Origin of the sequence: Blautia sp. MSK18_10, from assembly GCF_020553185.1 — a bacterium.
GTDB classification, from domain to species: domain Bacteria; phylum Bacillota; class Clostridia; order Lachnospirales; family Lachnospiraceae; genus Blautia_A; species Blautia_A wexlerae.
The window spans coordinates 1-57,671 of record NZ_JAJCGT010000003.1; the positions used below are offsets into that span (position 1 = coordinate 1).

At 41.1% G+C, this 57,671-nt stretch carries 60 protein-coding genes and 2 pseudogenes (1 of these 62 running past the window's edge); 51 read left to right on the plus strand and 11 right to left on the minus strand.

Features of this window, described 5'->3' with window-relative positions; genetic code table 11:
• Positions 1-243: 243 nt before the first annotated feature.
• Both LI074_RS02135 and LI074_RS02140 read left to right on the plus strand, forming a co-directional pair.
• On the plus strand, positions 244-1,011 hold the full coding sequence (locus tag LI074_RS02135; protein ID WP_173697613.1) for an ABC transporter ATP-binding protein: 768 nt from the start codon (positions 244-246) through the stop codon (positions 1,009-1,011).
• Positions 1,004-3,025, plus strand: a complete 2,022-nt coding sequence (locus LI074_RS02140; protein ID WP_173697614.1) for an FtsX-like permease family protein — start codon at positions 1,004-1,006, stop codon at positions 3,023-3,025. The genes LI074_RS02135 and LI074_RS02140 overlap by 8 nt, the downstream gene beginning before the upstream one ends.
• A gap of 351 nt (positions 3,026-3,376) precedes the next feature.
• On the opposite strand, the gene LI074_RS02145 is transcribed toward LI074_RS02140, so the two are convergent.
• From LI074_RS02145 to LI074_RS02165, 5 genes are all read right to left on the minus strand, one after another.
• The gene (locus LI074_RS02145) at positions 3,377-4,195 is read right to left on the minus strand and encodes a DUF4097 family beta strand repeat-containing protein (protein ID WP_173697615.1); all 819 of its coding nucleotides are present in this window, start codon (positions 4,193-4,195) and stop codon (positions 3,377-3,379) included.
• Positions 4,192-4,806, minus strand: coding sequence for a DUF1700 domain-containing protein (locus tag LI074_RS02150; RefSeq protein WP_055052532.1), 615 nt, complete (start codon positions 4,804-4,806; stop codon positions 4,192-4,194). Before LI074_RS02150 ends, LI074_RS02145 begins: the two co-directional genes overlap by 4 nt.
• Positions 4,803-5,120 (minus strand): PadR family transcriptional regulator, encoded by a 318-nt coding sequence (locus tag LI074_RS02155; RefSeq protein ID WP_055153994.1) that lies wholly within the window; start codon positions 5,118-5,120, stop codon positions 4,803-4,805. Before LI074_RS02155 ends, LI074_RS02150 begins: the two co-directional genes overlap by 4 nt.
• A gap of 302 nt (positions 5,121-5,422) precedes the next feature.
• Positions 5,423-5,833 (minus strand): Ig-like domain-containing protein, encoded by a 411-nt coding sequence (locus tag LI074_RS02160; RefSeq protein ID WP_118569123.1) that lies wholly within the window; start codon positions 5,831-5,833, stop codon positions 5,423-5,425.
• Between the two features lies 1 nt (position 5,834).
• Positions 5,835-6,737, minus strand: coding sequence for a LysR family transcriptional regulator (locus tag LI074_RS02165; RefSeq protein WP_055153990.1), 903 nt, complete (start codon positions 6,735-6,737; stop codon positions 5,835-5,837).
• Between the two features lie 394 nt (positions 6,738-7,131).
• Here LI074_RS02165 and LI074_RS02170 point away from each other — a divergent pair, with 394 nt between their 5' ends.
• The 3 genes from LI074_RS02170 to ttdB all read left to right on the plus strand — a co-directional run bounded on the left by LI074_RS02170 (position 7,132) and on the right by ttdB (position 10,096).
• The gene (locus tag LI074_RS02170) at positions 7,132-8,397 is read left to right on the plus strand and encodes an SLC13 family permease (protein WP_118329999.1); all 1,266 of its coding nucleotides are present in this window, start codon (positions 7,132-7,134) and stop codon (positions 8,395-8,397) included.
• 145 nt (positions 8,398-8,542) lie between these two features.
• A complete protein-coding gene (gene ttdA, locus LI074_RS02175; protein WP_008707380.1) occupies positions 8,543-9,448 on the plus strand; it encodes a L(+)-tartrate dehydratase subunit alpha in 906 nt (301 codons plus the stop codon).
• Between the two features lie 15 nt (positions 9,449-9,463).
• The gene (gene ttdB, locus LI074_RS02180; protein ID WP_173697616.1) at positions 9,464-10,096 is read left to right on the plus strand and encodes a L(+)-tartrate dehydratase subunit beta; all 633 of its coding nucleotides are present in this window, start codon (positions 9,464-9,466) and stop codon (positions 10,094-10,096) included.
• Positions 10,097-10,415: 319 nt separating this feature from the next.
• Here the strand turns inward: ttdB and LI074_RS18090 are convergent.
• A pseudogene (locus LI074_RS18090) lies at positions 10,416-10,505 on the minus strand (DUF6783 domain-containing protein); the annotation flags it as partial.
• Between LI074_RS18090 and LI074_RS18095 the strand changes: the two are divergent.
• The 14 genes and pseudogenes from LI074_RS18095 to thiI form a co-directional block, all read left to right on the plus strand.
• Positions 10,476-10,544: pseudogene (locus LI074_RS18095) on the plus strand (hypothetical protein); the annotation flags it as partial. The pseudogenes LI074_RS18090 and LI074_RS18095 sit on opposite strands and share 30 nt — an antisense overlap.
• A gap of 179 nt (positions 10,545-10,723) precedes the next feature.
• Complete coding sequence (locus tag LI074_RS02185; protein WP_243280919.1) at positions 10,724-12,646, plus strand: transporter substrate-binding domain-containing protein; 1,923 nt, start codon at positions 10,724-10,726, stop codon at positions 12,644-12,646.
• A 13-nt stretch (positions 12,647-12,659) separates the two neighbouring features.
• Positions 12,660-13,013 (plus strand): sensor histidine kinase, encoded by a 354-nt coding sequence (locus tag LI074_RS02190; protein WP_243280918.1) that lies wholly within the window; start codon positions 12,660-12,662, stop codon positions 13,011-13,013.
• A 25-nt stretch (positions 13,014-13,038) separates the two neighbouring features.
• Entirely contained in the window at positions 13,039-13,308 is a 270-nt protein-coding gene (locus LI074_RS02195) for a response regulator (protein ID WP_265107631.1), read from the plus strand.
• A gap of 389 nt (positions 13,309-13,697) precedes the next feature.
• Positions 13,698-15,686: an excinuclease ABC subunit UvrB gene (uvrB, locus tag LI074_RS02200; protein ID WP_022379890.1), complete on the plus strand. Its 1,989-nt coding sequence runs from the start codon at positions 13,698-13,700 to the stop codon at positions 15,684-15,686.
• 591 nt (positions 15,687-16,277) lie between these two features.
• Positions 16,278-17,318, plus strand: coding sequence for a heat-inducible transcriptional repressor HrcA (gene hrcA / locus LI074_RS02205; RefSeq protein ID WP_008707388.1), 1,041 nt, complete (start codon positions 16,278-16,280; stop codon positions 17,316-17,318).
• A gap of 17 nt (positions 17,319-17,335) precedes the next feature.
• On the plus strand, positions 17,336-17,980 hold the full coding sequence (grpE, locus tag LI074_RS02210; RefSeq protein ID WP_173697617.1) for a nucleotide exchange factor GrpE: 645 nt from the start codon (positions 17,336-17,338) through the stop codon (positions 17,978-17,980).
• A gap of 60 nt (positions 17,981-18,040) precedes the next feature.
• A complete protein-coding gene (gene dnaK / locus LI074_RS02215) occupies positions 18,041-19,918 on the plus strand; it encodes a molecular chaperone DnaK (RefSeq protein WP_008707391.1) in 1,878 nt (625 codons plus the stop codon).
• 119 nt (positions 19,919-20,037) lie between these two features.
• A complete protein-coding gene (dnaJ, locus tag LI074_RS02220) occupies positions 20,038-21,225 on the plus strand; it encodes a molecular chaperone DnaJ (protein ID WP_022381214.1) in 1,188 nt (395 codons plus the stop codon).
• Positions 21,226-21,356: 131 nt separating this feature from the next.
• On the plus strand, positions 21,357-22,070 hold the full coding sequence (locus LI074_RS02225) for a phosphatase PAP2 family protein (RefSeq protein ID WP_226839685.1): 714 nt from the start codon (positions 21,357-21,359) through the stop codon (positions 22,068-22,070).
• 117 nt (positions 22,071-22,187) lie between these two features.
• Positions 22,188-23,141 carry a 50S ribosomal protein L11 methyltransferase gene (prmA, locus tag LI074_RS02230; protein WP_008707396.1) on the plus strand — a complete coding sequence of 318 codons (954 nt, stop codon included), beginning with the start codon at positions 22,188-22,190 and terminating at the stop codon, positions 23,139-23,141.
• Positions 23,142-23,145: 4 nt separating this feature from the next.
• Positions 23,146-23,892 carry a 16S rRNA (uracil(1498)-N(3))-methyltransferase gene (locus LI074_RS02235; RefSeq protein ID WP_025579202.1) on the plus strand — a complete coding sequence of 249 codons (747 nt, stop codon included), beginning with the start codon at positions 23,146-23,148 and terminating at the stop codon, positions 23,890-23,892.
• 21 nt (positions 23,893-23,913) lie between these two features.
• A complete protein-coding gene (locus LI074_RS02240; protein ID WP_055052523.1) occupies positions 23,914-25,068 on the plus strand; it encodes a cysteine desulfurase family protein in 1,155 nt (384 codons plus the stop codon).
• 185 nt (positions 25,069-25,253) lie between these two features.
• Complete coding sequence (thiI, locus tag LI074_RS02245; protein WP_173697618.1) at positions 25,254-26,435, plus strand: tRNA uracil 4-sulfurtransferase ThiI; 1,182 nt, start codon at positions 25,254-25,256, stop codon at positions 26,433-26,435.
• Between the two features lie 115 nt (positions 26,436-26,550).
• On the opposite strand, the gene LI074_RS02250 is transcribed toward thiI, so the two are convergent.
• Positions 26,551-26,787, minus strand: a complete 237-nt coding sequence (locus LI074_RS02250; RefSeq protein WP_022381218.1) for an HPr family phosphocarrier protein — start codon at positions 26,785-26,787, stop codon at positions 26,551-26,553.
• 317 nt (positions 26,788-27,104) lie between these two features.
• On the opposite strand from LI074_RS02250, the gene mtaB reads away from it, so the two are divergent.
• The 9 genes from mtaB (at position 27,105) to LI074_RS02295 (ending at position 34,380) form a co-directional block, all read left to right on the plus strand.
• Positions 27,105-28,436 (plus strand): tRNA (N(6)-L-threonylcarbamoyladenosine(37)-C(2))-methylthiotransferase MtaB, encoded by a 1,332-nt coding sequence (gene mtaB / locus LI074_RS02255; protein WP_119245741.1) that lies wholly within the window; start codon positions 27,105-27,107, stop codon positions 28,434-28,436.
• Positions 28,437-28,791: 355 nt separating this feature from the next.
• On the plus strand, positions 28,792-29,064 hold the full coding sequence (locus tag LI074_RS02260; RefSeq protein WP_020994102.1) for an IreB family regulatory phosphoprotein: 273 nt from the start codon (positions 28,792-28,794) through the stop codon (positions 29,062-29,064).
• Between the two features lies 1 nt (position 29,065).
• Entirely contained in the window at positions 29,066-29,488 is a 423-nt protein-coding gene (ruvX, locus tag LI074_RS02265; protein WP_008707411.1) for a Holliday junction resolvase RuvX, read from the plus strand.
• Positions 29,489-29,500: 12 nt separating this feature from the next.
• Positions 29,501-29,758, plus strand: coding sequence for a DUF1292 domain-containing protein (locus LI074_RS02270; protein ID WP_008707416.1), 258 nt, complete (start codon positions 29,501-29,503; stop codon positions 29,756-29,758).
• A 163-nt stretch (positions 29,759-29,921) separates the two neighbouring features.
• Positions 29,922-31,670 carry a ribonuclease J gene (locus LI074_RS02275; RefSeq protein WP_008707417.1) on the plus strand — a complete coding sequence of 583 codons (1,749 nt, stop codon included), beginning with the start codon at positions 29,922-29,924 and terminating at the stop codon, positions 31,668-31,670.
• A gap of 1 nt (position 31,671) precedes the next feature.
• Positions 31,672-32,016 (plus strand): YlbF family regulator, encoded by a 345-nt coding sequence (locus LI074_RS02280; protein ID WP_173697619.1) that lies wholly within the window; start codon positions 31,672-31,674, stop codon positions 32,014-32,016.
• Between the two features lie 89 nt (positions 32,017-32,105).
• Entirely contained in the window at positions 32,106-32,510 is a 405-nt protein-coding gene (locus LI074_RS02285) for an endolytic transglycosylase MltG (RefSeq protein WP_008707419.1), read from the plus strand.
• The gene (locus LI074_RS02290) at positions 32,507-33,151 is read left to right on the plus strand and encodes an O-methyltransferase (RefSeq protein ID WP_008707426.1); all 645 of its coding nucleotides are present in this window, start codon (positions 32,507-32,509) and stop codon (positions 33,149-33,151) included. Before LI074_RS02285 ends, LI074_RS02290 begins: the two co-directional genes overlap by 4 nt.
• 5 nt (positions 33,152-33,156) lie before the next feature.
• Positions 33,157-34,380 carry a peptidase U32 family protein gene (locus LI074_RS02295; RefSeq protein ID WP_020994100.1) on the plus strand — a complete coding sequence of 408 codons (1,224 nt, stop codon included), beginning with the start codon at positions 33,157-33,159 and terminating at the stop codon, positions 34,378-34,380.
• Between the two features lie 38 nt (positions 34,381-34,418).
• Here the strand turns inward: LI074_RS02295 and sigK are convergent, their stop codons facing one another.
• Positions 34,419-35,048, minus strand: coding sequence for an RNA polymerase sporulation sigma factor SigK (gene sigK / locus LI074_RS02300; protein ID WP_022381225.1), 630 nt, complete (start codon positions 35,046-35,048; stop codon positions 34,419-34,421).
• 418 nt (positions 35,049-35,466) lie between these two features.
• Here sigK and LI074_RS02305 point away from each other — a divergent pair, with 418 nt between their 5' ends.
• From LI074_RS02305 to LI074_RS02340, 9 genes are all read left to right on the plus strand, one after another.
• Positions 35,467-36,447 (plus strand): tRNA dihydrouridine synthase, encoded by a 981-nt coding sequence (locus LI074_RS02305; protein ID WP_173697620.1) that lies wholly within the window; start codon positions 35,467-35,469, stop codon positions 36,445-36,447.
• Positions 36,448-36,548: 101 nt separating this feature from the next.
• Positions 36,549-37,649, plus strand: coding sequence for a YibE/F family protein (locus LI074_RS02310; protein ID WP_025579189.1), 1,101 nt, complete (start codon positions 36,549-36,551; stop codon positions 37,647-37,649).
• Positions 37,646-38,419, plus strand: a complete 774-nt coding sequence (locus tag LI074_RS02315; protein WP_022381228.1) for a YibE/F family protein — start codon at positions 37,646-37,648, stop codon at positions 38,417-38,419. Before LI074_RS02310 ends, LI074_RS02315 begins: the two co-directional genes overlap by 4 nt.
• Positions 38,391-38,711 (plus strand): HPr family phosphocarrier protein, encoded by a 321-nt coding sequence (locus LI074_RS02320; protein ID WP_173697621.1) that lies wholly within the window; start codon positions 38,391-38,393, stop codon positions 38,709-38,711. The genes LI074_RS02315 and LI074_RS02320 overlap by 29 nt, the downstream gene beginning before the upstream one ends.
• 38 nt (positions 38,712-38,749) lie before the next feature.
• Positions 38,750-39,106: a hypothetical protein gene (locus tag LI074_RS02325; protein WP_330597629.1), complete on the plus strand. Its 357-nt coding sequence runs from the start codon at positions 38,750-38,752 to the stop codon at positions 39,104-39,106.
• A complete protein-coding gene (locus tag LI074_RS17710; protein ID WP_334296856.1) occupies positions 39,087-39,287 on the plus strand; it encodes an NAD(P)-dependent oxidoreductase in 201 nt (66 codons plus the stop codon). The genes LI074_RS02325 and LI074_RS17710 overlap by 20 nt, the downstream gene beginning before the upstream one ends.
• 63 nt (positions 39,288-39,350) lie before the next feature.
• Entirely contained in the window at positions 39,351-39,884 is a 534-nt protein-coding gene (locus LI074_RS02330) for a flavodoxin family protein (protein WP_173697622.1), read from the plus strand.
• Between the two features lie 115 nt (positions 39,885-39,999).
• The gene (locus LI074_RS02335; protein WP_173697623.1) at positions 40,000-40,197 is read left to right on the plus strand and encodes a zinc ribbon domain-containing protein; all 198 of its coding nucleotides are present in this window, start codon (positions 40,000-40,002) and stop codon (positions 40,195-40,197) included.
• A 68-nt stretch (positions 40,198-40,265) separates the two neighbouring features.
• On the plus strand, positions 40,266-40,634 hold the full coding sequence (locus tag LI074_RS02340) for a hypothetical protein (protein ID WP_173697624.1): 369 nt from the start codon (positions 40,266-40,268) through the stop codon (positions 40,632-40,634).
• Between the two features lie 143 nt (positions 40,635-40,777).
• Here LI074_RS02340 and LI074_RS02345 read toward each other — a convergent pair whose 3' ends face one another.
• Entirely contained in the window at positions 40,778-41,299 is a 522-nt protein-coding gene (locus LI074_RS02345; protein WP_173697625.1) for a nitroreductase family protein, read from the minus strand.
• Between the two features lie 126 nt (positions 41,300-41,425).
• Here LI074_RS02345 and LI074_RS02350 point away from each other — a divergent pair, with 126 nt between their 5' ends.
• The 11 genes from LI074_RS02350 to asrC all read left to right on the plus strand — a co-directional run bounded on the left by LI074_RS02350 (position 41,426) and on the right by asrC (position 50,477).
• The gene (locus LI074_RS02350; protein WP_173697626.1) at positions 41,426-41,749 is read left to right on the plus strand and encodes a winged helix-turn-helix transcriptional regulator; all 324 of its coding nucleotides are present in this window, start codon (positions 41,426-41,428) and stop codon (positions 41,747-41,749) included.
• A 193-nt stretch (positions 41,750-41,942) separates the two neighbouring features.
• Positions 41,943-42,878 (plus strand): RhuM family protein, encoded by a 936-nt coding sequence (gene rhuM, locus LI074_RS02355; protein WP_173697627.1) that lies wholly within the window; start codon positions 41,943-41,945, stop codon positions 42,876-42,878.
• A gap of 233 nt (positions 42,879-43,111) precedes the next feature.
• A complete protein-coding gene (locus LI074_RS02360) occupies positions 43,112-43,546 on the plus strand; it encodes a hypothetical protein (RefSeq protein WP_173697628.1) in 435 nt (144 codons plus the stop codon).
• A gap of 174 nt (positions 43,547-43,720) precedes the next feature.
• Positions 43,721-43,942 (plus strand): hypothetical protein, encoded by a 222-nt coding sequence (locus tag LI074_RS02365; protein WP_173697629.1) that lies wholly within the window; start codon positions 43,721-43,723, stop codon positions 43,940-43,942.
• Positions 43,943-44,227: 285 nt separating this feature from the next.
• Positions 44,228-44,920: a CPBP family intramembrane glutamic endopeptidase gene (locus LI074_RS02370; protein WP_265107632.1), complete on the plus strand. Its 693-nt coding sequence runs from the start codon at positions 44,228-44,230 to the stop codon at positions 44,918-44,920.
• Positions 44,921-44,957: 37 nt separating this feature from the next.
• Entirely contained in the window at positions 44,958-46,319 is a 1,362-nt protein-coding gene (locus tag LI074_RS02375; protein WP_173697630.1) for an MATE family efflux transporter, read from the plus strand.
• A 110-nt stretch (positions 46,320-46,429) separates the two neighbouring features.
• Positions 46,430-46,627, plus strand: a complete 198-nt coding sequence (locus LI074_RS02380) for a zinc ribbon domain-containing protein (RefSeq protein WP_117677365.1) — start codon at positions 46,430-46,432, stop codon at positions 46,625-46,627.
• A 372-nt stretch (positions 46,628-46,999) separates the two neighbouring features.
• On the plus strand, positions 47,000-47,689 hold the full coding sequence (locus tag LI074_RS02385; RefSeq protein ID WP_055057411.1) for a Crp/Fnr family transcriptional regulator: 690 nt from the start codon (positions 47,000-47,002) through the stop codon (positions 47,687-47,689).
• A gap of 20 nt (positions 47,690-47,709) precedes the next feature.
• Complete coding sequence (gene asrA, locus LI074_RS02390; RefSeq protein WP_055057410.1) at positions 47,710-48,708, plus strand: anaerobic sulfite reductase subunit AsrA; 999 nt, start codon at positions 47,710-47,712, stop codon at positions 48,706-48,708.
• Between the two features lies 1 nt (position 48,709).
• A complete protein-coding gene (gene asrB / locus LI074_RS02395; protein ID WP_055057409.1) occupies positions 48,710-49,498 on the plus strand; it encodes an anaerobic sulfite reductase subunit AsrB in 789 nt (262 codons plus the stop codon).
• Between the two features lie 13 nt (positions 49,499-49,511).
• The gene (gene asrC, locus LI074_RS02400; protein ID WP_026649104.1) at positions 49,512-50,477 is read left to right on the plus strand and encodes a sulfite reductase subunit C; all 966 of its coding nucleotides are present in this window, start codon (positions 49,512-49,514) and stop codon (positions 50,475-50,477) included.
• 98 nt (positions 50,478-50,575) lie between these two features.
• Here asrC and hcp read toward each other — a convergent pair whose 3' ends face one another.
• The gene (gene hcp / locus LI074_RS02405; RefSeq protein WP_055057408.1) at positions 50,576-52,174 is read right to left on the minus strand and encodes a hydroxylamine reductase; all 1,599 of its coding nucleotides are present in this window, start codon (positions 52,172-52,174) and stop codon (positions 50,576-50,578) included.
• Positions 52,175-52,188: 14 nt separating this feature from the next.
• Positions 52,189-52,908, minus strand: a complete 720-nt coding sequence (locus LI074_RS02410) for a 4Fe-4S binding protein (protein WP_055052610.1) — start codon at positions 52,906-52,908, stop codon at positions 52,189-52,191.
• A gap of 96 nt (positions 52,909-53,004) precedes the next feature.
• On the opposite strand from LI074_RS02410, the gene LI074_RS02415 reads away from it, so the two are divergent.
• From LI074_RS02415 to LI074_RS02425, 3 genes are all read left to right on the plus strand, one after another.
• Positions 53,005-53,697 (plus strand): Crp/Fnr family transcriptional regulator, encoded by a 693-nt coding sequence (locus LI074_RS02415; protein WP_081026362.1) that lies wholly within the window; start codon positions 53,005-53,007, stop codon positions 53,695-53,697.
• Positions 53,698-54,090: 393 nt separating this feature from the next.
• Positions 54,091-56,754, plus strand: a complete 2,664-nt coding sequence (locus LI074_RS02420; RefSeq protein WP_055057406.1) for a GAF domain-containing hybrid sensor histidine kinase/response regulator — start codon at positions 54,091-54,093, stop codon at positions 56,752-56,754.
• A 36-nt stretch (positions 56,755-56,790) separates the two neighbouring features.
• Positions 56,791-57,671, plus strand: partial view of an ATP-binding protein gene (locus LI074_RS02425; protein WP_173697631.1) — the start only. The gene runs 1,180 nt beyond the window's last position; the window shows 881 of its 2,061 coding nt (coding positions 1-881); it begins with the start codon at positions 56,791-56,793; its stop codon lies off the right edge, out of view.

Here is a 57,671-nt window from a genome sequence, read left to right on the forward strand (position 1 = left end):
CTCTAAAGAGCAAACAGTAGTGGTGCCATGGATGCACCCTGAAAAAAGGCGGTATCCCGCCTTAATTCAGATGCTCTGGTAACTCAGTTACCGAGTAATTCACAGGAAACCTGCTAATATTTAAGTGACACGAAACCTTACAGAAATGTAAGGTTTTTTCATATAATGTAACCTGTTTCGATGGCAGAAGCCGTAAAAAATCCTTATACTTACGGTATCAATTAAAAGAAAGGAGCCCCATTTATGGCTTTGCTTGAAGTTACAAATATCAAAAAAATATACAGTACACGTTTCGGGGGAAACAAGGTACAGGCGCTTTCAAATGTTACATTTTCTGTAGAGGAAGGTGAGTTTGTCGCGATTATGGGGGAATCTGGTTCCGGTAAGACAACCTTGCTGAATATTCTTGCGTCTCTGGATCGTCCGACATCCGGAGAGGTTCTTCTGGAAGGAAAAAATATCGTATACCTTACAGAAAAAGAAATATCAGCATTCCGAAGGAAAAATCTTGGATTTGTTTTTCAGGATTTTAATCTGCTGGATACCTTCAGCCTGAGAGATAATATTTATCTTCCACTTGTTCTTACAGGAGAAGATTATCGTGAGATGGAACAGAAAATCCGCCCGATTGCGAAGGCTCTTAAGATCACAGAGCTTCTGGATAAATTTCCATATGAAGTTTCCGGTGGTCAGAAACAACGTGCTGCTGTTGCAAGGGCGTTGATCACGAATCCCAAACTGATTCTTGCGGATGAACCGACGGGCGCACTTGATTCAAAGGCGGCATCAGCACTTCTTTCCGTATTTGGTGAAATCAATGCAGAGGGACAGACAATCCTCATGGTCACACACAGTGCACAGGCAGCCAGCCATGCGTCCAGAGTTCTTTTCATCAAAGACGGAGAAGTTTTTCATCAGATATACAAAGGCAGTAAATCGCGTCAGGAAATGTATCAGATGATCGCGGATACGCTTACGATACTTACGACAGGTGGTGAGCAGCATGCATAAGGGAATTTTTTCCAGACTTGCAAAACAGAATATCCGAAACAACAAAAGCACATATATTCCATACATAATCACCTGTATTTTCTGTATTGCAATGATTTATATGATGGAATTTCTGCGTGACTGCCCGACACTGGATCAGGCAGTGCGTCAGGCGGATGAAGTGCGTATGATCGTGTTTACAGGAGAGATAGTCGTAGAGATTTTCTGTATTATTTTTCTGATCTACAGTAATAGTTTTCTGATGAAGAGAAGGCAGAAAGAGATAGGTCTTTATAATATTCTTGGACTGGAAAGAAATCACATTGGAATCGTAATGTTTCTTGAAACGATCATTACCTCAATAGGTTCACTTGCCGGCGGTATTGCAGCCGGAATTATTGGAAGTAAGCTGGCACTTCTTTTGCTGTTAAAGCTGCTTCATATCCCTTCAGTGCTTGGATTTTATATTTCAGTAAAGGGGATTTTTACCTGTCTGTTCATGTTTGGCATCGTATTTTTGATGATTTTGTTTCTGAACCTTGCGAAAATTCATTTAAGCCGTCCGGTAGAATTACTTCGCGGTAATAATACCGGAGAAAAAGAACCGGCAGCAAAATGGCTTATGGCATTGATTGGTTTTATTTGCCTTGGTGCAGGTTATTACCTTGCGGTTACGACTGAATCTCCAATCAAGGCAATTACGATATTTCTTCTTGCTGTTATTCTTGTTATGGCAGGCACTTATCTGCTTTTTACCGCAGGAAGTATTGTGATTCTGAAGTTTCTCCGACGCAGAAAGAGTTTTTATTACAGGACTGGAAATTTTATCAGCATATCGGGAATGCTTTATCGAATGAAGCAGAACGCAATCGGTCTGGCAAGTATCTGTATACTAAGTACAGGTGTTCTACTTATGATTTCCATGACAGTTTCCATTTATTTCGGAATGAATGATATTATGCTGAATCGCTATCCGTATGATGTTGATATGTCTGTTACCAGCATAAGCGAAGATGAATGTCAGACCGCAATAGAGGCTTTTGAAAAAGCTATTGCGGATAATAAAGTTCCGGTAGAAAAGTCTGTGGAGGAAATCTATCTGGATATCGTATGCAGCAAAAACGGTGATCAGATTCTGATAAAACCAGCAAATACTATTCGAAATTCTGATTCGGTACTGGTACTTTCTCTTTTGAATCAGGCAGAATATGAAAGACTTACAGGAATTTCTGCAAATCTTAGTGATGGTGAAATTTTTGCATGGTATCCTTCAGCTGTGCAGAAAGATTCAGTTACTGTTGATGAGACAGAATTTACAGTGAAAAAATGGCTGGATAAGAATCCCCTGACCTGTGGCGAAGATGCAGTCAGTGATAATGCAGTGCTGGTTGTTACAGATGAAGATTTTAAGAAATTTGATGAGATGCGTACAGAAATGTATAAAGGCGTTTCTTCTGCTCCTGCGGGAGAGGATCTGACACTTCATCTTGGTCTGGATATTACCGGTTCGGAGACAGATAAGATTGATTTTGGAACCCCGGTAATGGAGGTTGTTAAAGACTTGAAGAAAAATGGAGGCTTGTCAGAAAACTCATGGATAACTTCCGGAATCCGCCAGCAGGAATATGAGTCCTATTATGCGGATAATGGTTCTCTTTTGTTTATCGGAATCTTTCTCGGTTCTCTTTTCCTTATGGGAACAGCTATGATTATTTATTATAAACAGATTTCTGAAGGATATGAAGATCAGAAACGATTTGAGATTATGCAGAAGGTTGGATTAAGCCGCCGGGAGGTCAGAAGTTCTGTCCGCAGACAGATTCTGATGGTATTTTTTCTCCCGCTGTTAATGGCAATGCTTCATATTGCCATGGCATTTCCAATGATACGAAGAATGCTCCTGCTCTTTGGAATGACAAATACGAAGCTGTTTATTGGATGTACGGCGGGAACAGTATTGATCTTTGCTGTTGTGTATGGGTTGATTTATCTTATGACGGCGCGTTCTTACTATCATATTGTAGAACGCAAATAAAATAAATATCAGGGTCAGAAGATTCTTAGATTATTCGTGTTTATACGATGAGATTTTGGAAACTTCTGACCCTGATATGTTTATTTATATTTTATGATTAGATAGAATTTTTCAGTCAAAAAGAATGAGCGTATTAGAGCGTGTTTGAAAAATCATTCAGCATTCCTTTTTTTCTTAACCAGAGCATAAATCCAACACAGAGAATCAACTATAATATAGAGGACATCGGTGTTGCCAGCCCGATATGGAACAGAGAGATATTCGGCTGGATACTCATAATGTAAGATACCGGCACTCTGACGCAGAATGCACCAAGAATTCCCTGTATCATAACTGAAGTAAACAGTAACGTTATCTGCACTTCAGCCTTATACTTCCACTGTCAGTCTGGATCAACAGATTGCCACCCGTTCCTTTCTGTGTGTAAGAAATATCACAGTCATCCTGGTCTTCCACCATCTTACCGGTCAGCGCATCATCTACATTGATATCTCCCATATCAGTATTCACCTGTATGTTCCATGTGCGCATCACGTCTTCTTTACCAATAAAACAAAGATCACCCATATCCGTTTTCACTTTCAGATTATTGAAATCACAATTTTTAAAAAATACATCTCCTGAATCCGTCTGAACGGCTCCATTTTCGATTTCGCATCCGTTCAGCAATATATTGCTCATATCCGATTTAATATCTGCAAGCTTCCATTTCTGACCTTTCGGCACGTAAATTGTTACCACATTTTCATCTGTAGTAAGTGTTCCTTCACCCAAAAGACCCGACAAAAATCCGATATCAACATGATAATAAGTCTTCCCATCATTGTTATTTTCCTGAATCCTTAATTTACCATCCTTTACCTGATAACTGATCGGATCCTTTTTCTGATCGGATGCCCGATAAGAAATATAACAGTACTGATCATCTGAACTGACTACTTGCAAATTCATATCTGTCATGGAGATGTCTGCTGAGTCGAAATCATCAAGCTTTGTTTTCTCAAGAACCATCTCATTATCGCTTTTTTTTGCAGCTCCATCCATTTTGTTTAAATCTGCTGATTTCACATATTTACTTCCACCGCTCGCAACACCGATGCCCGTCAAAGCTGCACCACATACACAGCATCCGACTCCTGCTGCAAGCCATACCTTTGCCCATCTTTTCATCGTTCTAACCTCTCTCTCTTTCTGCCTGTGATCCGGCGTACCAGCTTCGCAATCAGCATGCTGCTCCATTTACATAGATATACGCACAACAGTACACCAAGGATGCCAGCGCCCACAGCCAACAGACCACTTCCTGTAAGCATTGCAAAACCGCTCATAGAAAACGGGACTGCCAGTATACCGCGGACAAGGATTTTCCCGCCAATAAGCATCAGACATAAAACTACACATAACAAAATTGCAAATACACACACAACTAATGCAAGAACGACTGCAGCAAATGCTGCCAGAAGCGGAGCTCCTACCGGTGCAGCAAATAATACCAATAGCGCTATCCATACCACATGTTTTCCGGAACCTTTCTGTTCTGCTCTGGTCTGTCCATCTGTTTCATAATTCTGATGATCTTCTATTTTCTTATTCAGAAGATTCGCCATCAGTTCTCTGGCAGCCTCCTTCGGCGTACCAAGTTCTTTCATCAGTTCTTCTGCTCCTTCCTCATCTGTCTCCTGAAAATACTCGGTAAAATATTCCATTGCATCTTCATAGTCCTGTCTCGGAAGCTTCCGCAGATATTTATGCAGCTGGTTTAAATATTCCTCTCTGCTCAACCTCTTATCCTCCCTTCAATAATTCCATCTACAGTGTCTTTGTAGATTTGCCATTCATTGCTCAGATATGCAATCTGTGCCTTGCCTTCTTCTGTAAGGGAATAGTATTTTCTCTTTCTTCCCTGATACTCCTGCGAATAGGTAGTCAGATATCCTGCAATTTGTAACTTCTTCAATATGGGATAGAGCGTAGATTCTTTAATGTCAGCAGCCTTCTTCACTGTCTGACTGATCTCATAACCATAAGAATCCCTGCTTTCTACCACTGACAGTATCATATATTCAATCAATAATGCTGATACCGGAAAATACATAGAATCACCTCCTGGTATATATGTAAAATATTTATATATATAAATTTTACATATACTATACTTCGATGCTACCACAATGTCAATACATATATAAAATTTTTATATATATTTTTCGGAGCTCAATCGTTATGGTATCTCTGGACAATCTGCAATGGATTTCTGATATCAAACTATTCATTTGACTATCTTTTGGAGTGTGTTTGAACATATCGGTATTTCGTGGAGTCTGACTCCAATATGCATGACCTCATGTGGTCATAAAAATATGCGCATCAGCCGTAAAACTGATGCGCACATAAAAATTATTTTACTGTAACTGTAATCACTTTATATATACCATTCTGTGCATATACCCATATCTTACAGTTTCCCTTTCTCATAGCTTTGATTACACCATCAGATGTCACAGTTACTACTTTTGTATTACTGCTTTCATAGCAGAGATTTCTGTGGTGTTTGATTTTTTTGTCTTTCTTTATTTCTATAGCTGTAATCTGAGCAGTTTTACCTTTCTTTAAGGTTACTTCTGTATCATTCTTCTTATTTCCAATCTTTATAATGGAAACAGCTTTGGCTACGCCGTATTTTCCATCCTTAGTTATTGAATGTACTGCTACGGAGGTACCTGTGATTACTTTCTTTCCATCCACCATCTTGTAAGCCTTTACAATGTACTTGTAGTAAGTTGCTTTTTTCAGCTTAGTGGCGTACAAATCAGAACTTCTGAATCAGCGGATGTTCCCGGTAGTACATCTTGGTGAAGTTCAGGAATTTCTGCATATTGTCACTGATATATTTCCCTTTTTTCCATATCATTCCGATCTTTATGCGGATGGGTGGACTGAGGGGAATTCCTTTTATGCCGGAAGAGGCAAATCTGTCGGTCATGCTGGAATAGAGAAAGCTGCCATATTTACAGGTCTTTACTAACTGCAAAATCGTATAAATCTGGCTGCTGCGCATGACGATGTCCGGAATGTAACCGTCCATTTCGAAGCGTGTTTTCAACAACTGGTTCTGTACGGAATCGGCATTGAAAAAGATCAAAGATTCTTTAGACATTTCTTTGGTGGTCACAACTTCTTTGTCTGCCAGTCGGTGGTCATCACTTACACAAAAAACAACCTGGTCGTTGGCCAGAAGAGCCTTGTTAAATTTATCAATATTATACTGTTCCATATTTACCAGAGCCAGATCCAGAGTGTCATCCTGTACCAGATTGCAGGCACGAACAGAGCCATATTCCTCCAGAACAACAGCGATTTCCGGATATTGGTCATGAAATGCGATGAGAAGCTCAGGGAAAAAGACAGTGCTCAGCATAGGCGGGATCCCAATACGAAGAGGGGGCTTTACCCTCGCCATACTGGAGTAATCTGCCTGAAGCTCGTTGCAGTATTGAAGAATGTAGGTGGCTTTATTATAAAGCTCCTCGCCTTCTTCAGTAAGAATCAGCCTGTTTCCCTTTCTATAGAAAAGGCTGATACCGAATTCAATTTCCAGGTCGCGGATAGCAACGGACACAGTGGGCTGAGTAACGTATAATTCCTCGGCTGCCTTTGTGATACTGTGGCAGCGGCTGGCTGTGCAAAAGTAACGGAGTTGGTTAAGTGTCATAAGTAATTTCCTCTAAGTTCGTTGTAGTGTGTCGAAATATGTCATTTCTATAGCAAGTATAGTATTTTCTGAAACTGCTTTAAGTTATCTTCAAATAAAAAATACCATATACCTATCATAATTTCCATATTTATTTCTAAAGTTTTTTTTAATATAGTAATATTGCATAAAAAAACCTGCTAAAATTGAGATTATAAAAATTTTTTATGGGGATATGCAACCCATTAATTTGTTTTTTTATACGTGCATGATTTATAATAAACTCATCAAAGGAAACGTGCACGGCCGGTACCTTTCAAGAGAGATTAATAAAAAAAAGACGGATAAGTAAGACAAAAGCGAAGAGCAAAATAAAAAATGAAATCACAGAAAAAAGTGAAAGGAGATCAATAAAATGTCTCAACAAACAATCACACTGTTATTTCTTGTGTTTACGATCATTAGTTTCATCCTCGAAAAGATACCACTTGGGCTTACAGCTTCGATCTGTGCAATCGGATTGACACTCACCGGAGTAGTGGATGTATCTACAACGTTTTCACAGTATGTAAACAGTAACGTAATCCTTTGTGTCGGCATGTTTGTAGTAGGTCAGGCACTATTTGAAACAGGAATGGCAAATAAAATCGGAGGTCTGGTCACCAGATTTGCCAGAACAGAAAGAACATTGATCATTGCGATCATGGTAATCGTAGGTGTGATGTCCGGATTCTTATCAAACACAGGTACAGCAGCAGTGCTGATCCCTGTAGTCTGTGGAATCGCTGATGAATCCGGCTATTCAAGAAGCCGCCTTTTGATGCCACTGGTATTTGCAGCAGCGCTTGGCGGGAATCTTTCCATCATCGGTGCACCCGGAAACCTGATGGGTGTAAACGCACTTCAGGAAATGGGGCTTTCCACAAGCTTTTTCATGTATGCACCGGTGGGAGTCCCGATGCTTCTGGTAGGAATTATCTACTTCGTTTTCATTGGATACAGATTTCTTCCGGATGGAAAAGGGGCTGTAGGGGCAACTGTTGAAAAACAGAAAGATTTCAGTGATGTACCGAAATGGAAACAGACTGTTTCACTGATAGTTCTGATACTTGTGATTCTTGCAATGATTTTTGAGAAACAGATCGGAGTCAGCATTGAGATTTCTGCATGCATCGGAGCAATCATTCTGGTGCTGGTTGGAGTTCTTTCAGAAAAAGAAGCACTGGCTTCCATTGATCTGAAAGTAGTATTCCTTTTTGGAGGATCTCTTACACTTGCCAAAGCCCTGGACACAACAGGTGCCGGTGAACTGATAGCAGATAAGATCGTAGGACTTCTGGGTGCAGACCCGAACCCGATTGTGCTTCTTCTGGTAATATTCATTGTAACCTGTGCACTGACAAACTTCATGTCAAACACAGCCACAACCGCACTGATGATCCCAATTGCAGTTTCTCTGGCAAACAACCTTGGTGCGGATCCGAGAGCTGTTGTTATCGCAACTGTTATCGCAGGCTCCTGTGCATATGCAACACCGATTGGAATGCCTGCAAACACTATGGTAGTAGGACTTGGAGGATATAAATTCAAGGATTACGTGAAATCAGGTTTACCGTTGATTCTGGTATCCTTCGTGATCTGTATGATCCTTTTGCCTGTTCTGTTCCCGTTCTATCCGTGAGAGGATAAACCATATGAGACGGAAGATTTTCCGCTTAATGTAAATGTATCAATAGAAATAAAGCAGAAAACATGCTGCTTTAGATAAATAACCCAAAATTAAAAGCCAAACAACCCTAAACCATTGAATGATCAGGAGGTAAATCATGACTAAGGAAAATGGAGTTAAAGTATTAACAGACATGGTAGCAGATTTTGTTGCCCATATTGGAAAAAAATTACCGGACGACGTAGTAACAAAACTGGAAGAGCTTGGTTCTCAGGAAAGCGCAGCACTTCCAAAAGTACTTTATGAGACAATGACTAAGAACCAGGGACTGGCTGTAGAACTGAACCGCCCAAGCTGCCAGGACACAGGAGTTCTTCAGTTCTGGCTGAAATGCGGAACTAATTTCCCGTACATCAACGAGCTGGAAGCCCTTTTGAAAGAAGCTGTTGTACAGGCTACTTTTGCAGCACCATTAAGACATAACTCTGTAGAAACTTTTGACGAGTACAACACCAAGAAAAACGTTGGAAAAGGAACTCCGACTGTATGGTGGGACATCGTTCCAAACAGTGATAAATGTGAGATTTACGCATACATGGCAGGAGGCGGATGTACTCTTCCGGGAAAAGCAATGGTACTTATGCCAGGTGCAGGATATGAAGGCGTTACCGATTTTGTTCTTGATCAGATGACAACTTACGGACTGAATGCTTGTCCTCCGCTTCTTGTGGGTGTAGGTGTAGGAACATCTGTAGAGACAGCAGCCCTCAACTCCAAGAAAGCACTTATGCGTCCGATCGGTTCTCACAATGACAATGCAAATGCAGCAAAAATGGAGAAGCTTCTGGAAGACGGAATCAATGCAATCGGCCTTGGACCGCAGGGAATGGGCGGAAAATATTCTGTAATGGGTGTTAATATCGAGAATACAGCCCGTCATCCGTCTACAATCGGTGTAGCAGTAAATGTAGGCTGCTGGTCACACCGCCGTGGTCACCTGACCGTAAATTCTGACCTTACAGTAACCTGTGATACACATTCCACATGGAAATTCAACGCATAATCGGAGGGAAAAAACATGATCAAAATCAGAGGAGATAAAAAAGTTCTTATTACACCAATCAGTGAAGAAGACCTGGCTGACATCAAAATCGGTGATATTGTATGGCTGGACGGAGAGCTGATGACCTGCCGTGATGTGGCACATCGCCGTCTGGTTGAGTATGGAAGAGAACTTCCATATGATATCAAGGACAAAGCAATTTTCCACGCTGGCCCAATCGTTCGTAAAATTGAGGGAACAGAAGATGACTATGAAATGGTTTCCGTTGGACCGACAACCTCCATGCGTATGGAGAAATTTGAGTATGAATTTACTAAGCTTACAGGTGTAAGAGTAATCGTTGGAAAAGGCGGAATGGGACCGAATACAGAGCGTGCATGCAAAGAATTTGGTGCGATCCACTGTGTATTCCCGGCTGGCTGTGCAGTAGTAGCTGCAACAGAGGTTGAGAAGATCGTAGAACATCACTGGGATGAGCTTGGAATGCCTGAGACCTTATGGTGCAACAAGGTAAAAGAATTTGGTCCACTGATCGTATCTATCGATGCACAGGGCCGCAACCTGTTTGAAGAAAACAAGGTTATCTTCAATGAGAGAAAAGAAGCTGCTAAGCAGGCTATTTATCCGGAAGTTAAGTTTATTAAATAATGCATTTCAGTTTTACAAAAGTAAAAACCGTACGATTTCTTCTTTATTGTTTCAAAGATAAAAAAAGATAAACATCATCTAAGATGAAAAGAAGAGGTGGCTCACAGATTTCCTTCATACATGGTCTGTGGGCTGCTTTTTTCTGTATACGAAATTTAAATAAATAGTAACTTTAACCGAATCAAGTAAGTCCCCTGCGGAGGTTGCGAAAAGCAATAAGCAGTGGGTGGGGACTCGCGTACAAATGATTATGCCACTGCTACATCTTTTTCCTCCGCCTTGAAATAAAAAAAATTATCCTGCAAGATTGTTTCAGGAATTAACATGTCGACACATTAGAGCGTGTCTGAAAAATCATTCCCGCAATCTGCACGCCCCACTTTGCGATATATTTTATCCGAATTCGGTTGTCGTAGCCCATGAATTTTGGCAAGTAAAGATTATCTGAAAACTGAAAAAATAGGTATAAAAAATAAATATAGGGCTGTTGCAATGACGGAAAATAAGGTATGATATCTGCAGAAGCATGATACATGTTTCCATAACCCGGGTGAAGTAAATGAAAAAGGCAATAATCTGTTGGGATATCTTCACCGGACAGTCACAAAATCATTTGGAGAAAGTTATATGAAAAAGTTTAAGTTAAATGTACAGAGACATATCTGCATTTTATTATGCCTTATTTTATATATTACTGTGCTTCCCATTCCTGTATCAGCACAGGAGGACAGATCTAAGGTTGTCAGGGTAGGCTGGTATGAGGGAACTTATAATACCACAGGAGCAGACGGTCAGAGGAGAGGCTACAGCTACGAATACCAGCAGGCAGTAGCTGCGCATACCGGATGGAAATATGAATATGTGGAGGGAAGCTGGGCAGAACTGATGAGTATGCTGAAAAATGGACAGATCGATCTGCTGGGAGGCATTTCCTATACAGAGGAACGTTCCACTTCCATGCTTTTTTCAGAATTGCCTATGGGAGAGGATAAATATTACCTGTATGTGGATACTTCTAATACAGATATCTCCACTTCAGATCTGACTACATTAAATGGAAAAAGAATCGGTATGCTGCCGAATGCACTTCCTGCCGAAATGTTCCATGAGTGGGAGAAAAGTCATGGAGTGAACACGCAGCAGGTTGATATTACCGGTGCAGATGATATTCGTCAGAAATTGAAAAATCATGAAATTGACGGATTTGTTTTAAATGAATCTCCACAGTGGGAAAGAGACGATATTTCACCAGCTATTCTGATTGGTGGCTCCTATAACTATTTTGCAGTCAGCAAAAAACGCCCGGATCTGAAAGAAGAGCTGGATCAGGTAATGCAGAAGATAGAGAGGGAGAATCCTTTTTATAAAGACGATCTTTATAAAAGGTATCTCTCCGCAAATTCCCTTGAAACTCTTACGGATGAGGAGCAGAACTGGCTGGAACAGCATGGGGCGGTCCGGATTGGATATCTGAAAAATGATGTGGGTATCAGCCTTGTGGATACGGAGTCAGAGAAACCGGTAGGAATTATTAACGATTATATTAGTCTGGCTTCTGGCTGTCTGGGAGAAAAAAACATAGAATTTCAGTTGACAGGCTTTGATTCTCAGGAGGAAGAACTGCAGGCATTAAAGGATAGCAGGATTGATATGATTTTTCATATGAATCAGAATCCATATGAAGCTGAGCAAAACGATGTTATATTGTCAAATACTGTTTTTGAAGTCAATGTTGCAGTACTCACCGGTGTTAAGAAGTTTGATGAAAATAAAGAGAATACAGTAGCAGTGAGCAGGAATAACCTGCTGGGGAAGTGGTATATTTCTTTTAACTATCCTTTCTGGAAAATAAAGGAATATGACTCATCTGCTGAGGCCGATAAAGCAGTTCAAAGTGGAGAGGCAGACTGCTTTGTTGCGAAGGCAGGACAGTCATTAAAGACACTGGAGGACAGCAAAATGCGCAGTATTTTTCTTACGAAATCCGGCGCTTCCTGCTTTGCGGTCACCAGGGAAAACACAACATTAATGAATATCCTGAACAAAACCATTCAGACTCTGCCTGATTCCAGACTTTCCAGTCAGTTTTGCGTATATGAAAACGCACCTGGCAAGGTTACTCTGGCAGAATACATAAAGGATAATCTGTGGGTAGTTTCCATTTGGTTTGTAAGTGTGGTCTTGATTATTGTGTGGATTATAGTTTATCTGCTGATACAAGCGAGAAAAGCCCAGATTCAGGCAGAAAAGGCCAATGCCGCCAAATCAGATTTCCTTTTCAATATGTCTCACGATATCCGGACACCCATGAATGCCCTGCTGGGATACAGTGAGCTGATGAAAAGGGAATTGACTGATCCCAAGCTTCTGGATTATCAGGAGAAGATGGAACAGTCCGGAAATCTGCTGCTGTCTATTATCAACAATGTGCTGGACATGGCCCGGATTGAAAGCGGTAAGGTGGAACTGGATGAAGATTATGTGAAGATCAGAGATATTTATCAGGGAATTTACAAAATTTTCCAGGCGGATACGGACTCAGGTAATTGATACAGGTATCGGAATGAGCGAAGAATTCCTTCCATCTCTCTTTGAGGCTTTTGCCAGGGAACGAAATACAACAGACGGAAAGATTGCGGGAACAGGTCTGGGAATGCCGATCATAAAGAAGTATATTGATATGATGTACGGAACTATTGAAGTAGAAAGTAAGCAGGGAGAAGGAAGTAAATTTACAGTTACCCTGGAATACAGGATTGCTGATAAGAGTTACTATGAACGGGCTACGGAAAAATTTTCAGATATGGATGAAACCAGGATCAGCGGAAAACATATTTTGCTTGCAGAGGATAATGATCTGAATGCGGAAATCGCAGAGTTTATCCTGGAGGATATGGGACTTATGACTTATAGTTGACCGTGTTGAGGATGGAGTTCAATGTGTGTCAAGGATAGAACAGAAACCGGCAGGCACCTATGACCTGATCCTTATGGATATCCAGATGCCGAACATGGATGGCTACAGGGCAACTGAGATGATCCGCGGACTGTCAGATAAAGACAAAGCCACTATTCCGATCATAGCCATGACAGCCAATGCCTTTGAGGAAGACAGAAAAAAGGCACTGGCAAAAGGAATGAACGGACATATTGCAAAACCTGTTGATGCAGAAAAAGTTGAGAAGACTATTTGTGGGGTTTTGAGCAGGTAGTGAAGCGGATGATCTTATCCGCTTGAATAAGTGGATTGTGAACTATCCATTTTATTCCAATATTCATAAAGAAGGGGTAGTTTTGTATGGAGCAGCTTGAAAAACAAAAGGAATATTGAATCCGTTCTCAGTAACGTAGCCGAAATTCATTCCAGATTGCCTGCGGCAATGGAATTTTGGCTTGTATGTCTCGGGATTTTGGCATATTCATGCCAAAACACCTCGCGGGATAGTGGTGTGTGAACAGTAACTAGAAAACATATAAAGTGCAGAACAGGTATTCGCTTGCTCTGTACTTTTTTTATATGGGATGATATACTGAAAATATAACCATATTAAACATATTTCAATTTTTGATAAGTGAAATTTGATTAAAACAGGAGAATATTATGGATCATTTTGAATTGCATTCCGAGTACAAGCCAACTGGCGATCAGCCTCAGGCAATTGAACGTCTGGTCAGAGGCTTTAAAGAAGGCAACCAGTTCGAAACTTTACTGGGTGTCACCGGTTCCGGCAAGACATTTACCATGGCGAACGTCATCGCCCAGCTAAACAAACCAACCCTCATCCTCGCCCACAACAAAACTCTCGCAGCGCAGCTTTACGGTGAGATGAAAGAATTCTTCCCTGAGAACGCAGTGGAATATTTTGTCTCCTATTATGACTACTATCAGCCGGAGGCTTATGTCCCATCCTCAGACACTTATATTGCTAAAGATTCCTCCATCAATGACGAGATTGACAAACTCCGTCTCTCAGCCACAGCCGCAATGTCAGAGCGGAAAGACGTAGTGGTCATTTCCTCCGTTTCCTGTATCTACGGACTGGGTTCCCCTCAGGAATTCTTTGACATGATGATCTCTCTGCGTCCGGGAATGACCAAAGACCGGGATGAGGTAATCCGGGAACTGATCGACATTCAGTACACCAGAAATGAGATGGACTTCCACCGAAGCACCTTCCGTGTCCGTGGAGATACTTTGGAAATTTTTCCTGCCAACAGCTCCGATACAGCCGTGAGAGTAGAATTTTTCGGAGATGAGATCGACCGTATTTCAGAAATTGATGTACTGACAGGAGAAATCAAATGCCAGCGTTCTCATATCAGCATCTTCCCTGCATCCCACTATGTAGTGCCAGCAGAACAGATCCAGAGAGCAGCTGTAGCAATAGAAGAAGAATTAAAAGAACGTGTAGAGTATTTCAAAAGCGAAGACAAGCTTCTGGAAGCCCAGCGAATCTCAGAACGCACCAATTTCGACATTGAAATGATGAAAGAAACCGGATTCTGTTCAGGAATCGAAAATTATTCCAGACATCTGTCAGGATTAAAGCCCGGACAGCCGCCATACACACTGCTGGACTATTTTGGAGATGACTTCTTACTTATTATAGATGAATCTCATATCACAGTACCTCAGGTAGGAGGAATGTACGCCGGTGACCAGAGCAGGAAGCAGACACTGGTAGACTACGGATTCCGGCTTCCTTCAGCCAAAGATAACCGCCCCTTAAGCTTCGAGGAATTCGAATCCAAACTGGATCAGGTCATGTTTGTATCTGCCACTCCGGGACAATATGAGTATGATCATGAACTTCTCCGTGCAGAACAGATCATCCGTCCAACCGGACTTCTGGATCCGAAAGTAGAAGTCCGCCCTATTGAAGGCCAGATCGATGATCTGATCGGAGAAGTAAACAAAGAAGTGTCAAAGAAACACAAAATCCTGATTACCACTCTCACCAAACGAATGGCAGAAGACCTGACAGAATATATGAAAGAAGTAGGAATCAGAGTCCGTTATCTCCATTCCGATATCGATACCTTAGAACGTGCCCGCATTATCCGTGATATGCGTCTGGATGTCTTTGATGTACTGGTAGGAATCAACCTCCTTCGAGAAGGCCTGGATATCCCGGAGATCACCCTGGTAGCAATCCTGGATGCAGACAAAGAAGGCTTCCTCCGTTCCGAAACCTCTCTCATCCAGACCATCGGACGAGCTGCCCGAAACAGTGAAGGCCATGTGATCATGTACGCAGACAACATGACCGATTCCATGCACAAAGCCATCACCGAAACCAACCGCCGCCGAACCATCCAGGAAGCCTACAACAAAGAACACGGAATCACTCCGACTACTATCAAAAAAGCAGTCCGCGACCTCATCGCCGTATCCAAAGCAGTAGCCGAAACCGAAGTCCGACTCCAGAAAGACCCAGAGTCCATGACCCGTAAAGAACTCACCAAACTCATTGCCCAGGTAGAAAAACAAATGCGCGCCGCAGCCGCAGATCTCAACTTCGAACAAGCTGCAGAACTCCGCGACAAAATGATCGACCTGAAAAAGAACCTTGACGCTCTTGATAAATAGAACAAATGACCTGAAACAAGAAAATAATAATTGCGGTCAAGCCTGTGAGAAGAAAAGAATGACCTAAAACAGTAAAATAATAATTGCGGTCAAGCCTGCGAGAAGAAAAGAATGACCTGAAACAGAAAAAGAACAATTACAGTCAAATCTGTGAGAGGAAAAGAATGACCTGAAACAAGAAAATGATAATTACGGTCAAGGCTGTAAGAAGAAAAGAATGACCTGAAACAAGAAAATAACAATTGCAGTCAAGCCTATGAGAAGAAAAGAATGACCTGAAATAGGAAAAGAAAAATTACAGTCAAGGCCAGGGCAGGAAAAGAATGACCTGAAACAGGAAAAATATTTTTATGGTCAATTCCAGAACAGGTTACAAGTAATATGAGATAAAAAATGATGTTATAGTCAATTTCTCACAGCATTCTTTTCATCAAATCAAATAAATAATATTGTTATGAAATAACAAAAAATTCACAAAATAATATTGACAAACCAAATCAAGAGTGCTATCTTATGAGCATAAGGTGTTAGCACTCCTAAAACATGAGTGCTAACAAACCAAAAACAAAGGCAGTAAAGGAGTGGAACTTCATGGATCAGGAATTAGATGATCGTAAAAAGAAAATACTAAAAGCCATCATCAAAACCTACATGGAAACAGGCGAACCGGTGGGTTCCCGGACCATTTCCAAGTTTGCAGATTTAAATGTAAGCTCTGCCACCATCCGGAATGAGATGTCAGACCTGACAGATATGGGATATATCGTACAGCCCCACACCTCAGCCGGAAGAATTCCTTCTGATAAAGGTTATCGCCTCTACGTAGACGAGCTGATGAAAGAAAAGGAATCAGAGGTTCAGGAAATCAAGGATCTCATGATAGAGAAAACTGACAAACTGGATAAAATGCTGAAGCAGGTAGCAAAGGTACTGGCCTCCAATACCAACTATGCAACAATGATCTCTGTTCCACAGTACAGCGGAAGCAAGATTAAATTCATCCAGCTTTCCCGTGTGACACCCCTTCAGCTTGTGGCAGTAGTAGTGAGTGATAACAATGTCATCCGAAACCAGATCATCAATCTGGATGAGGAGATGGACGATCAGACAATCCTGAAATTAAATCTTCTTCTTAACACCAACTTAAATGGGGTGCCCATTCAGGATATCAACCTGGGAATGATTGCCCGCCTGAAAGAACAGGCAGGTGTACATGGCTCTGTGGTTGGCACAGTCCTTGATGCAGTGGCAGACACCATCCAGGTAGACGAAGACGATATGCAGATATATACTTCAGGAGCAACCAACATTTTCAAGTATCCGGAGCTTGCAGACACAAGCAAAGCGAGCGAGCTGATTTCAGCATTTGAAGAGAAGCAGGATCTGGTAGACCTGGTGAAAGAGAGAATGTCTGATACAGAGAACACAGGAATTCAGGTGTACATTGGTGATGAGATGCCGGTGCAGACCATGAAAGACTGCAGTGTAGTCACAGCCACTTACGAACTTGGAAAAGGAATGCATGGTACTATCGGTATCATCGGTCCCAAGCGTATGGATTATGCAAACGTAGTTGACAGCCTGAAGGCTTTGAAAGTCCAGCTGGACGAACTGATTAAGAAAGAGAGTTAGAAAGGCGGTAATAGAGAGTGTCAGAAGAAACAAAGAACACAGCTCAGGAAGAAGAGACAACAGAGACTCCGGTAACAGAAGAAACTGTTGAGAATGAACCTGAAGTTGTAGAGAACGGCGAAGCGGAAACAGAGGAAATCCCGGTAGAGGACGGAGACGAGGAAGCTTCCCAGGATGACAAGAAAGACAGCAAATCAAAAACTTCTTTCTTCGGCAAGAAGAAAAAAGAAAAAGATAAATTTGAACAGCAGATCGAAGAACTTACAGACAGGCTGAAACGAAACATGGCTGAATTCGATAACTTCCGTAAGAGAACGGAGAAAGAGAAATCCAGCATGTATATCATCGGAGCCAAGGACATTGTTGAGAAGATCCTTCCGGTTGTGGATAACTTCGAGAGAGGTCTTGCACAGGCACCTGAAGGAGATTCTTTTGCAGATGGCATGAAGATGATCTATAAACAGCTGATCACCACATTAGATGAGCTGGGCGTGAAACCGATTGAAGCAGTGGGTAAGGAATTTGATCCGAACTTCCATAACGCAGTAATGCATGTGGAGGATGAAGAAGCTGGTGAGAATATTGTGGTAGAAGAATTCCAGAAGGGTTACACTTACAAGGATTTCGTAGTCCGCCACAGTATGGTAAAAGTAGCCAACTAATTTACATGAAAATATAGAATATATCAAATCTAGTTGAAAATAAACAGGAGGAACAAGATTATGGGAAAAATCATTGGTATTGACTTAGGTACAACAAACAGCTGTGTAGCCGTAATGGAAGGCGGACAGCCAACAGTTATCGCTAATACAGAAGGCGCAAGAACAACACCATCAGTTGTCGCTTTCACAAAAACAGGAGAACGTCTTGTAGGTGAACCTGCAAAACGTCAGGCAGTAACAAACGCAGAGAGAACAATCTCTTCCATTAAAAGAGAGATGGGTACTGACTATCGTGTAACAATCGACGACAAGAAATATTCTCCACAGGAAATTTCTGCTATGATTCTTCAGAAACTGAAAAAAGATGCAGAAGGATACCTTGGTGAGAAAGTTACAGAAGCAGTTATCACAGTTCCTGCATATTTCAATGATGCTCAGCGTCAGGCAACAAAAGATGCCGGTAAAATCGCAGGCCTTGATGTAAAACGTATCATCAACGAGCCAACAGCAGCAGCTCTTGCATATGGTCTTGACAATGAAAAAGAACAGAAGATCATGGTATACGATTTAGGTGGCGGTACATTCGATGTATCTGTGATCGAAATCGGTGACGGCGTTATTGAAGTACTTTCCACAGCAGGTAACAACCGTCTTGGTGGTGATGACTTCGACCAGAAAGTTACAGATTACATGCTTGCAGAGTTTAAGAAAGCAGAAGGCGTAGACTTAAGCAATGATAAGATGGCACTTCAGAGATTAAAAGAAGCTGCAGAGAAAGCAAAGAAAGAGCTTTCTTCCGCAACAACTACAAACATCAATCTGCCATTCATCACAGCTACAGCAGAAGGCCCGAAACACTTCGATATGAACCTTACAAGAGCTAAATTCGATGAATTAACACATGACTTAGTAGAAATGACAGCAGAACCGGTACGTCGTGCACTTTCAGATGCAGGTATCACAGCATCTGAACTTGGCCAGGTACTTCTGGTTGGTGGATCTTCCCGTATCCCGGCTGTTCAGGATAAAGTAAGACAGTTAACAGGCAAAGAGCCAAGCAAGAACCTGAACCCGGATGAGTGTGTAGCACTTGGTGCTTCTATCCAGGGTGGTAAACTTGCAGGTGATGCAGGCGCAGGTGATATCCTTCTTCTGGATGTTACTCCACTGTCACTGTCCATCGAGACAATGGGTGGTATTGCAACAAGACTGATTGAGAGAAATACTACAATTCCTACAAGAAAGAGCCAGATTTTCTCAACAGCAGCAGACAACCAGACAGCAGTAGATATCAACGTTGTACAGGGTGAGCGTCAGTTTGCAAAAGACAACAAATCCCTTGGCCAGTTCCGTCTGGACGGAATCCCGCCAGCACGTCGTGGTGTTCCGCAGATTGAAGTTACATTTGATATCGATGCAAACGGTATCGTAAATGTATCTGCTAAGGATCTTGGAACAGGTAAAGAACAGCACATCACAATCACAGCTGGTTCTAACATGTCTGATTCCGATATCGACAAGGCAGTAAAAGAAGCTGCTGAGTTTGAAGCACAGGATAAGAAACGTAAAGAAGCAATCGATACAAGAAACAATGCTGATTCCATGGTATTCCAGGTTGAGAATGCACTGAAAGAAGCCGGAGACAAGATCGATGCTAATGATAAAGCTGCTGTAGAAGCAGACCTGAACGCACTGAAAGATTTACTGTCTCAGACTGCAAATGCAGAAGAGATGACAGATTCTCAGGTAGCAGATATTAAAGCTGCTCAGGAGAAGATGATGGAAAGTGCTCAGAAGCTTTTCGCTAAAATGTATGAGCAGACACAGCAGGCAGGCGGCCAGGCAGGACCGGACATGAATATGGGCGGCGGTGCAGCAGGCAGCACAGATGCAGGAAACAACGATGATGTTGTAGATGCTGATTACAAAGAAGTATAATGTGACATTTCTGTAAAAGCAGAGATTTGCAACGGAAATATCAATAATAACTGTTCAGTGGGAGAGTCTCTCTCACTGAATAGTTGTGTTATAAATAAAACGGGTATAGGATTAAAATCATGGCTGATAAGAGAGATTATTATGAAGTCTTAGGCGTGGACAAAAGCGCCGATGACGCAACACTTAAAAAAGCATATCGTAAGCTGGCCAAGAAGTATCACCCGGATGTAAATCCAGGAGATAAAGAGGCTGAGGCGAAATTTAAAGAGGCAACAGAGGCTTACACCATCTTAAGCGATCCGGAGAAGAGAAAACAGTATGACCAGTTTGGCCATGCGGCTTTTGAAAACGGTGGCGGAGGTGCCGGCGGCGGCTTCGGAGGTTTTGATTTTAACGGTGCTGATATGGGTGATATCTTCGGCGATATTTTCGGCGATTTATTTGGCGGCGGCAGCAGAAGCAGACGTGCCAATAATGGTCCGATGAAGGGAGCTAATCTCCGCGCACGCGTAAATATTACTTTTGAAGAAGCTGTCTTTGGCTGTGAGAAGGAACTGGAGATCGTACTGAAAGACGAGTGTACCACCTGTCATGGAACAGGTGCGAAGCCGGGGACTTCACCGGTAACCTGTCCGAAATGTCATGGAGAAGGTCAGGTTGTTTATACACAACAGTCCATGTTTGGAATGGTGCGTAATGTACAGACTTGTCCGGATTGTCATGGATCAGGTAAGATCATCAAGGATAAATGTACTTCCTGCCGCGGAACCGGATATACATCTTCAAGAAAGAAGATTCAGGTATCTGTACCTGCAGGTATTGACAATGGTCAGAGCATCCGCATCCGTGAGAAGGGTGAACCGGGTACAAACGGAGGTCCGAGAGGCGATCTGCTTGTAGAAGTAAATGTTGCACGTCATCCGATCTTCCAGAGACAGGATATGAATATCTTCTCTACTGCGCCTCTTACATACGCGCAGGCAGCACTGGGCGGTACTGTACGTATCAACACAGTGGATGGAGAGGTTGAATATGAAGTGAAACCCGGAACTCAGACAGACACAAGGATCCGTCTGAAGGGAAAAGGTGTACCGTCTCTGAGAAACAAGAATGTACGTGGCGATCATTATGTGACTTTTGTTGTGCAGGTTCCTACAAACCTCAACGAAGAAGCAAAAGAAGCACTGCGCAAATTCGATGAGGCGTGTGGTAACCGTCCGAAATCAAAAGATTCTGATGATTTTGAAAAACCGGAAAAGAAGAAAAAGAGTTTCATGGATAAATTAAAAGAGACTTTTGAGGATTAATTATAAAAGAAAATTAAAGAAAAGAGGTTTACCCTCTTTTCTTTTTTTGTATAGTCGTGTATATTGAAGAGTAACGGTAAAAATCAGATGAACAGACAGGAATAAAAGTTTCCTGAGAAATGGAGAGATATTTGACAAAAACAGAGAAGATCGCAGCTTTTCGGGAGAAGTATCTCCCTGTATGGGCAATTTTGCCGCTGATAAGTATTTTTGTATTAAACTGTCTTATTTACTGGGGAAGCGGAGTACTGACAGCAGACAGATATCATTTTGATTTTACCATGTCACTGGACAGGGCAGTGCCGTTAATACCACAGTTTATCTGGATTTATATTCTGGCATTTCCTTTTTGGGCAGTGAATTATATTCTGGCCGCACAGAGAGGAAAAGATGGATTTTATCGGTTTGTGGCAACTGATCTGACTGTTCATATTACATGTTTTATTATTTTTCTGGTTTTGCCAACTACCAATGTCAGACCTGAGATTGCAGGAACTACATGGTCCCAGCAGATGCTTAAGTTTGTTTATCTCATGGATGGTGGAAACAGTCCGTCTAACTTATTTCCGTCAATCCATTGTTATGTAAGCTGGCTGAGCTGGCGCGGAGTCAGTAAATCAGAGAATATTCCAAAATGGTATCAGCATTTTTCACTGATATTTGCAATACTGATCATTATTTCTACCCAGGTGCTTAAACAGCATTATCTGGTGGATGCCATTGCCGGAGTTGCACTGGTAGAACTGGCGTGGAGATTTTACAGCAAAGGAAACCGCCACGAGATATTCAGACATTTTTTTGAAAAAATAAGTGAAGCATGCAGTCGGTGGGTAAATAAGAATTGACTGGATGTGGTGAGATGCTGCATTATGGGAATAGCTGCAGAGTAACAGAGAATGGGCCAAACATATTTTGGGATGATAATAGTTAATTATATAACATAAAGAAATGGAGATAATTACATGAAGTGGAACCGTTTTACAGTAAAAACGAAAACAGAAGCAGAAGATATCGTTATCAGCACACTTGCAGAAGTCGGCATTGAAGGCGTGGAAATTCAGGACAAACAGCCTCTGACTGAGGAAGACAAGGCTCAGATGTTTGTAGATATTATGCCGGAAGGACCTGCAGATGACGGCGTTGCCTATCTGAATTTTTATCTGGAAGAAGATGCAGACAAAGAAGCAATCCTGAAAGATGTTCGTGAAGCATTAGATGACCTGAAGAATTTTATGGACATCGGGGAAGCTACCATTGAAGAATCTCAGACAGAGGACAAGGACTGGATTAATAACTGGAAACAGTATTTCCACCAGTTCTATGTAGATGATATCCTTATCGTACCGTCATGGGAAGAAGTAAAAGCAGAGGATAAAGACAAGATGATCCTCCACATTGATCCGGGTACAGCCTTCGGTACAGGTATGCATGAGACTACTCAGCTTGTGATTCGCCAGTTAAAGAAATATGTAACACCGGATACAGAGATGCTTGACGTAGGAACCGGAAGCGGTATCCTTGGTATCGTTGCCCTGAAACTTGGTGCGAAACATGTACTGGGAACAGACCTTGATCCATGTGCAGTTCCTGCAGTTGCAGAGAATAAAGAAGCAAACCAGATCGTGGATGAAACTTTTGATATGGTGATCGGAAACATCATTGACGATAAAGCAATTCAGGATCAGGCAGGATATGAAAAATATGATATCGTAACAGCAAATATCCTTGCAGATGTTCTGATCCCTCTGACACCGGTAATTGTAAACCAGATGAAAAAAGGCGCTTACTACATTACTTCCGGTATTCTTGATGTGAAAGAAGAAGTTGTAGTGGAGGCAGTAAAAGCAGCAGGCCTGACGGTCGTAGAAGTGACACATCAGGGCGAGTGGGTTTCCGTAACAGCAAGAAAGGACTGATCCTATGCAGCGTTTTTTTGTGGAGCCTTATCAGATTGAGAAAGAGGCACACCGTATCCACATCAATGGGACGGATGTAAATCATATTAAAAACGTTCTCCGCATGAAATGTGGGGAGGATGTGTGGATCAGTGACGGAGGAGATAAAGAATACCGCTGCCAGATTGAAGAACTGGGAGAGGATGAGGTTCTGCTGCATATCCTCTATGCACAGGAGCCGGAATATGAGCTGCCAAATAAAATTTATCTTTTCCAGGGACTGCCGAAAGCAGACAAGATGGAACTGATCATCCAGAAAGCAGTAGAGTTGGGAGCTTTTTCTATAATCCCGGTAGAGACAAAGCGATGTGTGGTGAAACTGGATGTTAAGAAGGCAGCAAAGAAGGTGGTTCGCTGGCAGCAGATCGCAGAGAGTGCAGCAAAGCAGTCCAAGCGAATGCTGATCCCGGAAATCCATGAAGTAATGACCTACAAACAGGCACTGGAATTTGCGAAACAGTTAGATGTAAAACTGATCCCGTACGAACTTGCCAAAGGAATGAAAGAAACCAGAGAAATCCTCAGCGAGATTAAGCCTGGACAGTCTGTCGGTATCTTTATCGGACCGGAGGGTGGATTCGAGGAAGAAGAGGTAGCAAAGGCACTGGAAGCAGGTGCCCATGCGATTACACTTGGAAGACGAATCCTCAGAACTGAGACAGCAGGACTTGCGATTCTTTCAGTTTTGATGTTCCAGTTGGAAAATGAATAATAAAAACAAGAGAGAACAAAAATGGAAGCATATTTTGATAATTCAGCCACGACCCGCTGCTTTGAAGAAGTAAAGGACATCGTGGTAAAAACAATGATGGAAGATTTCGGAAACCCATCTGCCATGCATCAGAAAGGTGTAGACGCAGAAGGGTATGTCAAAGAATCTGCCAGAACTTTGGCACAGATACTGAAAGTAACAGAAAAAGAAATCCTGTTCACTTCCGGCGGAACAGAGTCAAACAACCTGGCTCTGATCGGTGGTGCGCTTGCCAACAAACGAAGCGGTAATCACATTATCACAACTGCAGTAGAGCATGCTGCAGTCAGCCAGCCGGTAGCTTTTCTGCAGGAACAGGGATTTGAAGTGACCATTCTTCCTGTAGACGGGCATGGAGTAGTAAAACTTGACGCATTGGAGAAAGCATTAAGGCCGGATACCATTCTCGTATCTACAATGATGGTAAATAATGAGACCGGTGCGGTTATGCCTGTAGAGAAAATCGGTGCAATGATCCAGGAGAAGTGTCCGAAGGCGCTGTATCATGTAGATGCGATCCAGGCATTCGGCAAATATCGTATTTATCCGAAGAAATGGAATATCCATCTTCTGTCTGTCAGCTCACATAAGATCCATGGACCAAAAGGAGTTGGATTCCTGTACATCAACAGCAAGGCAAAAGTGCAGCCTCTGATTCTCGGCGGCGGCCAGCAGAATGGCATGCGTTCCGGAACAGACAATGTACCGGGAATCGCAGGACTTGGTGTTGCAGCGAAGATGATGTACCAGAACTTTGACGAGAAAGTAGAGCATCTTTACCAGCTCAAAGAACGCATGGCAGAAGGACTTTCTAAGATTGACGATGTAGTAATCAACGGAATGCCTGTCAGAGAAGGCGCACCGCATATCTTAAGCGTCAGCTTTCTGGGAATCAGAAGCGAGGTATTGCTTCATACCTTAGAGGACAGAAACATTTACGTATCAGCAGGAAGCGCATGCTCCAGCCATAAGAGAAAACCAAGCGCAACACTTTCAGCAATGGGAATGAGCAATGCACAGATCGAGAACACTGTACGTATCAGCTTCTCAGAGGAGAATACATTCGAAGAAGTTGACTACTGCCTGGAAGTTCTGAATGAAGTACTGCCGATGTTGAAACGCTATGCACGCAGATAACAAATAATAGTTATAAGTGATATTTGGAATGGAACCTGAGATAAGCTCAGGAATATTTGAAAAGGTTGTTAATAGCATTTATATGAATTCTATTTGAAAATTACAGATATTAAATCCAGAAAAATATTAATTCTAATATTATATAAAACAATTTATTATAAGCAAAATAAGAGAAGGAGAAACAAATGATATTCCACGCATTTTTAATAAAATACGCAGAAATCGCCATCAAGGGCAAGAACAGATACATCTTCGAAGATGCCCTTGTAAAGCAGATGAACATTGCCCTTTCCAAAGTAGAAGGTGAGTTTGAAGTAAAGAAAGAACAGGGAAGAATCTATGTATTCTGCCCGGAGCAGTATGACTATGATGAAACTGTAGAAGCCTTGCAGCATGTATTCGGTATTGTTGGAATCTGCCCTGTAGTGATCTACGAAGATCAGGGATTCGAGCAGATGGCAAAGGACGTAGTTTCCTACATGAAGAACTGCCATCCGAACTACGACGGAAGTTTCAAAGTATATACAAGAAGAGCAAAGAAATCTTATCCGATCACATCCATGGAAGTTAGTGCAGAACTCGGCGGTCGTATCCTGGATGAGTTTCCGGATGCAAGCGTAGATGTACATGAACCGGACCTGACTCTTTCCGTAGAAATCCGAGACAAGATCTATGTATATTCCCAGACTATCAAGGGCGCAGGCGGAATGCCGATCGGCACAAACGGAAAAGCCATGCTTCTTCTTTCAGGCGGCATCGACAGCCCGGTAGCAGGATACATGATCGCAAAACGTGGCGTTAAAATTGACGCTGTATATTTCCACTCTCCGCCATACACCAGCGAGAGAGCAAAACAGAAAGTTGTAGATCTGGCAAAACAGGTAGCAAAATACAGTGGACCAATCCGCCTTCATGTAGTGAACTTCACAGATATCCAGCTCTATATTTACGACCAGTGTCCGCACGATGAGCTGACTATCATTATGCGTCGTTACATGATGCGTATTGCAGAGCATTTCGCAAAAGAAAGCAGATGTCTCGGTCTGATCACTGGAGAAAGCATCGGTCAGGTTGCCAGCCAGACCCTGCAGAGCCTTGCAGCAACAAACGAAGTCTGCACACTCCCTGTATACCGTCCGGTTATCGGATTCGACAAACAGGAAATCGTAGAAAGATCCTGGGAAATCGGAACCTATGAAACATCCATTCAGCCATTCGAAGACTGTTGTACTATTTTCGTGGCAAAACATCCGGTTACCAAACCAAACCTGAACGTGATCCACCGTTCTGAAACAAAACTGGAAGAAAAAATTGACGAACTCATGAAGACAGCGCTGGAGACTGTTGAGATTATTGAGATTGATTAATATCGATTACAAACATTCGGAATCTGCTGACGCTACTTCCTTATGTTTGAACTTGAAACTCTGGTATACAAAAAAAGAGGAACTGGTAAACAGTTCCTCAATGACTGCGAAAAAATTATTCTGTAACGTATTTGCCTACGATTGCCATAACGGTATCAAGAGCAGCGCCATCAGCGTGGACGTTTAAATCAATTGGTTTGGATAAATCAAGGCTGAAAATACCCATGATAGATTTTGCGTCGATTACATATCTTCCGGATACTAAATCGAAATCGCAGTCGAATTTGCTGATTTCATTAACGAACGCTTTCACTTTATCGATAGAGTTCAGTGAAATTTTAACTGTTTTCATTATGAGAACCTCCCTTAATAATAGTTATTTGCTGACCTGATTATCTGTCAGCTTACAGTTTTCATCTTAACGGCAGAGACCATAAAAGTCAAGGTGAAAACGGATAAAATTTCCAGAAAGATTTAGTGAAAATGTAGAACAGTGCTAAAATATCAGACTGTTTTGTAGAAAATGAACAATAACTAAAGCGAAAACAAAATCTATTCTGTAAGCATATAAGTTTTCGAAATGTCAGCATGTATACAAAGTCCAGACTACAGAAAATGAGTATGCAGGTATAGAATTATAAAAACAGAAAAATCAATTAGGAGGAAAGAATGGGAAAAAAAGTTGCACTTCACAACTTAGGATGTAAAGTAAACGCCTATGAAGTAGAAGCCATGCAGCAGCTTCTGGAAGAAGCGGGCTACGAGATCGTACCTTTTGAACCGGGGGCTGATGTATATTTGATTAATACCTGTACAGTAACCAACATTGCAGACCGTAAATCCAGACAGATGCTGCACAAAGCAAAGAAAATGAACCCGGATGCTATCGTGATCGCAGCCGGATGTTATGTACAGACAGATGAAGGGAAACTGGATAAAGATGAGGCTGTAGACCTGATCCTTGGAAACAATCAGAAGGGAAATATTGTCCAGGTACTCGAGGAATATGAGCAACAGCACACCAAACAGAAACATGTGCTCAAGATCAACCAGACAAAAGAATATGAAGAACTGGCAATTGATCATACAGCAGAGCATGTACGTGCATATATCAAAGTTCAGGACGGCTGTAATCAATTCTGTACTTACTGTATCATTCCTTATGCAAGAGGTCGTGTCAGAAGCCGTAAGATCGCGCAGGTAATGGATGAGGTTCATGCACTTGCAGCAAAAGGATACAAGGAAGTCGTTCTGACAGGAATTCATTTAAGCTCTTATGGTATAGATTTCCCGGCAGAAGAGAAAGAAACACTGCTTTCCCTGATCCGGGCAGTACATGAGGTAGAAGGAATCGAACGAATCCGTCTGGGCTCCCTGGAACCGGGAATCATCACAGAAGAATTTGTGCAGAGCATTGCCGCATTGCCGAAAATGTGTCCGCATTTCCATCTGTCCCTGCAGAGCGGATGTGATACCACACTGGAGCGAATGAATCGCAGATACAGAAGCGCAGAATATGCAGAGAAATGCGGGCTTCTGAGAAAATATCTGGGAACTCCTGCACTTACCACAGATGTGATCGTTGGTTTTCCGATGGAAACAGAAGAAGATTTTCAGGATTCCTATGATTTCGTAGAGAGCATTCATTTTTATGAAACTCATATTTTCAAATATTCCCGCCGCCATGGAACAAAGGCTGCAGCCATGTCCGGACAGCTCACTGAAGCACAGAAAGCGGTCAGAAGTGACAAGATGCTTGCTTTAAATGAACAGCATGCGAAAGAATATGAGAAATCCATGCTCGGCGGTGAACTGAAAGTACTTCTTGAGGAAGAAGTAGAGATTAACGGAGAGCAGTGGTATATCGGCCACAGTATGGAATATATTAAAACAGCAGTGAAAAAACAGGACAACTACAGTGTGAATGACATCATTACTGTAAAAGCTGAAGAATTCCTGGAAGAACATACATTAACAGGTGAGGTTCTGGGAATAGAATAGTTACAGTTCACTTCATTCTCAGCGGAATAGTGGTGTGTGAGTTACTGTTCACACACCACTATCCCGCGAGGTGTTTTGGCATGAATATGCCAAAATCCCGAGACATACAAGCCAAAATTCCATTGCCGCAGGCAATCTGGAATGAATTTTGGCTATGTTACTGAGAACGGAGTGAACAGTAACGTGTGTGAACAGTAACGAATAATCATCAATAAATTTGCGGTTGCACAATACGTGAAATTATATTAAAATATAGAAGAAAATATGTGTATTGTATACGAAATTTGCAATACATAGCAAAGCAGAATTACTAAGAAGGCTTTGCGACAATAAATCAGGTAAGGACGTGAATAAAATGGCAGAGAACAATCTGGGTAATACCCAATATTTCAGAACAAAACCAGACCAGGAGCTTCAGGTAAAAGAAGTTCTGGATCTCGTTTACACAGCAATGGATGAGAAAGGATACAATCCGGTCAATCAGATCGTTGGATATATTATGTCCGGAGATCCTACTTATATTACCAGTCACAAGGGCGCAAGAAGCATGATCATGAAAGTAGAGCGCGACGAACTGGTAGAGGAACTTTTAAACGAGTATATTAAGAACAAATCCTGGGAACGCTGATATGAGGGTTCTGGGATTAGATTATGGATCAAAAACAGTCGGTGTAGCTATCAGTGATCCGTTGGGGATCACCGCTCAGGGTGTAGAGACGATCTGGCGTAAACAGGAGAACCACCTGCGCCAGACACTTGCCCGTATTGAAGAACTTGTTTCGGAATATCACGTGGAGAAGATCGTGCTTGGATATCCGAAGAACATGAACAATACGATTGGAGAACGTGCCCAAAAATCACTGGAATTTAAAGAAATGCTGGAGAGACGTACAGGTCTTGAAGTGATCATGTGGGACGAGCGTCTGACAACAGTAGAAGCCAATCGTACTTTAATGGAAGCCAGTGTGCGCAGAGAGAACCGCAAGCAGTATCTGGATCAGCTGGCTGCTGTTTTTATTTTGCAGGGATATCTGGATTCCCTGTCCTGTTAGGAGATTAATAAGATGGAGAAAATTAAATTTCAGCTTGAGGACGGAACAGAAGCGGAGTTTTATGTAGAGGAGCAGACCAGGATCGGAGGAGTTGCATATCTTCTGGTATCTGATTCTCAGGATGATGAGGCGACAGCCTATATTTTTAAAGACGTGTCAGAGGATGACAGTCAGGAAGCCTGCTATGAAATGGTCGAGGACGAGGATGAGATGCAGGCTGTTTTTAAAGTATTTGAACAAATGTTAGATGACGTAGACCTTGAAATGTAGCATGGAGGTGTAGTACTTGAGTAACGAAAATAACAACCAGTTTAATAATGAAGCGCGTGAAAATCATGACGGACAGTTCGGACATGGTCAGAAGAGGCCATACAACAGACCGAAGAATTATAAATATAAACCACAGCACAGAAACTCTTATGGAAGAAAACCAATGCAGGACCGCAAGGCTCCGGCAGATAAAGAGAAGAACGGAATACAGGTACCATTTAAGGCTGCGATAAAGAATTCTTCCCGCAGACCGAAGAAACCAACATCTAAATTAAAGATCATTCCTCTGGGTGGTCTGGAACAGATTGGAATGAATATCACAGCATTTGAATATGAAGACAGCATTGTTGTGGTAGACTGCGGTCTTGCTTTCCCGGAAGATGATATGCTCGGAATTGACCTTGTCATTCCGGATGTCACCTATTTAAAAGAGAATATTTCCAAAGTAAAAGGCTTTGTGATCACTCATGGACATGAGGACCATATCGGTGCGCTGCCGTATGTACTCAAAGATGTAAATGTCCCTGTTTATTCCACGAAGCTGACCATTGCTCTTATTGCAAATAAGCTGAAAGAGCATAATATGACCAATACTACCAAGTTAAAGGAAGTAAGGCATGGACAGGTCATTAATCTTGGTGATTTTTCAATTGAATTTATCAAGACAAACCATAGTATCCAGGATGCATCTGCACTTGCGATCTATTCTCCGGCAGGCATCGTAGTGCATACCGGCGACTTTAAAGTAGATTATACTCCTGTATTCGGAGATGCCATTGATCTGCAGCGTTTTGCAGAGATTGGAAGAAAGGGAGTACTGGCACTGATGTGTGACAGTACTAATGCAGAGAGAACCGGATTTACCATGTCTGAACGTTCTGTGGGACATGTGTTTGATAATCTTTTCAATGAATATAAGACAAACAGAATCATTATTGCCACTTTTGCATCCAATGTAGACCGCGTACAGCAGATCATTAACACAGCTTATCGTTTCGGACGCAAGGTTGCAGTAGAGGGCCGCAGTATGGTAAATGTTATCACAACTGCAGCAGAGCTTGGATACCTTCGCATTCCGGATCAGACTCTGATTGAGATCGATCAGGTTAAGAATTACCCGGATGAACAGGTAGTGCTGATCACAACAGGAAGCCAGGGTGAATCCATGGCAGCTCTTTCCCGTATGGCTGCAAACATCCATAAGAAAATAGTGATCAAACCGAATGATACTATTATTTTCAGTTCCAATCCGATTCCGGGAAATGAGAAAGCGGTATCCAAGGTTATCAATGAGCTTTCCATGAAGGGTGCGAAGGTTATTTTCCAGGATGTCCATGTTTCCGGACATGCCTGCCAGGAAGAAATCAAGCTGATCTATTCTCTGGTAAAACCGAAATATGCAATCCCTGTTCATGGTGAATACAGACATCTGACCGCACAGAAAAATGTAGTTGAGGAACTTGGAATCCCCAAAGAGAATATCTTTGTCCTTGCATCCGGAAATATTCTGGAGCTTGACAGCCAGAGTGCACAAGTAACAGGCACTGTACACACAGGAGCAATCCTGGTAGACGGACTTGGTGTAGGAGATGTAGGAAATATCGTTCTTCGTGACCGTCAGCATCTTGCAGAAGATGGAATTATGATCGTTGTGGTTACGTTGGAACGCCACAGCAATGTGATTCTTGCAGGACCGGACATTGTTTCCAGAGGCTTCGTATATGTGAGGGAATCTGAGGATCTGATGGATGGTGCAAGAGAAGTGGTAGAGAATGCACTGGATTCTTGTCTGGAACGTAATATTACGGACTGGGGCAAGATCAAGACAGTTGTGAAGGATGCGCTCAGTGAATTTTTATGGAAACGTACCAAGAGAAGTCCTATGATCCTGCCTATTATCATGGAGGCATAAAATGGAACCAAATACAATAGAGGAAAGTATTAAAGGGCTTCTGGAGGCTATAAAGGAGAGCCCTGAATATCTGGAATTTCAGAAGCAGAGTGATATCCTGAAAAAGAAGCCCGAACTGAAGGCACGTGTGGATACATTCAGGGCAGATAATTATAAAGTCAAGAATGAATGTGATTCCGATAATCTGTTTGAAGTTGTAGAGCAGATGGGAAAAGAATCCGCAGAGCTGCGCAGACACCCGGAAGTGAATGCGTATCTGGATGCGGAGCTTGCTTTGTGTAAAATGATGCAGAGAATCTGTATAAAACTGGGAGAAGGTATTGATATAGATGTCCCGGGAATGTGAGCAGATAAACTGTAAAAAAGTTATCCTGCTGTGAGCAGATAACTGAGCGGATGACTTTATCCGCCTGATATACAGAAAGGAAATAGCTTATGAGTGATACCAGGGAACGTGCAGGTGCAGCAGGTGTTGTTGTTGCAGGAACGTTTTTTAAGATCGTACTTTATATATGTGTGATAGTTTTACTTTTCTGGGTAGGAAAGGCTTCTTATCAGTTTGGACATGATGTCTTTAATCAGCAGGCCATGAGTCCCGGAGAAGGACAGGAAGTTACAGTGGTGATCAAGGAAGATACTTCCTTGTACAAGATTGCCAAAACTCTTCAGAAAAAAGGTCTGGTCAAGAGTGCAACGGTATTTTATGTTCAGGAGAGACTATCTACTTATCATGGAAAGCTTCAGGCCGGAACGTATCTGTTAAGTACAGCATATACACCTAATCGTATCATGGGAATTCTGGCAGGTGATGATGAACAGGAAGGGGTAAGTGATTCGTGATAGTTGACGAGCGGATGCGTACCTATATTAATTCACTGGATATGGGAAATACACCGTTTCTTGAAGAATTGGAGCAGTATGCCATCAGGGAACGGGTGCCGATCATCCGGAGAGAAATGCAGAGTTTTATAAAAATGTTTCTGGCTGTAAACCGGCCGAAGCGTATTCTGGAGGTGGGGACAGCCATTGGCTTCTCCACACTTCTTATGTGCGAATATGGTCCTGAGGATCTTGAAATCGTAACGATCGAGAATTATGAGAAGAGAATTCCCATCGCAAAAGAGAATTTCAGGAGAGCCGGACGGGAAGCGCAGATTACTCTGCTTGAGGGAGACGCAGGACAGATATTAAAAGAACTGGAAGATTCGTTTGACATGATTTTTATGGATGCTGCAAAGGGACAGTATATCAACTGGCTTCCGGATGTGATGCGTCTTATGAAAAATGGCGGTGTTCTCATCTCTGACAATGTGCTTCAGGAGGGAGATATCATAGAATCCCATTATCTGGTAGAGCGCAGAAACAGAACCATATATAAGAGAATGCGTGAGTATCTGTATGAACTGAAACATAATCCATCCCTGATAACTTCGATCATTCCCCTGGGAGACGGAGTTACAGTCAGTGTGAAACAGGAGTGAACAATATGAGAAAAATAGAATTGCTGGTTCCGGCTAGCAGTCTTGAGGTATTGAAGATTGCTGTTATTTTCGGAGCAGATGCAGTATATATCGGTGGAGAAGCCTTTGGACTTCGTGCCAAAGCAAAGAACTTTTCCCATGAAGATATGAAGGAAGGAATCGCTTTTGCCCATGAACATGGAGTGAAAGTTTATGTGACTGTAAATATTCTGGCCCATAATTATGATCTGCCGGGTGTGAGGGAATATCTGACAGAACTGAAAGAACTGAAGCCGGATGCACTGATCATTGCAGACCCGGGAATCTATATGTATGCAAAGGAAATATGCCCGGAAATCGAACGTCATATCAGTACACAGGCAAACAATACTAACTATGAGACATATCGTTTCTGGTACAATCTGGGAGCAAAGCGTGTGGTAACAGCCAGAGAGCTTTCGCTTGCGGAGATTAAAGAGATCAGAGAGCATATTCCGGAGGATATGGAGATTGAAACATTCATCCATGGTGCTATGTGCATTTCTTATTCCGGAAGATGTCTGCTCAGTAATTATCTGGCAGGACGTGATGCCAACCAGGGAGCCTGTACCCATCCCTGCCGCTGGAAATATTCTATTGTTGAGGAGAAACGTCCGGGAGAATATATGCCGGTATTTGAAAATGAAAGAGGAACCTATATCTTTAATTCCAAGGATCTCTGCATGATCGAGCATATGGACGATATCATTAACAGCGGAATCGACAGTCTGAAGATAGAAGGCCGTATGAAAACCGCTCTCTATGTCGCAACAGTTGCCAGAACTTACCGCAAGGCAATAGACGACTATATGGAGAGCCCTGAGAAATATCAGGCAAATATGCCATGGTACCAGGAACAGATTTCCAACTGTACCTACAGACAGTTTACAACCGGATTCTTCTATGGAAAACCGGATGAGAATACACAGATTTATGATAATAATACTTATCAGAAGGAATATACGTATCTGGGATTTGCTGAGGCAGTGGATGAACGGGGTTATGCGCAGATCACTCAGAGAAATAAATTCTCTGTAGGTGAGACAATTGAAATTATGAAACCGGACGGACAGAATGTAGCTGTCACTGTGAAGGGAATTTATGATGAGGAAGGCAATTCCATGGAGAGTGCGCCTCATGCACAGCAGAAGCTGTTTATCGACCTGGGAACCGAAATCCAGGTTTACGATCTGTTAAGAAGAGCAGAGTGATTAATAAACGCAGCCAACGTTAAATTTGTTGGCTGCGTTTACTGCATTTGCGGGAAAAGGCCTCGAAGCTTTTGCAGAGCAGTTTTTTCGATCCTGGAGACATAAGAGCGGCTGATACACAGTTTTCGGGCAATTTCCCGCTGAGTTTCTTCCTCCATGCCAAAGAGCCCATATCTGCAGCAGATTACCTGATATTCCTTATCTGACAGGACTTTTTTCAGAGAGCGTAGAAGATAGTCGGTATTTTCGCGGATATAGCAGTCTTCTACAATATCTACAGGTGCACTCTCGATCACATCTAACAGATTAATCTCATTTCCTTCTTTATCTGTTCCTATGGGTTCATATAGGGACACTTCTTTTGAATGCTTTTTCTTAGCACGAAAATACATCAGCAGTTCATTTTCTATACATCTGGCAGCATAGGTGGATAACCGGGAAGCCTTCTGGGGATTAAAGGTTGTGACAGCCTTGATCAGTCCGATGGTTCCAATAGAGATCAGATCATCTGTATCCTCACCGGTTCCCTGATATTTTTTGACCACATGTGCTACCAGCCGGAGATTATGCTCGATCAGGATATTCTTTGCCTGAGAATCACCCTCCTGATATTTTTGAAGATAATATTTTTCCTGGGATATGGACAAAGGTTTTTGAAAGGCCTTCAAATCGCTACCTCGAAGGGGATTTCTATATAGTTTATGTCGAGGACAGGGTGTTGGTGCTTTTCCAGAAAAATTTGAGCCTTTTTACAATTATTTTACCTGTTCTGTACAATTGTGTGATGGCAGAGTGTCTTTTCCTCTGCTATGCTTAATAAAGCTGGTGATGAACAAGGATATGATTTTCGATGCTGACGGACAGGCTGCGCAGACCGAATTGAAAGAGATGCTTGCAAAAAGGGTATCTCTTTTTGTGTTGATTTTTGCAGCGGATGTTTTAAATCTGCATTGAGAAATTAGAATGATTACAGTATAATGGATGAAGAATTTAACCGAATAAACTGCTCAGCAGTTATCAGGTGTAGAACTACACAGCGAAGTGGATGATTTTATCCGCTTGAATACAATACAACAGGAGAAGCACATGAAAATATATTTAGCCCCCCTTGAGGGAATCACAGGATATACATACAGAAGGGCACTTTACCAGTGCTTTGGAGGTTTTGACAAGTATTTTATTCCCTTTATCCTTCCAAATCAGAAAGGACATCTCAGCACCAGAGAAAAGAAAGACATTATGCCTGAGAATAATGAGGGGATGTATGCTGTTCCCCAGATTCTCACAAAGAATGCAGAGGATTTTATCCAGACAGCGGAAACACTGCAGGAATACGGTTATAATGAAGTGAATCTGAACCTTGGCTGTCCGTCAAAGACTGTTGTGACAAAAGGCAGAGGTGCGGGATTTCTGGACAGACCGGATGAACTGGACAAATTCCTGGATGAGATTTTCCGTAAATGTGATATGAAGATTTCCATCAAGACTCGATTGGGTATGGATGATCCGGAAGAATTTGAAGATCTGCTGACGATTTATAATAAATATCCACTGGAAGAGTTAATTGTTCACGCAAGAGTGCAGAAAGACTATTACAAAAATACGCCACGTCTGGAAACATTTGGGGAGGCAGTGGGGCGGGCCAAGAGCCCGGTTTGCTATAACGGAGATATCGTCACAGCAGAGGACTGTACCAGATTACAGGACATGTTTCCGACCCTGGACTGCATTATGACAGGCAGAGGAACACTGAAGAATCCTGCACTTGCCAGAGAGATCCGTGGCGGTGCACCTGCGTCAAAGGAAGAAATCCGCAGATTTCATGATATGATGTACAATGAATATTGTGAAGACCTGTCCGGAGACAGAAATATCCTGTTCCGTATGAAAGAATTATGGTCTTATCTGGCACCTATGTTTACAAACAATAAAAAATATGCCAAAAAGATTAAGAAGGCTGAGAAATGTGTGGTATATGAAAATGCAGTCAGAGAATTATTTGGCTGTGAACAGTTAATTGGAGAAGTGGAAAATGCGGATATGGAAAAAAATACTGGATTATTATAACAGCTGAAAGATATAGAACTCACAGTATTTCGATAAAAAGTAACTGATTAGTATCTTTAGGGTTGCAATATTTTTTATTAAGAAGGAGAAAAAAGAATCCTATGAAATCTCATGTATTTCAGATGAAATATTTCTTAGCAGGCATCTATATTATCTGTGTTATATTTACCTGCTTTAACGCCAGGTTTTATCATACGCCTCTGGCGAAGATATCTTCAGTAACAGAAAAGGAAACAATGAGCAGAAAAGGAACCAGGGATGCAGAAGAGTATTATTATACTCAGAAAATTACAGCGCGTATATTAAACGGTACCCATAAAGGGGAAGAGATTTCTATTTCTAATGAATATACATCGTCTCAGGTTCAGAATCAGAAATATCACAAAGGAGACACGGTCCTTTTAAGCGGTTCAAGGGAAAATCCAGGGAAATCCATACGTTCCATAAAGCGTGATGGTTATCTGGCATTGCTGGCAGGTGGTCTGTTTTTTCTTCTGATCTGTATTACAGGAAAACAGGGATTCTATACGATCATATCGCTGATATTGAACACAATTATATTCGCGTTTGGATTTCAGGCTTTTATGAAAGGGGAAAATATCTTAAATATCTGCAATGTAATTGCTTTTCTTTTTTCGATAACAACTCTGATCTGTCTGAATGGGATCCACAGAAAAACATGGGCTTCTGTTATTTCAACCATATGCGTACTGTTTCTGATCATGGCATTATTTGAATTTTCTATTCAGTTTTTTGGAGATCTGGATTATTCTAATCTGGAATATCTGGGGAGTATGAGTAATTCCGCTGATATATTCTGGACAGATATTATGCTGACAGGACTTGGAGCTATCATGGATGTAGCTGTAACTATCAGTGCTGCAACAGGGGAAATTGTCCGGAAAAATCCAGATGTTTCTCTGAGAAAATTAATACATTCAGGACGGGAAATCGGATATGACATTATGGGAACCATGATAAATGTGTTGCTTTTTGTTCTGGCAAGCAGTATGATTCCTATGTTTATCCTGAAAATGAACAATGAGATCAGGTTTATAACGATCATACGATATCATATTCCATATGATATCTGTCGTTTTCTGATTGAAAGTATAGGAATTGTACTGGCAATCCCTGTATCTGTTTTTATTTCTTCTATTATCATGAAACTACCATCTCTGAAAAGGAGCGACAAAAAATGATAATTTTTCTTGCACTGGTGTTGATTATTTTAATGATTCTGATTGGTGGGGAGCGCGGAGCAGTTTCTCTTATGACATTGGCCGGTAATATTGTAATTCTGTTTATTTCGATTCTTCTGATGTCCATTGGTTTCCCGGCGCTGCTTCTGATATTGGCTGCAGGGGCAGGAGTCTGCTACAATTCCCTGTTTTACCAAAATGGAAACAATCCAAAGACACGGGCGGCTTTTCTGGCTACCTTGCTTGTGATGCTGCTTTTATTTATTCCGATTTATCTTATTATATGGAGATCAGGAAGCTATGGACTGAATGAGCTTCAGCTTTCAGAAGATGATTTTATGTATTATTACAGTACGGATATCCATATTAATATGCTTCATGTGGCAGTTTTTGTAACTGTTTTCAGTACTCTTGGAGCGGTTATTGATACTGCTTTATCTGTAACTTCTTCTGTATATGAAGTCTGGACACATAAAAACAGCCTGACAGCGAAAGAACTTACTTCTTCCGGCTATCAGGTTGGAAAAGAAATTATAGGAACAACTGTAAATACGCTGCTTTTTGCTTATCTTGGAGGCTCTATTCTGTTATTTGCCTATGTTCAGACACAGCAATATAACCTGGAAATTATTCTCAATTCCAAATTTCTTTTTCAGGATGTTGCAATCATGCTGTCTGGGGCGATTGCCTGCCTTTTTACAGTACCGGTATCAATCAGATGCGTGATCCGCCAGATCCATCATGCTGCATCTGAAACAGATCACAGCTGATCGGATTTGTTTTCACAGTCTTTACAGATTCCATGAAGCATATCTCCGCTGCACTGCAGACGGAATCCATGATCCCGGAACAGATGCTCTTTTAACCGAATCAAGTAAGTCCCCTGTGGGGATTGCGAATATCCGCTTGACTTCTATCAAAGAGGCTGTTGATTTTGTGAATTCAGCATCCAGACAGCCGTACAATGTAGATTTGTCCAGAGAAATTTACAATGTAGATGCAAAATCAATTCTGGGAGTTCTGGTACTGGGCCTGGGAAATATGATGGAAAGTGTGATATGATTTGAATTACAGAATATATACAAGGAGGAATTTATATTATGTACGATAAATGTGTGGTGTTAAATGCAAAAAAAATGAATTTTGATGGGAAGCTGGATTTTTCCATTTTATCTTCTGATGTTACCGTATATGATGATACAACAGAACAGCAGCTGACAGAGCGTATTCAGGGAGCAGATATCATTGTAACAAAGGAGATGCCTGTGAGTGCAGAAATGATACAGAGATTCCCGGAATCTGTCAAGCTGATCTGTGAGGTAGGTACAGGATATAATAATATTGATCTTGAAGCAGCAGGGCAGAGGGGGATTACAGTCTGCAATATCCCGGCATATAGTACAGAACGTGTGGCACATACTGCAGTCATAGGGTACGATTGCAGGAGCTGGACTTGATGTTCAGGAAACCGAACCACCTGAAGAGAACAGCCCTCTTTATACTATGGACAATGTCATTTTGACCCCTCATATGGGATGGAAAGGACTTGAAACGAGACAGCGGTTGGTTTCCATTCTGGCAGACAATATAGAGAAGTTTATGGAAGGAAATCCTATCAATGTTGTATCAGAATTATAGGATCTGGAAAAATAGGTTATAAAAAAGTCTGTAAATCAGTATCAAGGAAGGAAAAATATACCAATGAAAAATATATTGATTATTTCAAGCTCGCCAAGAAAAAAAGGAAATTCACAAATCCTTTGTGAGCAGTTTAAAAAAGGGGCAGAAGCAAAAGGACATCAGGTAAACATCGTACGCATCATGGAGAAGAATATAGGTTTTTGCAGAGCCTGCGACGGCTGTATGAGAAATGGCGGTACCTGTGTATTAAAAGATGACATGGCTGAAATACTCGAAATGTTTCAGAAAGCAGATGTACTTGTACTGGCTACTCCGGTTTATTTTTATGGAATCAGTGCCCAGATGAAAACCTTTATTGACCGCACTTATCCTATCTGGCAGCATCTTGGTAAAAAAGAAGTTTACTACATTATATCGGCTGGCCTGGTTGAGGACATTATTGAAAGATCACTTGGTGATCTGGATGGTTTTGTAGAGCATCTGGAAGAATACAAGATTGCAGGAAAGATATATGCAGCAAACGTGATGGATGCTGGATTAGTCAGGAATCAAAGTGTTTTCCCAAAAGCCTACGATATGGGATATGCCATTTAAGCTGTTGAACAATCGGAATTGACCGAGCTCTTTGAGCGAGGGATACTTCTTGTCCGAAGGGCAAGAAGGTGGAACTGAGAATAATTAAAACAATCGGGATTTGGAGGTATAAACAATGCGGAAATGTGAAAAGTGTGGGGCAAGCATGAAATTAGATTTAAGACTTAAAGCTAATGGTGGTGGCTATGGGATTGTTGTTCGGGTAGATGAAAAACAAAAGGCGACAACTATAGATGATGTTAGAGTTGCAGTCTGCCCAGAATGTGGATATACAGAAATGTATTTAGAAGATTTATCGAAATTGAAGGATTAAGAGACAACTTCAAGTTTTATTGATTAGGAAATTGAGGAGTCATGCATTTTGTAAAGGGAGATCTGTAAATGAAAACGTGTTGTTTAGTATGGGAAATTCCTGTAATAGAAGGAGAACATTATAATCCAATTATGAATGTCATTTATATGCAAAAAGCAAAGAAATTTTTGAATCAATTAAATCGATATTTTCAGAATAAGAATATGGATTGGAAGTGTGTTTTGAATCGTTCAGCATGTACTTATAATGAGATTTTTTCCGGTGAAAATCAAGCAGTTATTTTTGCACCGGAAGCAAAAACAAGACAATGGTTATATAAAAAAGAAATTCAAGCTGTAAGTATTCCAAAATATTATCTGGATTTTGCAGAATATAATGAAGGAAAGTTAGATAAAATAGCAATTTTCTTTATGAACTTAAAAAAAGATGTACAATAGATTTCCTTGTTATGGAGCAATGATATGTTTGGGAGGTAAAAAAATTACAGGGAAAAGAAACCGAAGTAAAAAGCCGATGCGGGATTTTTTAAATCCAGTATCGGCTTTGTTGAACTTTATTGTATCATCTATTTTTCAAAAACTTATAAATAGTCATAAGAAACTAATTCGGTTATAGGAATACGGGTTTTAGAATGACGATCTGAACTTTCCGCATCGCCTATTCCATAGCCAATAGCCAGAATATTAATGGGTTCTAAGGTATCGGGTAACTGAAATTCTTTTTTGAGTACATCTGGTTTAAAAAAACATATCCAAACGGTTCCTAATCCCAATTCGGTTGCCTGCAGCATCATATGGTCTGTTAAAATGGAAGCATCAATATCTGCCGTCTGCTTGTTATCAAAGGGTCTTGTCCATGCTTTTGAATGGTCGGCACAAACAATGATGGCTAGTGGCGCATTGTAAATATTTCCAGCTTTTGCAATGCTTTTCAATCTTTCCTTATCCTGCACAACCAATAGTTTTACTGGCTGTAAATTTGCAGCAGTAGGTGCCACATGAGCGGAGGTAAGTATTTTTTCTAGTTTTTCTTTTTCTACGGGTTTATCTTCATATTTTCTAACAGAATATCTTTTCTTTGCAATATCTAATAATGTTGTCATATAAAAGTCTCCTTGTTTTTTATTGTATCTTAGGTCAACCTATACTATAATTGTACTCAAAACAGTACTTTTATACAAGAACGCACTATTTAGTAATATACTACCTAAAAAGAAAGTGAAGATATCATGATAAATAATGGTTGTGGTTTTAATTGTCCGGTTGAAGCAACTATTCAATTAATTGGTGGAAAATATAAGGCCGTAATTTTGTGGCATTTGATGAATAAAACATTACGATATAATGAAGTTCATAAACTCATTCCAAAAGCAACGGATAAAATGTTAGCTCAACAGCTTCGGGAACTTGAAAAAGATGGATTGATTAATCGTAAGGTCTATCCGGTTGTTCCGCCAAAAACAGAATATTCCTTAACTGAATTTGGGAAAACGTTGACACCAATTTTGGATGAACTATGTAATTGGGGAGAACAATATTTGCTTCAAAAATAAATGTTGTTTTTCAGACGTAAAAATACTGCAGAATCTCTATGAAAATTTTCTGGAACAATTAGTACTAAGTGTCTTATAACAGATTATGGAAGATGCTTGGGTATATCTTTGGGTATATCTGGTAGTCTTATTTTTGTGAAAAAAGATGACGATAAGTGATGATACAACTCGACATTTGTAGGAGAAAGTCATTATGAAAAATGAATTGATTTTGTTTGAAACGGCAGATAAGGAGATAAAACTTAATGTGTCCGTTAATGATAATACTGTATGGCTTAATAGAAATCAGTTGGCTGAGTTATTTGAAAGAGATGTGAAGACGATTGGTAAACATATTAATAATGCATTGAAAGAAGAATTAGATAATTCAGTTGTCGCAAATTTTGCGACAACTGCTTCAGACGGTAAAACTTACCAGGTAGAGCATTATAATCTAGATATGATTATTTCTGTTGGATACAGGGTAAAATCTAATCGAGGGGTGGAATTTCGTAAATGGGCGAATAAAATCCTTAAACAATATATTATCCAGGGATATGCAATTAATGAAAAGAGATTGGAGGCATTGCAGCGTACAGTAAGTATACAAACTAAAATGTTGGCATCAACCCTGGAAGTAGAGGAAATAGATGTGTTGAAAGCAGTTAATTTGTATACAGAGGCTTTAATGCTATTAGATCAATATGACCATCAATCGCTAAATAAGCCAGAGGGAAGTAAACCAATTTATAGGATAACATATGAAGAATGTCGTAGGATGGTAGATGCTATGGAAGATACATTTCATTCTGATGTTTTTGGCATTGAAAAAGAAGAAGGAAAAGTTGAGGGGATTTTAGCTGCAGTTTACCAGAGTGTTTTTGGAGGAGATGTTTATCCCTCGTTGGAGGAAAAAGCTGCTAACTTATTATATTTTATGATAAAAGATCATCCTTATGCCGATGGATGTAAGAGAATTGCTGCTTCATTGTTTTTGGAATTTTTAAATAAAAATAATTTTTTATATAAGGATGGAACAAAGCGAATAAGCGATGGAGCGATGGTTGCTATTACGTTAATGATTGCAGAGTCGAATCCATCGGAAAAGGATATCATGGTTAATTTGGTAATGAATTTATTAACAATATAGGATAATAGCAAAAATTCCAGGACATGGCTATCGTATTCTGGCAGAGGTAATGGAAAAGAATTTGTCATATGAAATCAAATGCCCTGCCTTGTTGATATGTGGCACAAAGGATCATGCATAAAGTATAACAAAGAATAGCATCGAAAAACGAAAATTCTTTTCAAATATTTTATGACAGGCAACTTTAAGCTGTTAGAATTAAAAAACAGAATTTGACAAAGGGGTGTGATTGTATGAAGAAGAAAAGCATAATTGTGATATGTGCTGTATTAGTAATTTTTGGTGTGGCAACAGTCCTTGTATTGACTGGAAATAGAGGAAATGTATCAAATGTTAATCGTGTTGTTGGCTACTCTGCACTCTATGGTGAAAATTCGATCAAGGAAGCATTTGATGTCATAGAGAAAAAATTTGCAAAAGATTTTGAAGGTTGCACACTTGCTGAACTTCGCTATGACGAGGATGTTGAAAACAGATTTGCAGAAGAAATTGAGAAGTATCACAAAGAGAATAACCAAGAACTTATTGTAGTATTATCAATTTTTGATACAGACGAAAAAGGTGGAGATGGTGGGTTCAATCCTAATGATACATACGCCAACTGGCAATGGTATTTAGTGAAAACGGCAGATAAAAAGAGTTGGGAAATAATCAATGGGGGTTATTAATCAACTTTCGGGTTTTATCGACCTTACAGAGGTTTTGAAAAATTTATTTTTAATGGTTCATCAGGAATTGTCTTTCGAGACATTGTCAGGAAACAGGATAAGAAATATATTGACTATATCGATAGAGAGGAATGCTTCTTGTCTGAAAGGCAAGAAGGTGAGGAGAAAGCAATAATGAAAAATCTTAGATTAAAAGAAGTATCTATAAAAGATCTTGATCAGATCAGGGCACTGTACTGGACGCAATCGGAACTAATGTGCCAGCACAGAAATTGTATGAAAAATACGGTTTTGTTAATTGTGGAACAGCACAGGAGTATTATGAAAGTACCGGAGAAACAGAATTCGTATTTTATGAATATGCACTGGCGAAGTAGCAGTTATATATGGAAATAAAAAGTATTTACTAGTCGGGCACTGGAGGATAAGCTCATGAAATGCAAAAGTATAATTATAGGTATCACCGTCGGAATAATAGCAGCGGTGCTCTGGAGTGTTGTTTTTATAAACTCATTAAACAGCATGGCAGGAATTGGAATCGGAATATGTCTGGGTATATCGTTTGGTATATCTGGTAGTCTTATTTTTTCGAAAAAAGATAAAGATAAGTGATGATACAACTCGGAATTTATAGAGCTGATGAGAGCATAATAGAATTAGCCTGTATGTGGAGGTGATCGAGTGAGTTGGGTAAATATACAGTACGAAAGTAATTTGAGAAAAAATGATAAAAGGGATGGGATGAAAGCTCTTGCAGTTTACTGCTTAATTATGTGCAGTGCTTTCTTTCAGGGCTGGCTTTATACAACAAATGCAAAGATTTTTGTGCTGAATTTATCGCAGATATGGATTCCTTTGATTTTGACTGCAGGCTTTTTTTTATTCTTTTACTGTAGCAAAGAGGACATTAGAAGTATTGGAATTAATTCTGATAATATATGGAACAGTATAGGGCTTGGTTTTGCAGGTGGTTTCTTACTGCTTACTATACAGACAGTATTATTTATGATTCAAGGTAAATCAATATCGTTTACCAGCCCTCAATTGTTAAATTGGGTTATATTTCTATTTGCTGCTTTTGAAGAAGAAGTATTATTCAGAGGATACATACAAACAAGATTATCTGGACTCATAAACAGTCAGTGGATAGTTGGAATAATCAATTCTGTTCTTTTTTTGTCCATACATTATCCTGTAAAATGGGTCGTATCTGGAGCAGTATCTTTTGATGTGTTATCAGCAGTATATATAATATCACTTCTTGCTTTGCACTTCTTTTGTGATGCTGTATATAAAAGGACTAACTGTCTGTGGGGAGCAGTCATACTACATATAATCTATAATGCAGTAGGAGCAATGATTATAATTCAATGAAGTAATTTTTATGAGGTAATTTTTATGAGGTAATTTTATGTGTGAAAATGAAAAAAAGAAATCTCATTCCATTGAGATGACCACAGGCTCTCTCTGGAAAAATATACTCCTCTTCAGCCTTCCGCTTATGGGATCACAGGTACTGGAGGTTCTTTTTAACTTAAGCGATGTTGCCGTTGTTGGAAGGTTTGCAGATTATATGGCATTAGGTGCCGTCGGCTCCACAACTTTGCTGGTTACTCTGTTTACCGGAATCCTTATCGGAATGGGTGCCGGTGTCAATGTCCGCGTAGCTCACGAACTGGGTGCCGGTAATAAAAAAGGCACAGAAGAAACAATCCATACTTCTCTTCTTTTGTGCGCAATCACAGGTCTGCTCGTCTGCGCCATCTGTCTTCTGTTTTCCGGGCGGATGCTGTCCATGATGAACACGAAGCCGGAACTTATTGATCAGGCTATTTTATATATGAAGATCTATTCCCTGGGAATGCCTGCAATGGCCGTATACAATTTCGGAAACGGCGTATTAAGTGCCATAGGCGATACGAAACGACCATTGATCTACCTTTCCATCGCAGGTGTGGTCAACGTTCTTCTGAATCTGTTTTTTGTTATTGTCTGTCATATGGCAGCCGCAGGCGTTGCAACAGCCAGCGCAATTTCTCTGTATGTCTCTGCTTCTCTGGTGATGCTCCATCTCCTCAGAAGAACCGATGACTGCAAAGTATCTCTGCGTAAGATCTGCCTGCACCCCAAGGCCTGCAAAGCAGTTCTCATGCTTGGTATCCCTACAGGTCTTCAGAACGGAATCTTTGCCATTGCAAACCTGTTTGTGCAGACTGGTGTCAATTCTTTTGATGCAGTGATGGTTTCCGGAAATGCAGCTGCTGCAAATGCTGACTCCCTGATCTATAATGTCATGTTTTCTTTTTATACTGCATGTGCAAGCTTTATCGGTCAGAACTGGGGTGCCGGTAATAAAAAACGAATGCTGAAATCTTATAGAGCCAGCCTTACATATGCCTTCATTTTCGGTGCAATCCTGGGTGGACTACTCCTTGTATTTGGTCCACAGTTTCTCTCTCTGTTTGCTACGGAACCAGCAGTTATTGATGCTGGTATGCAGAGGATTCGTATCATGGCATTCAGCTATGCATTCAGCTGTTTTATGGACGGCAGTATCGCCGCATCCCGAGGTATCGGAAAAAGTATTCCGCCTACCATTATCGTTATCCTGGGCTCCTGCGTATTTCGTATTGTCTGGATTTATACAGTATTTGCACATTTCCAGACGATTTCATCACTGTATCTTTTGTATATCTTCTCATGGGGAATTACAGGACTTGCAGAAACTCTGTTTTTTGTTGTAAGTTTTAAGAAAATATGGGCTGGAAAATAGTCACAGCCACTCTGTGATTTATATGCCAGGTGGATTCCACAATTGACTGGAAAGAAAATCAGCTTACAAAACGGGTGAAATCTCAATCGGGACTTAAGGAGGTATACACAATGAGAAAATGTGAAAAGTGCGGAGCAAACATGAAATCGGATTTGAGACTTAAAGTTAACGGTGGTGGTTATGGGATTGTTGTTCGTGTAGATGAAAAACACAAGGCAACAACTATAGATGATGTTAGAGTTGCGGTCTGCCCAGAATGTGGATATACAGAAATGTATTTGGAAGATTTAACGAAATTGAAGGATTAGGAGACCACTTCAAGTTTATCCAATTATAGCAATCCTCTGAAATAATGCATCTTAATCCAGCCCATCAGAGTGTGAAATCCTGCGTCAGATATCTTTGCCGTGCGTCAGCACGCCTGCAGATATCTTCCTTGTCTTTCGCACTCTGCTGAACTGTCTTAAATGCATTATTTACGAGGATTGCTATAGAAAGAAATTATTTTACAGAATCATTATGCCAGTGTACGTTAAATGTGTACTGGCTTTTAATTATATTTATAAATGTGACATACATCACGGAAAACGACAAACTTTTTCATTATAATACAAAAGGAAAGCAAGACAGGAGTAGTTTATTATCAAGGCTGCAAAAGTTATGCCAGTGAGGTTGATACAATGGGACAGATAACAATCAGGGAATTGGGAGATATGGATTTTTTCAGAGAAATACCAAAGGATATTCTGCAGAATCTGCTTAATGAAAGTAAGATTGTTTCTTATAAGAAAAAGGAAGTGATTTTTCATTCACGCAGCAGAACAAAAACAGTGTATTTTGTGTATTCCGGAGAAGTGATGCTTTATAATCTGACAAAGCACGGAAATCGAAAGGTGATTTTTATCCTGGGAAAAGGACGGCTTTTAAATCAGAGTATTGTAAGTAAAAAGCCCAATGCACTTTTTTGTGAGGCTGCCTGTCCGGTGCAGATACTGGAAATTGCAGAAGAACCATTCCTTCATCTTATGGAGCAGAGTCATGATCTGACAAGAGCTGTTCTGAGAGAATATGAAAGAAATCTCTGGCGAATGGGCCATCAGTTAAAAAATACGACCGGGAACATGCAGATGGAGCGAAAAATAGCTGCAAAATTGTGGAAGCTGGGTCGTGATTTTGGTGTGGATACGGAAGACGGAGTGATGATAGATATTGATCTTACCATTACCCTGATGGCAGATTTGGTTGGAGCACCAAGGGAAAATGTATCCCGTGCCTGTAAGGTCCTTACAGACAGAGGTCTGATCCATTATGGTAATAAGCGATTTACACTGATAGATTTTGAAGGTCTTGCAGAATTCTATAAAATGTGATTATAAGAAAGGGGTATCTGATGGGAAAACGTTTCAACAGTGATGAGATGCAGAAGGTTTTTGAAATTCTGCAGGAATCCTATGATGTGTATGGACCGAGAATTTACCAGGGAACAGGCTGTTTTTCAGATACAGATGTAATTCGTTATGGACGGTTGGACAGCTGGGAAGAACTTGTCTGGGATCAGAAGTCGGATTACAGTTTTAAAGAAGCATTGTTTCCAATCTCAGAGACGATTCTTTATTTTACAGAGAATGAGATGAAAACAGCAGACGGAGCACCGAGACAGAGATTGATTTTTTTGAAAAGCTGTGATTTTCATGCTCTGAAACGTCTGGATGAGATGTATCTGAAAAACGGTGCAGAGGATTATTATTACAGAAGAATGCGGGAAAATACAGTTTTTGCTGTGATGGGTTGTAAGGAATCCGGCAAAAACTGTTTTTGTGTAAGTATGGGCACAAATCGTTGTGAAGAATATGATATGTATATTTTTCAGGATGAAAAGGGCTGTTACGTGGAACTGAGATGCAGAGAACTGGAAGAATTATTATGGGATTATGGACAGAATGTTCAGGAGAAACCGACTTTTGTGGAAAAGAATGAGGTTTATGTAGAGATTCCGGAGGAACTTCCGGATACGATTCACCGGGATTCCATGTGGCAGGAATATGGAAGCCGCTGTATTGGCTGTGGACGCTGCAATTTTGTCTGTCCCACATGTACCTGTTTTACTATGCAGGATATTTTTTATAAAGACAATCCAAAGGCTGGAGAGCGCCGCCGTGTATGGGCTTCCTGCCAGGTGGATGGATATTCTGATATTGCCGGCGGGCACAGCTTCCGCCAGAGTCAGGGTGAAAGAATGCGTTTTAAGGTATTACATAAAATTTCAGATTATAAGAAAAGATTTGGATACCATATGTGTGTCGGCTGCGGACGTTGTGAAAATGTGTGTCCGGAGTATATTTCCTATATTGCATGTCTTCAGAAACTGAAAGAAAAGGAGGGAAAATAAGATGGCAAATGAATATATTCCTTTCTTATCTAAGATAAAAGAAATTGTGAAGCATACAGAAACAGAATATACATTCCGCATGACATATGTGGGAGATGTAAGACCAGGGCAGTTTTTTGAAGTTTCTATTCCTAAATATGGTGAGGCGCCCATTTCTGTCAGTGGTATCGGAGAAGATTATGTTGATCTGACCATACGTAAGGTTGGTAAAGTAACCGGAGAAATTTTTGAATTGAATGAGGGAAGCAGCTTTTTTATGCGTGGTCCTTATGGAAATGGTTTCGAGAAAGAGAATTATCAGGGGAAAGAACTGATCGTGGTAGCCGGTGGAACAGGAGTATCTCCTGTGCGAGGCGTGATCAGTTACTTCGGTGAGCATCAGAATGAAGTAAAAAAATTACATACGATCCTTGGTTTTAAATCTCCGTCAGATATTCTGTTCCGTGAAGATCTGAAGAAATGGGAACAGCAGATGGATCTGATTCTGACGGTGGACTCATCCGATGACGATGCTTATAGGACAGGACTTGTTACAAAGTATATTCCGGAGCTTGAACCTGATAATATCCATGAGACTGCAGCTATTGTTGTCGGACCTCCGATCATGATGAAATTTGCAGTAGCAGAGCTTTTAAAGCTGGGAATGAAGGAAGAACAGATATGGATCTCTCAGGAAAGAAAAATGTGCTGCGGGCTTGGTAAATGCGGGCATTGCCGAATGAATGACACCTATATTTGTCTGGATGGTCCGGTATTCTGCTATTCAGAAGGCAAAAAACTGTTTGATTAGGGAGGAAATCATAATGGATATTAATACAAAGAAACTGAAGAAAAATGCCTTCCGTGTATCAAAGGTTCGTGGGCTTACGGCCTCCAGAGTGCGTGTTCCGGGAGGCTGCTGTAATGCAGATGTCATGCAGCAGGTGGTGGATATTGCCAGAAAATATGGAAACGGACAGATTCATCTTACCACACGCCAGGGATTTGAAATTGAAGGAATCCATATGGAAGATATGGATAAAGTTAATGAGATGCTCCAGCCGATCATAGATAATCTTCAGATTAATCAAAATGAGACAGGTACCGGGTATCCGGCATCAGGAACCAGAAATGTCTGTGCATGTATCGGAAACAGAGTCTGTCCTTTTGGAAATTATAATACAGCAGCCTTTGCGAAGAGAATTGAAAAGGCGATATTTCCTAATGATCTTCATTTCAAAATTGCACTTACAGGCTGTGCCAATGACTGTATCAAGGCGAGAATGCATGATTTTGGAATTATCGGCATGACAGAGCCACAATATGACCCGAATCGTTGTGTTTCCTGTGGTGCCTGCATAAAAGGCTGTGATAAGTTATCAGTGGATGCGTTAAAGATGGAAAACTACAGGATCGTACGCAACGAAGAAAAATGTGTAGGATGTGGCGTCTGCGTGACAAAATGTCCGACCAGAGCATGGACCAGAAGTGAAAAGAAATACTATCGTCTGACACTTATGGGACGAACAGGAAAGAAAAATCCACGTCTGGGAGAAGATTTTCTGATCTGGGCAGACGAAGACACCATCATCAAAGTTATCCTGAATACCTATAAATTTGTGAAGGAATATATTGATCCCAATGCGCCTGGCGGTAAGGAACATGTGGGATACATTATTGACCGTGTGGGTTTTGCAGAATATAAAAAATGGGCATTGGACGGTGTAGAGCTTCCACCGGAAACAATCGTGAAAAATAATATTTACTGGAGCGGAATACATTACAGATAATTTCAGAAAAAAGATAATCAGAATCAATAAAGCCGATGCGGGACTTTTGAATCCTGTATCGGCTTTGTTAATCTTGCGAAGATTTTGAAAAATTTATTTTAATGATTCATCAGCGTTTTAATATCTTCTTCCGGTGTGGTGATAGGTGCAATACCATAATTTTCCACCAGATAGTTCAGAATATTAGGAGACAGGAACGCCGGAAGAGAAGGACCAAGACGGATGTTCTTGATACCTAAGTGTAAAAGTGTCAGCAGGATACAGACTGCTTTCTGTTCATACCAGGAGAGAACGAAGGAAAGCGGAAGCTCATTTACAGAACATCCAAATGCATCCGCAAGTGCCACAGCAACCTGGATTGCACCATAAGCATCATTACACTGGCCCATATCCATCAGTCGTGGCAGACCACCGATTTCTCCCAGATCCAGATCATTGAAACGGAATTTTCCACATGCCAGGGTGAGAACAATACTGTCAGAAGGTGTCTGCTTCACGAATTCTGTGTAATAGTTTCGACCTGGTTTGGCACCATCACAGCCGGCAACCAGGAAGAAGTGGCGGATCGCTCCTGATTTTACAGCTTCTACTACAGTATCTGCATGGGAGAGAATAGCTGCATGACCGAAACCGGTTGTCACTTTCGTGCCGCCGTTGATGCCTGTGCGTGTCTGATCTTCTTTGTAACCACCCAGTTCCAGTGCTTTTTCAATAACCGGTGTGAAATCTTTCTTCTCGTCGATATGAACAGCGCCTGGGAAAGCAACCACTTCTGTTGTAAATACTCTGTCAGCATAACTGCTTTTTGGCGGCATCAGACAGTTGGTGGTGTAAAGGATCGGAGCCGGAAGATGATCAAACTCTTTCTGCTGATTCTGCCATGCAGTTCCGAAATTTCCTTTTAAGTGAGAGAATTTCTTTAAGAGTGGATAGGCATGGGCAGGGAGCATTTCACCGTGGGTATAGATGTTGATTCCTTTTCCTTCTGTCTGTTCAAGTAAAAGCTGCAGATCCTTCAGATCATGACCGGTTACTACAATAAATGGTCCCTTTTCTACGGTAAGTGTAACTGCAGTCGGTTCCGGTGTTCCATAGGTTTTGGTATTTGCCTTGTCAAGAAGTGCCATACATTTCAGATTGATTTCCCCTACTTTCAGTACAGTAGGAAGCAGTGTATCCATACTTTCTTCATAACCAATCTTAAATAATGCTTCGCAGAAGAAACGGTTTACTTCAGCATCTTCATAATTCAGAACATTTGCATGATAAGCATAGGCTGCCATTCCGCGAATCCCGAAAAGAATAAGGGACTTCAGGGAGCGGATATCTTCATCTGCATTCCACAGCTGTTGCATGTCATATTCGTCTGATTTACCGCAAGGTGACTGACATTTACTGCAGCCAGGAACCAGTCTTTCTTTTTCTGCTCTGACTTTTTGTATCATATTTTCGATTGCTGCATCGTCAAAACTCACATTTGTAACGGTAGTAAACAGTCCTTCAATTATGATCTGACTGGTACTTTTGGAAATAGCTGCTGCGCTATCGACAGCCCTTGCCAGACCGATCAACGCACCTGTCAGCTCATCCTGTAATTTGGCAGTGCCTGCCTTTTTTCCGCAGACACCTGCATTTCCTGTGCAGCCGGTGCATCCCACTGTCTGTTCACACTGATAACAAAACATTTTTTTATCCATTGTCGTATCCTCCTTTATTCTATAATATTTCCATCAATACCTATGGTTATAACCTGCCAGGGAATGAATTTTCCACTATTCTGAAGTGCTTTTCTGGTTGCCATCTCAAGTCCGCCACAGCATGGAACTTCCATTCTTACAATCGTCACACTTTGAATATCGTTATTTTGGATTATTGCAGTCAGTTTCTCGCTATAATCCACCTGATCCAATTTAGGACAGCCGATTAATGTTACCTTATTTCGGATAAAATCCTGATGAAAGCCTGCGTAAGCGTAAGCAGTACAATCGGCTGCGATTAAAAGCTTTGCGCCGTTAAAATATGGGGCACTGACAGGTGCCAGCTTAATCTGTACCGGCCAGTTCTGAAGATTGGATACCTGACCTGTGGTTGAAGATGGTTTTTCTGATTTGGGTATTTCTGATCGCTGAATCTGCATGCTTTTAGACCCGGGACAGCCGGCATGAGCAGTTATTGCCTGATTTTTGGCAAATATTTTTTTCTGTGCTTCTTTCACAGCCGCTTCATCATATTCAGGTGCTTCCCGTTCCTCAAAGGAAATGGCACCTGTGGGACACTCCGGGAGGCAATCCCCCAGTCCGTCACAGAAATGTTCTCTCACCAATTCTGCTTTTCCATTAATGATATCAATGGCACCTTCGTGGCAGGCATCTGCACAGGCGCCGCAGCCATTGCATTTTTCTTTATCGATTCGAATAATCTTTCTTATCATTTTACCTCCGTCAATAGATTTAACTTTTGTTTCTGTCAGCATTATAGTATGATAAATACAACTTGTATGTTTGATTTCCAACAAGGAGGAATGATTTTGAAAAAATATTTACCCATTCTAAAAAACAGTCCATTCTTTACAGGCCTTACTGATAACGAGATATTATCTATACTGCATTGTGTAAAAGCAACAGCAGTTTCCCAAAAACGAGATTCTTATATTTTCAGAGCAGGAGATTCTACTGAGGTAATGGGACTTGTGGTGTCTGGCTGTGTTCTTGTTATTCAGGAAGACCTTTGGGGGCATCGGAATATTCTATCGAAATGTCATACCGGTGATTTCTTTGGTGAGCCATATGCAGCAAGCCCGGGTGCTGTTCTGAATGTCAGTGTGGTGGCAGATACGGATTGTGAGATTATTCTGCTAAATGTCCAAAGGCTTCTGATTTCCTGCCCGACTGCATGCGAACACCATCAGAAGCTGATCCGCAACCTGGTCAGCGTTCTGGCAAATAAGATATTGATCCTGAACGACAAAATCACACATGTGGGCAAGCGAACGACAAGGGACAAACTATTGTCCTATCTGTCGGCAGAGTCTATCAGACATTCGTCGTTATCCTTTGATATTTCCTTTGACCGGCAGCAGTTGGCAGATTATCTGTGTATTGACCGTGCGGCAATGTCTACGGAGATATCAAAGCTACAGAAAGAAGGTTATATAAAAACAAATAGAAATCATTTTGAATTAGCTGTTTGTAATAATTCGGCTTCTGAAATAAAAATGTGATATCCATCATGAAAAATTGTGTATTACAGTTATGTCAAGCGGATATTCGCAACCTCCGCAGGGGACTTACTTGACTCGGTTAAACTTTCGTGTGACAAACGTAGCTGTCTGTGATATTATAAAAGTGATATAAGCGAAAATGACTTTTGCAGAAACGAAAGTATCTTTAAATGATATTTACAAATATACTTCCTCTAATGGCTTAAAGGGAAGTTTTATGGATACGGAACGGTATGAGTACAAATGAGCAGGAAACAGTAATGTCAATGCTGTATGGACTTCAGAAGTAGGAGAACAGTTCGAACATATGTATCGACTGTTCTTTTTTTGTTTTCAGGCATTAATGCGGTACTTAATGCAGTAGTATTTTCTATATAAGTGTTGGGAGATTATATGAAAAAGTTTAAGGCAAACGATAATAAGAGTGAAGAACATGAGATCAACTACAGACAATTCAACAAAAAGCTGGAACTGCTGAATCAGATCCTGTCTCTGATATCAGACATCAATCAGGCATCAGATGAGAAAGAAGTGAAGGACTGTATTCCTGCATTGCTTCAATACACCGGCGAATATACAGATGCAGACAGAGTATATATTTTTGAACTGATGTCTGAAAAACAGGATTATTACAGCAATACCTTCGAATGGTGCAGAGAGGGGATCGTCCCCCAGATTGACAATCTGATTCGTATTTCTGCCGATAGTATGCCGGTGTGGCATGAGAAATTTCTTCGTGGAGAAACTATAATTATTCATGATCTGGAGAAAATATGTGAAACTATGCCTTCGGAATATGACATCCTGAAGGTTCAGGATATTCATTCTCTGCTGGTTTTACCTTTGTTTGCAAATACGCAGTTGAGCGGTTTTATCGGTCTGGATAATCCGGATCTGGTTAATCCCGGTGTTTCCATATCGCTTCTTTCCAATGCAGGCGGACATCTTGCCAGTACCCTGAATAATCTGCGTATGTTCAGGATGCTTGAGGAAAAGCAGAAAACACTGGAGAGCAATCTGGAGGAACTTCAGAAGGAGAAGCATATCCTGGAAGCTCTCTGTGTAGATTATACCTCATTTTATTTATGTGATCTGGCAAATGATACTCTGGAACCGATCAAACAGAGCATGCATTCCAATTGGGCAGAGATTGATGGGATGACAGAGCTGGAATCCGGCTATACCTCCAGAATCAGATATTATTATGACCATTATGTGATCCGGGAATCAGCATCGGATTTCCTCCGGAAGATGGAACGTCACGCTCTCATAGAGTATCTGCGGAATCACAAGCGTTTTGCGTATCGTTATCAGTCAGTGAAAAACCATGCCGGACATGAGTATTTTGAATTACAGGTGATCCGCCTGGAGACAGGCAACAGGGATGATTATAAGATCATTATGGGATTTCGCTATATTGATGATATTGTGCAGGAGGATATGAAAAAGAAGCAGCAGATGGAAGAGACTATGGCTGACCTGAAACTGAATAATGAGATCATCTCTGCAATCAGCAAAATGTACCGGATCATTTACCGGATGGATCTGATCCATGATACCTATGAGGAGATTTCCAGCCAAGAATCCATGCACCGTCTGACCGGTAGAAATGGAAAGATTTCTGTTCAGTTTACAAAAGCCGGAGAGAGATTCATAGCGCCCGAATTTCAGGAAAGAATGAGAGAATTCCTGGATGCTTCCACGCTGGCAGAGCGTCTGAAGAACAGAGAGGAGGTTTCCACAGAATACAGAGCCATAACCGGAGTCTGGTATCAGGCAAGATTTATTGTAAAGCTTCGAAATGAAGCAGGGGAAGTGACTAATGTTCTCTATGTGACGAGAGATATTAATGACCAGAAAATATCTGAGCTGGAGAGCCGGGAAGAACTGAGAAGAACCGCTCAGGAGGCAGAGAAAGCCAATCTGGCAAAGACAGATTTCCTGAGGAGAATGAGCCATGATATCCGGACACCGATCAATGGGATCCAGGGCTGTGTGGATATTGCGGACCGTTATCCGGATGATCTGGAGCTTCAGCAGGAAGCACGTACCAGAATCAGGACTGCTTCCAGTTATCTTTTAAATCTTGTCAATGATGTGCTGGATATGAATAAGCTGGAATCCGGCAATATACAGCTTGAGAGAAAGCACTTTAATCTGCTGGAACTTTTGCATAATACGAATGAAATCACCAGGATGCAGGCAAATGAATCCGGCGTTAATTATTATGTGGAAGATGGAGAAATCATCCATACACAGTTGGTTGGAAGTCCGGTGCATTTCCAGCAGATATTAATGAATATCGGCAGCAATGCAGTAAAATATAATCATGATGGCGGTTCTGCGACAGTTACCTGTCGTGAGGTTTCCTATACGGATACCACTGCGGAATATGAACTGACCTGTACAGATACCGGTATCGGTATGAGTGAGGAATTTCAGGAAAGGGCATTTGAGCCTTTTGCCCAGGAGGGGCAGTCAGCCAGAACAAAATATGCAGGTACCGGTCTGGGACTTGCCATTGCCAGAAAACTGACAGAACTGCAGGGAGGAACTCTTTTCTTTGAGAGCATACAGGGAAAAGGAACCAAATTTATTCTCCATATTTCTTTTGAAATCTCTGCAGAGGAACAGGAAAAGAAATCTCATATGTATCAGAACTGTTCAGTAGAGGGAATTCAGGTTCTGCTGGTGGAAGACAATGAGCTGAATATGGAAATTGCTGAGTTTCTGCTGAAAGAAGAAAAAATGATAGTGACAAAGGCATGGAATGGACGGGAAGCCGTAGAAATTTTTGAGAATTCAGAGCCCGGATATTTTGATGTGATTCTGATGGATCTGATGATGCCACAAATGGGAGGTCTGGAAGCTACCCGCAGAATCAGAAAAATGGATCGAGAGGATGCGAAATCTATCCCCATTTTTGCTATGACAGCCAATGCCTTTCTGGATGATATTGCACAGGGTAAAGCAGCAGGAATGAACGAACATTTTTCAAAACCCCTTCAAATGGAGAAAGTGATAGATACCATTCGATTTTATTGCACAGCCCGATGAAAAACAGTTGGAAGAAAACATAACGAGGAAAATTCAATGAAAATAAATAGTACAGCTGCTAAACATATTAAAAAATACTGCTATATTATAGGACTTCTCTCTTTCCTGATCGCATTTTTTGCGTGTAGTCAGATGCTCCGATATCAGGAAAAGGAAAAAAAAGCATCGGGAACTTATATGGCACAAAGCACGATAAGGAGAGTCAAGGCAAAGCTGGACAATTATATAATGATTTCTGATTTTCTGGGAAATTATATCATTGATGGATCGGATATGGATGAAAACACTTTTTCAGAACTGGCAGAAAAGATTCCTAATGAGGAAGGTGTGGTAAAGGCGTTTGAGCTGGCACCGGAAGGGATAATAACCGAAATCTATCCTATGCAGGGAAATTCAGAGGCTCTTGAACTGGATGTTCTGAGGGAACACGAACGGAAAAAAGATGCAGTTCTGGCTAAGGAAACCGGGGAATATACACTTGGCGGTCCCTATCAGTTAAAGCAGGGAGGAACCGGAGCATTACTTTTTAAACCGGTTTATCGAACCGATGATTTCGGAGAGAGTAGTTTCTGGGGATTTGTACTCCAGGTAATTGACTGGGATCGTTTCATGAGTGATATAAATCTGAAATCTTTAAGTGAGGCAGATTTCAGTTATAAGATCTGGTCTTATGACAGAAGCAGTGGAGATAAGGTTATTCTTGCCCAGAGTCAGGATGATATGCCGGAAAACAGCCTGACGATAGAATGTGAAATCCCGAATAACACATGGTATTTTGATATTGTGCCTTCCAATGGGTGGATTCCGGTTTCTCAATGGATTCTTTCCATAATTGCTTCGTATATATTCTCGTTGCTGATCGCTATGGTTTTTTATCAGATATCCAGCAAAAAACACAGAGAAAAACAATATGCTGC

Bases quoted from the DNA above. Each gene is read 5' to 3' on its own strand.
- LI074_RS02135 (WP_173697613.1), top strand. From the start codon at position 244: ATGGCTTTGCTTGAAGTTACAAATATCAAAAAAATATACAGTACACGT.
- LI074_RS02140 (WP_173697614.1), top strand. From the start codon at position 1,004: ATGCATAAGGGAATTTTTTCCAGACTTGCAAAACAGAATATCCGAAAC.
- LI074_RS02145 (WP_173697615.1), bottom strand. From the start codon at position 4,195: ATGAAAAGATGGGCAAAGGTATGGCTTGCAGCAGGAGTCGGATGCTGT.
- LI074_RS02155 (WP_055153994.1), bottom strand. From the start codon at position 5,120: ATGTATTTTCCGGTATCAGCATTATTGATTGAATATATGATACTGTCA.
- LI074_RS02165 (WP_055153990.1), bottom strand. From the start codon at position 6,737: ATGACACTTAACCAACTCCGTTACTTTTGCACAGCCAGCCGCTGCCAC.
- LI074_RS02170 (WP_118329999.1), top strand. From the start codon at position 7,132: ATGTCTCAACAAACAATCACACTGTTATTTCTTGTGTTTACGATCATT.
- ttdA (WP_008707380.1), top strand. From the start codon at position 8,543: ATGACTAAGGAAAATGGAGTTAAAGTATTAACAGACATGGTAGCAGAT.
- ttdB (WP_173697616.1), top strand. From the start codon at position 9,464: ATGATCAAAATCAGAGGAGATAAAAAAGTTCTTATTACACCAATCAGT.
- LI074_RS02185 (WP_243280919.1), top strand. From the start codon at position 10,724: ATGAAAAAGTTTAAGTTAAATGTACAGAGACATATCTGCATTTTATTA.
- LI074_RS02190 (WP_243280918.1), top strand. From the start codon at position 12,660: ATGAGCGAAGAATTCCTTCCATCTCTCTTTGAGGCTTTTGCCAGGGAA.
- uvrB (WP_022379890.1), top strand. From the start codon at position 13,698: ATGGATCATTTTGAATTGCATTCCGAGTACAAGCCAACTGGCGATCAG.
- hrcA (WP_008707388.1), top strand. From the start codon at position 16,278: ATGGATCAGGAATTAGATGATCGTAAAAAGAAAATACTAAAAGCCATC.
- dnaK (WP_008707391.1), top strand. From the start codon at position 18,041: ATGGGAAAAATCATTGGTATTGACTTAGGTACAACAAACAGCTGTGTA.
- dnaJ (WP_022381214.1), top strand. From the start codon at position 20,038: ATGGCTGATAAGAGAGATTATTATGAAGTCTTAGGCGTGGACAAAAGC.
- prmA (WP_008707396.1), top strand. From the start codon at position 22,188: ATGAAGTGGAACCGTTTTACAGTAAAAACGAAAACAGAAGCAGAAGAT.
- LI074_RS02235 (WP_025579202.1), top strand. From the start codon at position 23,146: ATGCAGCGTTTTTTTGTGGAGCCTTATCAGATTGAGAAAGAGGCACAC.
- LI074_RS02240 (WP_055052523.1), top strand. From the start codon at position 23,914: ATGGAAGCATATTTTGATAATTCAGCCACGACCCGCTGCTTTGAAGAA.
- thiI (WP_173697618.1), top strand. From the start codon at position 25,254: ATGATATTCCACGCATTTTTAATAAAATACGCAGAAATCGCCATCAAG.
- LI074_RS02250 (WP_022381218.1), bottom strand. From the start codon at position 26,787: ATGAAAACAGTTAAAATTTCACTGAACTCTATCGATAAAGTGAAAGCG.
- mtaB (WP_119245741.1), top strand. From the start codon at position 27,105: ATGGGAAAAAAAGTTGCACTTCACAACTTAGGATGTAAAGTAAACGCC.
- LI074_RS02260 (WP_020994102.1), top strand. From the start codon at position 28,792: ATGGCAGAGAACAATCTGGGTAATACCCAATATTTCAGAACAAAACCA.
- ruvX (WP_008707411.1), top strand. From the start codon at position 29,066: ATGAGGGTTCTGGGATTAGATTATGGATCAAAAACAGTCGGTGTAGCT.
- LI074_RS02270 (WP_008707416.1), top strand. From the start codon at position 29,501: ATGGAGAAAATTAAATTTCAGCTTGAGGACGGAACAGAAGCGGAGTTT.
- LI074_RS02275 (WP_008707417.1), top strand. From the start codon at position 29,922: ATGCAGGACCGCAAGGCTCCGGCAGATAAAGAGAAGAACGGAATACAG.
- LI074_RS02280 (WP_173697619.1), top strand. From the start codon at position 31,672: ATGGAACCAAATACAATAGAGGAAAGTATTAAAGGGCTTCTGGAGGCT.
- LI074_RS02285 (WP_008707419.1), top strand. From the start codon at position 32,106: ATGAGTGATACCAGGGAACGTGCAGGTGCAGCAGGTGTTGTTGTTGCA.
- LI074_RS02295 (WP_020994100.1), top strand. From the start codon at position 33,157: ATGAGAAAAATAGAATTGCTGGTTCCGGCTAGCAGTCTTGAGGTATTG.
- LI074_RS02305 (WP_173697620.1), top strand. From the start codon at position 35,467: ATGAAAATATATTTAGCCCCCCTTGAGGGAATCACAGGATATACATAC.
- LI074_RS02310 (WP_025579189.1), top strand. From the start codon at position 36,549: ATGAAATCTCATGTATTTCAGATGAAATATTTCTTAGCAGGCATCTAT.
- LI074_RS02315 (WP_022381228.1), top strand. From the start codon at position 37,646: ATGATAATTTTTCTTGCACTGGTGTTGATTATTTTAATGATTCTGATT.
- LI074_RS02320 (WP_173697621.1), top strand. From the start codon at position 38,391: ATGCTGCATCTGAAACAGATCACAGCTGATCGGATTTGTTTTCACAGT.
- LI074_RS02325 (WP_330597629.1), top strand. From the start codon at position 38,750: ATGTACGATAAATGTGTGGTGTTAAATGCAAAAAAAATGAATTTTGAT.
- LI074_RS02330 (WP_173697622.1), top strand. From the start codon at position 39,351: ATGAAAAATATATTGATTATTTCAAGCTCGCCAAGAAAAAAAGGAAAT.
- LI074_RS02335 (WP_173697623.1), top strand. From the start codon at position 40,000: ATGCGGAAATGTGAAAAGTGTGGGGCAAGCATGAAATTAGATTTAAGA.
- LI074_RS02340 (WP_173697624.1), top strand. From the start codon at position 40,266: ATGAAAACGTGTTGTTTAGTATGGGAAATTCCTGTAATAGAAGGAGAA.
- LI074_RS02345 (WP_173697625.1), bottom strand. From the start codon at position 41,299: ATGACAACATTATTAGATATTGCAAAGAAAAGATATTCTGTTAGAAAA.
- LI074_RS02350 (WP_173697626.1), top strand. From the start codon at position 41,426: ATGATAAATAATGGTTGTGGTTTTAATTGTCCGGTTGAAGCAACTATT.
- rhuM (WP_173697627.1), top strand. From the start codon at position 41,943: ATGAAAAATGAATTGATTTTGTTTGAAACGGCAGATAAGGAGATAAAA.
- LI074_RS02360 (WP_173697628.1), top strand. From the start codon at position 43,112: ATGAAGAAGAAAAGCATAATTGTGATATGTGCTGTATTAGTAATTTTT.
- LI074_RS02365 (WP_173697629.1), top strand. From the start codon at position 43,721: ATGAAAAATCTTAGATTAAAAGAAGTATCTATAAAAGATCTTGATCAG.
- LI074_RS02375 (WP_173697630.1), top strand. From the start codon at position 44,958: ATGTGTGAAAATGAAAAAAAGAAATCTCATTCCATTGAGATGACCACA.
- LI074_RS02380 (WP_117677365.1), top strand. From the start codon at position 46,430: ATGAGAAAATGTGAAAAGTGCGGAGCAAACATGAAATCGGATTTGAGA.
- LI074_RS02385 (WP_055057411.1), top strand. From the start codon at position 47,000: ATGGGACAGATAACAATCAGGGAATTGGGAGATATGGATTTTTTCAGA.
- asrA (WP_055057410.1), top strand. From the start codon at position 47,710: ATGGGAAAACGTTTCAACAGTGATGAGATGCAGAAGGTTTTTGAAATT.
- asrB (WP_055057409.1), top strand. From the start codon at position 48,710: ATGGCAAATGAATATATTCCTTTCTTATCTAAGATAAAAGAAATTGTG.
- asrC (WP_026649104.1), top strand. From the start codon at position 49,512: ATGGATATTAATACAAAGAAACTGAAGAAAAATGCCTTCCGTGTATCA.
- hcp (WP_055057408.1), bottom strand. From the start codon at position 52,174: ATGGATAAAAAAATGTTTTGTTATCAGTGTGAACAGACAGTGGGATGC.
- LI074_RS02410 (WP_055052610.1), bottom strand. From the start codon at position 52,908: ATGATAAGAAAGATTATTCGAATCGATAAAGAAAAATGCAATGGCTGC.
- LI074_RS02420 (WP_055057406.1), top strand. From the start codon at position 54,091: ATGAAAAAGTTTAAGGCAAACGATAATAAGAGTGAAGAACATGAGATC.